Genomic DNA, 57,139 nt, shown 5'->3' with positions numbered 1-57,139 from the left:
CCACACCGTAAACCACTGCATACGAAATCTGTCAACATACGTGTACGGATGGCTCCGCGTTACACTGCGGCTACTGAGGGAAGGAGGCGGACGTGACCGACGAGCAGACGTTCGCCACGAAGCTGAGCGCCCTGATCGACGCGGCGCGCGCGAACGGGGAAGCCCCGCACAGCTACCGCGAGATGTCCTCGGCCATCGAGGCGGCGGGCGGCCCGGCGATGTCGTCGGCGTACATCCAGCAGCTGGCGACGGGCAAGCGCATCAACCCGAAGATCCACTATGTCGAGGCGCTGGCGAAGCTGTTCGGCGTGCCGGTCACGTACTTCTTCGACGGGGTGCAGGCCGAGCCGGAGCCCGCGCGCGGCGAGGCGAAGCTGATGGCGATGCGGGCGCAGGAGCTCTCCCCCGAGGGCAGGCGCCAGGTGATGGACCTGCTCGACCTCGTCGAACGGTACGAGCGCGCCGAACGGCACAAGACCGAAGAGCCATGAACGAACGGCAGCTTCGCAAGCGGTGCCGCAGGCTGCTCAAACAGCTCGACATCGAGCCGCCGCTCGATGTAGTCCAGCTCTGCGCACGCCTCGGCGAGCAGCGTGGCAAGCCGATCCGGCTGATGCCTTATCCGCTCGAGGTGCCGGGGCCGTTCGGCTGCTGGATCGCCACGCCGAGCGCCGACTACATCTTCTACCAGCAGGAAACCACCAAATCGCACCAGGATCACATCATCCTGCACGAGCTGGGGCACATCCTCGCCGATCATCATCCCGGCGGTGACGCCGAACCCGGCGACTTCCTGCCGGGACTGCCACCGGACATCGACAGCGACGCCATCGGCCGCGCATTGCGCCGGACCTCCTACGATGAGGCCCACGAATGGGAAGCCGAGACCGTCGCCACGATCATCCTCGAATGGGCCGCGGTCTTGAACTACACGATTCCGCAGCGTGCCCAGGACCATGATCTCCGCCGAATCCAGGGCACACTCGGCGACCATCAAGGGTGGCTGTGAGCCTTTTCAGTCCCATCAACGTCGTTGGCATGGTGCTGTTCGCCGTCGCTCTCGGGTGGCGGATCTACCAGATCAAACGGACCCCGCGCAGTCTGCCCGCGTGGGCCGTGATGATCACGATCGCCTGTTTCCTTGGCTCTTTCCTGACCCAGCAGAAGGTCGTCGACGACTGGATCGACGGCTTCGCGGGCAACGGCGTGAGCAGGCTCGTCAGCAATGTCGTGCTGACCACGGGCCTCTGCGCGCTCTTGATCTTCTTCCTCGGCTCGGCTTTGGGCCCGCAGCGTTACCGCCGGGTGGCCGTCGAGCTGATCCCGCTGGGCGCGGTGCTCGTGCTGCTGACGGTCTCGCTGGCCGCCATGCCCGCCGAGATCCGCGGCCAGTCGCTCAACAAGGACAACGTGCACATCGCCAGCTTCGCGGTGTTCTACCTCGGCGCCGGGCTGTACATGTTCTACGGGCTGGTCGCGTGTTTCCGCTGGATGCTGCGCTACCAGCGCACGGCCGACCGCAACCTCTCGGTCGGCCTGCGCATCGCGGGCGCCGGGATGGCCTCGCTCGCGCTGGGCGCCGGCGTACGCGCGCTGTACATCATCATCGCGTGGGTGTTCGGCCCGACCGTGCAGATCCTGTTGACGCTGGGCATCATCCTGGTGATCGTCGGCGCACTGCTTTTCCTGTCCGGCATCACCTATCCCGGCGTGCGCGCGCGGATCGACGCGCTGCGCCGCCGTCGCAGCCACCGCATCCAGTACGAACGCTTGAGTCCCTTGTGGACGGTGCTGGTCGAGGCCTACCCGAACATCGTGCTGAACTCCGGTCCACGCCCGCGCGGCGCGCACCGGCGCTTCTATCGGCGCGTGATCGAGATCCGCGACGGGCTCGTCCAGCTCAGCCCCTACCTCGAAGGCGATCTCACGACCTTGGCCACGGCCAACCCGGACGGCGCCGCGGCCGAACTCCGCTCGGCACTCGCCCGCCACGCCTCCGGCGAGGAAACCGACCACCGCGCGCACCTGGTGCTTCCCGGCGGCGGCGACATCGAGACCGACGTCCAGCCCCTGCTCGCCCTTTCCGCCGCTCTGAGGTCGTGAGTGGTACGGCCGGTTCTAACCGGCCAAAACACTCACGACAACCAAGGCCTCAGGTAACCCGCCAGCTCGGGGGACGCGCGGTCGAGCAGTGCGTCCAGGCGAGCCCGTTGGGCCGGGCGTGGCTGGAGATAGGCGAGGCGCTCGCCGTAGCCGTGGGCGAGGCTTTCGCGGGCGACGCGGGCCAGGTCGTCGTCGCGGGTGACCGCCACGCGCAGGTCGGTGATCGCCTGCTCCCACGAACCCCGCTCGCGCAACAGCCGCAGCGCGCCGATCCGGACGTACGGCGCCACGTCGGAGTCGATCAGCGACCACAACCAGTCCTCGTCGACCAAGGCGGCGTGGTCGGTCAGCGCGGCGACCACCTGGCGGCTGACCGCCGGAGAATCGGTCAGCAACGGCACCAGCGTCGGCACATCGACCTTGCGGAACCGCCGCAGCGCACGGACGACCTCCGCGCGTCCACGCGGAAGCGGATGCGCGAGCCACGGCAGCACCAGCGAACTGTCCTCGGGCGTGCCGACGTCGGCGAGCCCGGCCAGCGCGCCGACCGACGGCGGATCCCCGGCCGTGACCAGATCCCGATAGCGCGCCACGGGGTCGCCACCCGCACGTGTCAACAGGTACTGCGCGATCAGCCGCACGAGAGCGTTTCGGTCATCGAGAGCGGCCTCGAGCACGTCGACGCGATCAGCAAGCGCACGAAGCGCCACCGCGCGAACACCGGAAGCCCCGCGCCGCAACAGGATCGCCGCCGCGTCCGGCGACCGGCGCACCGCGTCCTTGGCGCACTGCAGCCGGATCAGCGTGTCCCGATCGGTCAGCGCGGTGTCCACCAGTTCCTCGACAGACCGTCGCTTCGAGACGATCGCCGAGACGGCTTGGCGGGCTTTCACGTCCGGGACGCGCATACACGCGGCCACCAGCTCCGGCGATCCGTTCCGTACGAAGTCTTCGAGATTGCCCAGCAGCCAGCGTCCGTGGTACCGCCCGCCGACGGCAACGGCGACCGGCAGCAACGCGGGAACCGTGGTCAGCAGATCCGCACGCAGGCTCTCCACCAGCGCCCGCATGGCGGCGATGCGTACCTGAGGCACCCAGTCCGCCGCGCGCAACGCCAACGCGGGCAGCAACTCGGCACGCCCGGCCGCCTCCATGCGCGCGACCGCCTTCTCGCGGATGTACCCGTCTCGGTACGACGCCTTGCAGACCATGTCGAGCAACTCGTACGGCACCAGCGCGCGGCCGAGACTGCCCAGCTCCGTGCCGTCGCGACGGGCTCGTTCGTCGAACTCGACCCAAGCGCGGCCTGATCTCTCCCCTTGACTGTTCACAATTCACCCCTGCGTCCCACGGTAACCGGTGCGCGCGTTCTACGATGCTGAATATGTTCAAGCGCCGAACCCTGCTCGGGGCGCTCGCGGTCACCGCGGCGCTGGTCACCGGCTGTTCCAGCGACAGCGGCACCGCCAAGGAGAAGCTGCCGGATGCGGGGCCGTTGATCGCGGACGCCGCGCAGGCGATCGGCGCGGTCAAGAGCGCGCACTTCACCTTGAAGGTCAACGGCGACATCGCCGGGCTGACCGTGCAGTCGCTCGACGGCGACCTCACCAAGGAGGGTGGCTCCAAGGGCGGTGCGAAGGGCACCGGGAAGCTTTCGATGTTCGGGCAGCTGACCGAGGTGGAGTTCACGCTCGCCGGTGAGACGCTCTACATCAAGGGCCCGACCGGCTCGTACCAGAAGGTGCCGATCGCGCTCGGCGCCTCGATCTACGACCCGTCGGCCGTGCTCGACCCGAACCGCGGCATCGCGAAGGTGCTCACCAGCATCCAGAATCCCAAGACCGAGGCCAAAGAGGACGTCAACGGCACGCCCGCGTACAAGGTCAGCGGCAAGGTGACCAAGGACGTGCTGGGTCAGCTGCTGCCCGGCGCGCCCGATGACGCGTTCGTCAGCTTCTGGCTCGCCGAGGCCGGGAAACACCTGCCGGTCAAGGCGACCGCGGTGCTGCCGAGCAACTCCAGCGTGGACGTGACACTGTCCGATGTGGACAAGCCGGTCACGGTCACCCCGCCGGCGTGAACCGTCGCCACGTCGCGATCGGAGCGGGTGGCCTCGCGGTCCTGCTCGGCGCGCTCGACACCTATGTGGTCATCGGGATACTGCGGCAGATCATCGACGACCTGAAAGTGCCGGTGAACCGGCTGGAGCAGGTCACCCCGATCGTCACCGGCTACCTGCTCGGCTACGTGGCCGCGATGCCGCTGCTGTCCCAGGCCTCCGACCGGTTCGGCCGGAAACTGCTGCTGCAGCTGTGCCTCGGCGGGTTCCTGGTCGGGTCCGCCGTCACCGCGCTCGCCGGTGACGTGCCGCTGCTGACCATCGGCAGGCTCGTCCAGGGCACCGCGAGCGGCGCGCTGCTGCCGGTGACCATGGCGCTCGCCGCCGACCTCTGGGCCGAGCACCGGCGCACCACCATCCTCGGCGCGGTCGGCGCCGCGCAGGAACTCGGCAGCGTGCTCGGGCCGCTTTACGGCATCGGGCTGGCCGCCGCGGCGGGCTGGCGTGGCGTGTTCTGGGTGAACGTCCCGCTGGCGCTGCTGGCGATGGCCGCGGTGCAGTTCGCGGTGCCGAACACGCACGGCAAGCGGTCCAAAATAGACGTCACCGGCGGCTCGCTGCTGGCCGTCGCGCTGGGCCTGGCCGTGGTCGGCCTCTACAACCCGAACCCGCGTGAGCACGTGCTGCCCGCCTGGGGCTGGCCGACGCTCGCGGGCGCGGCCGTCGCGCTCGCCGCGTTCGTGCTCTGGGAGCGCCGAGCCAAGACGCGCCTGCTCGACATCCAGGACAAGCGGTTCTTCGCGGTGCTCGGCGCGAGCGTCGCCGCCGGCGCCGCGCTGATGGTCACGCTCGTCGACGTCGACCTGTTCGCGCAGACCCTGCTGAGCAAGGACGACCAGGGCAGTGTGCTGCTGCTCCTGCGTTTCCTCATCGCGCTGCCGGTCGGCGCCGTCGCGGGCGGCATGCTCGCGGCCCGGTTCGGTGACCGCTGGGTCGCCGCGGCCGGCCTGCTCATCGCGGCGGGCGGGTACCTGCTGATCTCGGGCTGGTCGGTCGACGTGCTGAACGCGAGCTACCCGCTCGGGCTCCCCCGGCTCGACACCGACCTGGCGATCGTCGGCCTCGGGCTCGGCCTGGTGATCGCGCCGCTGTCCGCGGCCGCGCTCAAGGTCGTGCCGCCCGATCAGCACGGGGTCGCGTCCGCGGGCGTGGTCGTCGCGCGGATGACCGGGATGCTCGTCGGGGTGGCCGCGCTTTCGGCATGGGGCCTGCACCGGTTCCACAGTCTCACCGAGGGGCTGAACACGCCGATCCCGTTCCTTTTCCCGGACGAGCAGGCGTTCCAGCAGGCGCTCGGCGCGTACACCGCCGCCGTCAAGGAGGCCTTGCGCACCGAGTACAGCGAGATTTTCGTCATCACGAGTGTCATCTGCGCGGTGGGCGCTTGCGTATCGGTGCTGGTAGGAAGCCGATACGCTGCGAAGCGTGCCTGAGTTCCTGTCTAGCGAGCCCTACAAGGGCGCCCGTGACCTGCTCCCGGCCGAAGCCTCGGTCCGCGCGCGGGTGTTCGGGCTGCTGCACGACGTCGTCGAGCGCTACGGCTATGCCCGCTACGACGGCCCGTCACTCGAACCGGTGCAGCTCTACGAACGGGAGTCGGACCAGCAGCTGTTCACCCTGACCGACAAGGGCGGCAACAAGCTCGCGCTGCGCCCCGAGCTGACGCCGTCGATGGCGCGCGCGGTCGCGGCGAGCGCGAAGTCGCTGCAGTTCCCGGTTCGCTGGTACAGCCAGGGGACCTGCTTTCGCTACGAGCGCCCGCAGCGCGGCCGCATGCGCGAGCACTGGCAGCTCGACGTCGAGATCTTCGGCGCGGCGGGTGTCGCGCGCGAGATCGAGATCTTCGAGCTGATCCACGATCTGCTGGCCGCGCTCGGCGCCACGAAGGACCTGTTCACCATCCGCGTCAACGACCGGAACCTGCTGGCGTCCGCGCTCACGGACATCGTCGGCATCTCGCTGCCGCATCTGCCGCTCGTGCTCGCGCTGATCGACCGCTGGGAAGTGACGGAGCAGGAGAAACTCGCGCAGGCCGCCGAAGAGATCGGCCTCGCGGACAAGCAGTTCGAGAAGCTCAGCGAGACGCTGACCGCGGGGCCCGCGTTGTTCGACGAGCTGCCCGACGAGGTCAAGGCGGCGTCCACTGTGGGCAAGGTGCTCGACACCGGACTCGTCCGCTACGACCCGCTGATCGTGCGCGGCCTGCCGTACTACACCTCGACGGTGTTCGAGGTGTACGACACCTCGCCGGAGAATCGCCGCGCACTGCTCGGCGGCGGCGCGTTCGACACGCTGTCGCACCTGTTCACCGAGCAGCCGATTCCCGGCTTCGGGTTCGCGCTCGGCGACGTCACGCTCCTGGATTTCCTGCGCACGCACGACCTGCTGCCGCAGCCGCGCGCCGAGGTCGACGTGGTGGTCGTGCCGGTCAGCGAAGAGTTAGCCGACGCTGCGCGCACTGTCGCGCGGAAGCTGCGGCAAGCCGGGCTGCGCACGTCGACGCCGCTGGAGCCGCGCAAGCTCGGCAAGGAGCTGACAAGGGCTGAGAAGGCGGGCGCGCGTGTGGTCGTCATCGTCGGTCAGGAGGACTGGGCCGCCGGAACGGTTACCATCCGCTCGATGCTCACCCACGAGCAGCGCCAGGTCGCCGTCGACGCTGTGGCGGGTGCCGTCAAGCCCCTGGTGACCGAAGCCTGAGGGTGAAGGTGGCGCCGTCTCCGGGCACGCCCTGCGCCGAGATGGTGCCGCCGTGCCCGGCGACGACCTCGCGGACCAGCGCGAGGCCGAGCCCGAACCGCCTGCCGTCGCCGTGCTCGCCACGCGCGAACCGCTCGAACAACCGCTCCGCGTCGGACTGCTCGAAGCCGACACCGGTGTCGCGCACGCTGATCTCCACGTGCCTGCCGTCGGTGAAGCCGAGCCGGACCTCGATCAGCCCGCCCGGCGGGGTGTGGCCGATCGCGTTGTCCAGCAACGCGGTCAGCACGCGCCGCAGTGCCGTCTGCACGCCGCGGACCAGATACGGCCGCTCGTCGCGATGCAGCTCGATCCGCAGCCCGCGCTCGCGTGCGCGAGGCGCCTCGCCCGCGACGGCTTCTTCGGCCAGCAAGCCCATTTCGACCGGTTCGAGCGGCGGCTTCGACGCCTGCAGCTGCGCGGAAAGCAACAAATCCTCGACGACTTCGCCGAGTTCGCGGGTGCCTTTGACCAGCTGATCCAGCTCGGGATCGGGGTCGCGCCTGGCCAGCAGCTGGGCGCGGGTGTGCAGCCTGGTCAGCGGCGCGCGCAGCTCGTGGCTGGCGTCCGCGACGAACGTGCGCTGCCTGCGCAGCGCCTCCCCGAGCGGCCGGATCGCGCGGCCAGCGAAGAAATGCCCGACCAGCGCGGAGATCACCACCACCAGCACCTCGACCAGGAGGAACGCGGTGAGCAGATGCTCGCGATCGGCGATTTGGTAGTGCTCGTCGAAAAAGGCCTGCACCACCCGGCCGTCCCTGATCTCGGTGCGGACGGTGTAGACGGTGCCGTTCATGGAAACCCGTTCGTCGACGGGATTCCTGGTGGCGGCCACCGCGTTCCACGATCCGGTCAGCGGCATTCCGGCCGGCGCCGTGCCCGCCGGCGCGCGGCCCTCTTCGGTGAACAGCCAGACGCAGCCGGGCGGGGTCTCGCCGACGCCGCGCCCGATCGACCAGCCGATCGTGTGCTCGGCGGTCTCGTGCTGGCCGTCGAGCACCACGATCCACGCCAGCGCGCCGAGCACGGCGACCAGCAGCGAGCTGACCGCCCAGATCTGCACCGTCAGCACCCGTCGCGTCCGGCGGAGCATCCGCGACTCGGGATCACGGTTCACAGCGCGCCGATCTGGTAGCCGAGCCCGTGCACGGTCCGCACCACGCCGCGGCCGAGCTTGCGGCGCAGGTAGTAGACATAAGTGTCCACAACGGACTCTCCGGTGGTGTCCGCGAACACCTTGGTACGCAACGCGTCCCTGGCGTGGATCGTGGCCGGGCGCTGCGCGAGCGTGCGCAGCAGCTCGAATTCCCTGCCGGACAGCGGAACCCGCTTGCCCCGCGGCAGCACGACCTCACGGCGCCGCAGATCGAGTTCGGCGGTGCCCAGCGGCAGGCATTCGGCCCCGTCGAGATGCCTGCGGCACAGCGCCCGTATCCGCGCGAGCAGCTCGTCCATCTCGAACGGCTTCACGAGGTAGTCGTCGGCGCCCGCCTCGAGCCCGGCGATGCGGTCGCGGACCTCGCCGAGCGCGCTGAGCACGAGGATGCGGGTGGTGACCGCCTTGCGCCGCAGGCTCGACACCAGGCGGAGCCCGTCCGCGCCTGGCAGCCTCCTGTCGATGACCATGACGTTGTACCGGCCGGTCAGGCCGAGATGCAGGCCACGCTGCCCGTCGTGGGCGAGATCGATGCTGAACCCCTCGCCCGCGAACATGCCCGCGAGGATCGTGGCCAGCTCACGATCGTCTTCGACCAGCAGTAAGCGCGCGAGCCCGGACGGGTCTGCCACTTCATGCACGCCGTTCATCCTGACAGCGTCAGTGCGAAATTAACCCCCTCCTTTGGCGGAAAGGTTCAGACCAGTCAGGTTCTTGGGCGATTCGGCCTAACGCGGCGTCCCGCTCAGCGAAATGGGTCGTGAGTGTTTAGACCGGTTAGAACCGGCCGGAACACTCACGACCTCACTCAGCGGTTGACCGTCTTCATGGCCGCTTCGGGGTAACGTTCGCCCGCCACGGCGTCGGCGGGGAAGGCGGCCTCGATGGCGGCCACGTCGTCGGAGCTGAGCACGATGCCGGTCGCCGCGACGTTCTCCTCCAGGTATTTCCGCCGCTTGGTGCCCGGGATCGGCACCACGTCGGAACCCTGCGCCAGCACCCAGGCCAGCGCCAGCTGCCCGGCGGTGACCCCACGATCCGCCGCCAGCGCGCGCAAGGCCTCGACGATGGCGAGGTTCTTCTCGAAGTTCCCCTCGGCCAGCCGCGGCTGGGTCGTCAGCCGGAAATCCCCCTCGGCGAAATCGGCCTGCGACTGGAAACGCCCGGTCAGGAACCCGCGCCCCAACGGCGAATACGGCACGATCCCGATGCCCAGCTCACGACAGGCCGGCACGACCTCGGCCTCGATGTCGCGAGACCACAGCGACCATTCCGACTGGACGGCCGTGATCGGGTGCACCGCGTGCGCGCGCCTGATCGTCTCGGCCGAGGCCTCGGAAAGTCCGAGGTGGCGCACCTTTCCCTGCTCCACCAAGGAAGCCATCGCGCCGACGGTCTCCTCGATCGGCGTCGACGGGTCCACCCGGTGCTGGTAGTAGAGGTCGATGTGGTCGACGCCGAGCCGCTTCAGCGACGCCTCGGCCGCCTCACGCACGTAGGCCGCGTCTCCGCGCACGCCACGGACCGTGGGGTCCGCGGGATCGCGCCGGATGCCGAACTTGGTCGCCAGCACGACCTGGTCGCGCCGGTCCGCGATGGCGCGGCCGACGAGTTCCTCGTTGGCGCCGACGCCGTACATGTCGGCGGTGTCCAGCAGCCGGACCCCGAGCTCCAGCGCGCGGTGGATGGTGGCGATCGACTCGGTCTCGTCGGCCTCGCCGTAGAACTCACTCATGCCCATGCAGCCGAGGCCCAGGGCCCCGGCGTCCAATGACCCCAGCAAAACGGTTCCCTACTTCCCGGAGGCGCGGGCGATCGACTCGGGGTAGCGCTCCCCGGCGACCGCGGACAGCGGCGCCGCGTCTTCGATGGCCTTGATGTCCGCCTCCGACAGTTCGATGCCTGCGGCGGCGACGTTCTCTTCGAGATATTTGCGGCGCTTGGTGCCCGGAATCGGCACGACGTCGTCGCCGTGGCTGGAAACCCAGGCCAGCGCGAGCTGCCCGGCCGTGACCTCCCGCTCGGCGGCGAGCTCGCGCAGCGCCTCGACGATCGCCATGTTCCGCTCGAAGTTCCCCTCGGCGAAGCGCGGCAGGTTGCGGCGCATGTCGTCGGCGGGCAGGTCGGCGACCGAGGTGACGTTCCCGGTCAGGAACCCGCGCCCCAGCGGCGAGAACGGGACGATCCCGATGCCCAGCTCACGGCAGACACCCAGCACCTCGTCCTCGATGCCGCGGGTCCACAGCGACCACTCGCTCTGCAGCGCCGTCACCGGGAACACCGCGTGCGCACGCCGGATCGACTCCACCGAGGCCTCGGAGATCCCGGCGTACCGGATCTTGCCCTCGGCGGCGAGCTCGGCCAGCGCGCCCCAGGTCTCCTCGATGGTCTCGGGGTCGACGCGGTGCTGGTAGTAGAGGTCGATGTGGTCGACGCCGAGGCGCCGCAGCGAGTCCTCGCAGCACTGCTTCACGTAGGCGGCGCCCCCGCGTGCCTTCATGCCCTCGTCGGTCCAGGTGATCCCGAACTTCGTCGCCAGCACCACCTGGTCACGCCGGTCCGCGATGGCCCGGCCGACCAGTTCCTCGTTGACCCCGTCGGCGTACACGTTCGCCGTGTCCAGCAGCGTGACGCCCAGTTCCAGCGCGCGGTGGATGGTGGCGATCGACTCGTCGTCGTTGTCGCGCACCCCGTACGCCTGGCTCATCCCCATGCAGCCGAGCCCCTGTGCGCTGACCTCGAGCGCGCCCAGCTTCTTCTTGATCACGCTGACAATCCCTCCACCACAGGCTCGAGCCCCAGCACGTCGCGGTGCTTGCGCTCGATCTGGTCGTAGTTGTCGATCTTGTAGTTGAGAATCTCCATGCACGACTGGAGTTCGGCGATCCGCGAGGCGACCGCCTGCCGCTGTTCGACCAGCAGTGCCTTGCGACGGCCCGCGCTGGCCGTGCCACGGTGACGCAGTGAGGCGTACTCACGCATGCTCTTGATCGGCATGCCGGTGGTACGCAGCTTGGTCAGGAACTCGAGCCACGTGAGGTCGGCGTCGGAGTACGCACGCCTGCCCGCCGTGTCCCGCGCGGGCGGATCCAGCAGCTTGATGCGCTCGTAGTACCTCAGGGTGTCGATCGACAACCCGCTACGGCGAGCGGCTTCCGCAATCGAGTAGCTCATGCCCTGACGGTACGACCTGGAGTGCGCTCCAGGTCAAATAGGAAAGTCCTGTTCCGTAACAGCGTCCGCGATAGACTCCCGCCATGCCTCGCCCCAAGACCCACGACGAAGCCTTGCGAGTCAAGCTACTCGACCGCGCTGGCGTGCTTCTTTCCACCGAGGGCCCCAAGGCGCTGAGCCTGCGGAAACTCGCCGCCGACGTCGACACGTCGACCACCGCGGTGTACTCGCTCTTCGGCAGCAAACCGGATCTGGTCAGCGCGCTCTACATCGAGGGATTCCGGCGTTTCGGACGGCGCCTCGCCGCCGTCCCCCGCACGGGTGACCCGATCGAGGACCTCGTCCAGCTCGGTTTGGCGTACCGGGCCAGCGCGCTAGCCGACCCGCACCTGTACCCGATCATGTTCACGAAGTCGGTGCCCGGCTTCGAGCCGAACGAGGAAGCGGTCCGCCTGGCCGCCGACGCCGCCAACGCGCTCGCGGTGATCGTCCAGATCGGCGTCGACGCGGGTGTGTTCATCGACGTCCCGCCCACCTCGATCGCGGTCGGCTGCTGGGGCATCGTGCACGGCCTGGTCACCCTCGAGCTCAACGGCAACCTGCCGCCGGAGTTCGAGCCCGAACGCGGCTACGCGGACGCGCTGCGCGCCAACGCCCGCGGCTGGCTCAAGCCCGAGGTCTTCGGAGCGTGAACGTCTCGTGAGCGTTGCGGGCGGTTAGAACCGCCCGCAACGCTCACGACCCCCAGGCCGGAAACGCTTCAAAGTGCGGGACCCTCGTAGAGAACGCCGCCAGCTGCATCGGTGACCTTGAACGTCATCGAGCCGATCTGCGCGACAGCCTGCATCTCCTCGGAGAGCGCGGCGACGAAGGTGCCGTTGGCGACCTCCGCCGGGACGGCGGGAAAGCCTGGCATCGTGACCGTCACGCCGGCCGCTTCACGCGGCACGACCCCGCCGACGCACTCTGCCGGGTGGGTGCTCTCCGTGCTGCTCGACGGCCCGAGGAATCTCGCCGTGACCGGCCGGTCGGCGATCTCCATCGGCTTGTTCCACAGCGGCCCGTCGGGCTGCGTGGTGCAGGCGAGGAACCAGCTGTCGTTCCGGCCGACCATCAGGTTGAGAATGCTCGCCGACGGGTTGGCCGGCGTGGGTATCTTCAGCGTCATCTTCGCGCCCGGTTCGAACGTGTCCGCGTCCGGCATGTCCGCTCCGGCGTCTCTCAGGCAGTCGCCGAGGAACCTGCCGTCGGCGGAAGTCCTATCGGCCCGGGTGAGGTGGTCGGCCACGCTGGTCATCGGCGGGGGCAGCGAGACCTCGAGCTTGGGGCCCTCCGCAGGCTCGGTGCGCCACATGCGCAGCGACGCCGCATGGTTCTCCAGACGAGCGCCCGAAAAGATGACGAAAAGCCCGTCCCCGAGCTCTGCCTCGCCGATCGTTTCCACGCCGGGACGCTCCTTCGGCCCGAGGCCGAGCTTGACCTTTACCCACGCGGGATCCGCCACCCCCGCGGCCACTCTCCCCTTGGTGTAGAGCGCGATCGCGGGGGCCTTGAGCTCGGCATTCGGATCGGACAGGGTGACCGAGATCGACGAGGCTTCGCAGAACAGCGGCTTCCCGTTCGCCCGCGCCGCCACGACCGTGACCCCCATGTCCGTCTTCGTGAACACCGGAACCCACAACGAGCGTTTCGGATACGACCCCGTCTTCTTCTCCGCGCGCAGCGCGTTCCAGCAGCGGTCGAGTGTCCGCTCGGCCAAGGGCTTGTCGAGATGCAGTCCCGGCGGGATCGCCGGTGACACCGGCTCTGGCTCATCCCTCAGCGCGTGGACGCCGGCGGCGACCCCGCCGAACAGCAGCACGGCGGCGGCCACGGCGGCCAGTGGCTTGACGCGGGACCGGCGCTCGTCGAGCATTCCGCGCCGGAGGTCGGTCAGCATCTTCGCGCGGAGTTCCGGCGGCAGCTCGCGCCGTGGGGGCAGCTCGAGGTCGTTCATGCGCTTTCCTCCAACGCTTTCCGCAGCTGGGCACGGGCGCGCGACAAATGCGAGCGCACGGTGACCTCCGAAACCCCCAGCACTTCCGCGGCGTCCGCGGCGGGCAGCTCGCCGAGCAGGCACAGCTCGACGACCCGGCGTTGCGACTTCGGCAGCGCGCGGACCGCGCCCGCGATCAGCCGCATCCGCTCCTCGCCGTCGACCTGCTCGGCGACGGCTTCAGCGTGGTCCGGCACGTGCACCGGCTCAGGGATCCGCTTCAGCAGGCGTAACCGCCGCGCGGAGCCGCGATGCTCAGTGCGCGCGAGGTTGGCGGCCACCGTGTACAGCCAAGGCAGCGCGCTTTCGCGGACCAGCGTGACTTCCTTCTTCCGGCGCCAGGCGGTCAGAAAAGTGCCCGAAGTCAGGTCTTCCGCCTGCGCCCACGAGCCCGTCAAGCGGTAGCAGTGGTTCCACACCGACGAGACGTGCCGCTCGAAGAGCTGCGTGAAAGCGCCCTCGTCCCCCTGGGTCGAGCGCTGCCACAACTCGGAGTCGTCCACCGGCGTGCCCGATCTCGCTTCGGAAGTCACACCGGTCAGTGGCCGGCTCGCCCCAGGATGTTGCGTCGCTAGGGCGCGGGTGTGCCGTATCGCGCCGGTTCACCCGTGTAGCCGAAGACGATCTCGCCGTCCCTCGACTCGACGTGGTTGTCCGCGGGGAGCGTGGCAGGTTCCTCGGACACCAGGGCGCCATCGAGATTCACCGGCTGCGCACCGAAATCGGGCAGCTTGGGCATGCGAGACCGCTCGAAGTTGATCCGCGGATGGTCGACGTCGGCGAAGCGCAGTTCGCCGTCGAACACCGCGCCGATGAAGCCGAGGCCCCGCGATTTGCTCCCCGAGAAGTGCGCCAGCCAGGCGAAGTGCGTCCACGAGAACACGCCGCCCTCGGCGAAGTCCGAGCCGCTGAAGTCGGCGAGAGCGGTGAACTCGCAGCCGTAGAACCACGCGCTGATCTCGAAGGTGGTGCGCGCGATGTGGGTCGCGCCGACGAACCTCGCGTAGCTGAACTGCCCGGCGCGGAGCGTGCACTCCTGCAGTGTGAAGTTGACCAGGGTCGCCCGCTGGAGATCCAGGCGCATGTCAGCCCAGAACACCGGCGAATCCGCGTGCAGGTGGTTCTCGATGAGCTGCTGCGCGGTCATCCTGACCTGGAGTTCGTCCTCGACGACGACCTCGGCCCGTTCGGCGGGCGGCCTGAGTCCCCATGCCCTCGGCGAGGGCTCGCGGTCGCGCAACGCTCGACGGGCGGCGGTCTCCGTCTTGGCTTCGCCGGACATCGTGAACGGCATGCGCAGGTACGCGCAGAAGACGTTCATGATCGTCTGCCGGTGCGACGGGTTCGCCTGGCCGAGGCGTTCCAGCGCGTAGAGACCACCGAGCCGGACCGGCGCCTTGTCGCTGCCGAGCTGTTCGACCGCCTTGGTGTAGAGCTCGGTCACCCGGCGCTCTTCGAGATCGCGTTCGGTCACTTCGGCGACGCGTTCGGCGTGCGCCTTGGTCTCCGCGGCGATCCTGGCGGTCTCGCGGACCTGGAGCTCGGTCGTCCGCTGGCGCCGGGCGGCCAGCCAGAGCGCGAACACGCCGCCCGCGCCGATCCCGATGCTGAACGCCGTGCGCACCGCGTCCAGTTTCGCCTTGACCTTCTCGGGATCGGGCGAGTCGGTCCAGCCGAGCAGGAACCAGACGAGTCCCGCGGTCAGCAGCGCGACGAGACCGGCGGCCGCGGCGATCCATGGCCACCGCAGCAGCGGCGGCTGTCTCTCTGCCACCGGTTCAGACCGCGCCGTACTGCCTGTCCCCGGCGTCGCCCAGTCCCGGCACGATGAAGCCGGAGTCGTTGAGCCGCTCGTCGATGCTGGCCGTGACCACGCGGACGGGCAGGCCGGTCTTCTCCAGGTGCGCGATGCCCTCTGGCGCGGCGAGCGCGCAGATCGCGGTCACGTCGGTGGCGCCGCGATCGGTGAGCAGGCGGATCGTGTACTCCATCGAGCCGCCGGTGGCCAGCATCGGGTCGAGCACCAGCACCGGCCGGTCGGCGAGCGACTCGGGCAGCGACTCCAGGTACGGGACCGGCTGCAGCGTCTCCTCGTCGCGGGCGAGGCCGACGAAGCCCATCTGCGCGTCCGGGATCAGCTTGTGCGCCTGGTCGGCCATGCCGAGCCCGGCGCGGAGCACCGGGACCAGCAGCGGCGGGCTGGCCAGCTTGTACCCGTCGGTCCGCGCCACCGGCGTGTGGATGCGCTCGGTGCGCACCGGCGCGTCACGGGTGGCCTCGTACACGAGCATCATCGAAAGCTCGTGCAGCGCGGCGCGGAACGCGGCACTGTCCGTGCGGGCGTCACGCATGGTGGAGAGCCTGGCCTTCGCCAGCGGGTGGTCAACGACGAGCACGTCCATAAACGCTCACCCTAGTTCAGATGGGTGTGTCGTCCATCCATGCACGCGTGTCGTCCGTCTGTGCACGAATGCCGTCCATCCGCGTACAGGCGACCCCGGGCCGAAGCCGCCCCGCCCGTACGTAAACGGACGACACGCGTACACAGTTGGACGACACGCGTACCTCGATGGACGACACGACTTCGGCCGCCCCGGCCAATCCGCGGGAGTGCGCCGTGCGGGGCCGGAATTGCCTCTACACTCCCCGGCGTGACCGAGTCCCAGCAGTCCGACCAGATGCGCGCCTCCGATGCCGATCGCGAGCGGGTCGCGCAGGTGTTGCACGGCGCGCTGGCCGAGGGACGGATCACGATCAACGAGCTGGAAGAGCGCCTCAGCACCGTCTACGCGGCGAAGACGCTCGGTGAGCTGAAGCCGGTCACGGCCGATCTGCCGGTCGGCTCTGCGGCGATCGAACCGGCCACCACGCGCGCGCTCGGCTTCCCGGACAACCGCATCGGCGGCCACCCGGGGTCGGCCGTCTCGGTCGGCGTCATGTCCGGCGCGGTCCGCAAGGGCAGCTGGGTGCTCCCGCCGAACCACAACAGCTTCGCGTTCTGGGGCGGCGCCGAAATCGACCTGCGCAACGCCCGGTTCGCCGAGAAGCAGTCCACCATCTCGGCCGTCGCGATCATGGGCGGTATCCAGATCACCGTGCCGGACGACATCAACGTCGACGTGACCGGAATCGGCTTCATGGGCTCGTTCTACCTCGACGACAAGGCGGGCACCCCGCCGGCGCCGCCGACCGCGCCCACGGTGAAGATCACCGGCCTGGCGTTCTGGGGCGGCGTAGTGGTGACGCGCAAACGGCGCAAAACCGAGGTCAAAGAACTCGACGGCTAGCCGGTTTCGGTAACGTCGGTCTCCGGGGGTTTCATTTCGACCAAGGGGGATCCGACCATGCGCCGGACGATCATGTCCATCGCTTGTGCCGCAACACTTCTCTTCACCGCCGTACCGGCTTCGGCCGCGCCCGACGCGCGCCAGGCCGCCATGGACGCGGCCGTCGCCGCGGGCGCGCCCGGCATGGTCGCGGTCGCCGACGACTTCCGCGGGGTCAGCGGTGTCGCCGACGTCAACCGGCCAGGCAAGCCGAACGCGTCCGGCCGCTGGCGGGTCGCGAGCGTGTCGAAGGTCTTCACCGCGACGCTCGTGCTGCAGCTCGCCGACGCCAAGAAGATCGGGCTGGACCAGCCGATCCAGCAGTACCTGCCCGGCTTGCTGCCCTACCCGGAGCCGATCACCGTCCGCCAGCTGCTGAACCACACCAGCGGCGTCCCGCGCGACCTGACGCCGGAGCAGGGCTGGGGATCACTGCCCGAGATCGACACCGAGCGCTTCGAGCACTTCAGCCCCGAGCAGCAGATCAGGCTGAGCACGCAGCAGCCGCTGCTGTTCAAGCCGGGCACCAGCTGGTCCTACTCGAACACCGGCTTCAACATCCTCGGCCTGTTGGTCGAGAAGATCACCCACCAGCCGCTCGCCCAGGTGCTGGCCAAGCGCGTCACCGGCCCGCTGCACCTGCGAGACACCTCGCTGCCGCTCGACTTCCCGTTCCTGCTCGCCCCGGCCGCTCGCGGCTACGAGCAGCTCTACCCGGCGCCGCACGGCCTGACGGACGTCACGACGTACAACTACACGCGCTACTCCGGCGCGGGCGACGTCGTCTCCAGCGGCGCCGACCTGAACCGGTTCTTCGGCGCGCTGCTCGGCGCCAAGCTCTTCAGCGCGGACATGCTCAAGGAGATGAAGACCACGGTGCCCGTCAGCGGCGAGCTCTCCTACGGCCTCGGCCTGATGAAGTTCGACCTGCCCGCGAACCTGTGCGGCAAGGCGGTCAGCATCTGGGGCCACGGCGGCGACCTGCCCGGCTTCAACACGCTCAGCTTCCACGATGGCGCAGGCAAGCAGATCTCCACGCTGGCCACGATCGACGTCACCGCGTCGAGTGACGTGGCGCTCAAGCGGCAGCTGCCGATGATCAACGAGTTCTGCCCGAACCCGCAGATCCCGCCCGCCGCGAAGGTCGCGGCCCAGCCGCTGATTCCGGTCTTGTAGCAGGGGTCGTGAGTGTTCCGGCCGGTTAGAACCGGCCGGAACACTCACGACCCTGTGTGACAAAGGATGCCGGTTCTGTCACACCCTAGACTCGGGTGCATGACAGCTACGACGGCAACGTCCGCCGCGCCGGCCACCCCGGCACCACTGGCGGACGCGACTCGCGACGAGGCGAGCCTGCGCCGGTTCCTGCACGGGCTGCCCGGCGTCGACCAGGTCGGCGTCGAACAGCGCGCGGCGGGCCTCGGCACGCGCAGTATCAAAAAGGCCGCGAAGCTCTGGGCGATCGACACCGCCATCTCGATGGTCGACCTGACCACCCTCGAGGGCGCCGACACCCACGGCAAGGTCCGCGCGCTCACGGCGAAGGCGAAACGCCCCGACCCCGAGCGCCCCGGCACGCCGAAGGTCGCGGCCGTCTGCGTGTACCCCGACCTGGTGGCGACCGCCGTCGAGTCGCTCGCGGGCACCGGGATCAACGTCGCCAGCGTGGCGACCGGGTTCCCGGCCGGGCGCACCAGCCGCGAGATCAAGCTCGCCGACGTCAAGATCGCCGTCGACGCCGGCGCCGACGAGGTCGACATGGTGATCGACCGCGGCGCTTTCCTCGAAGGCCGCTACGGGCAGGTCTTCGAGGAGATCCAGGCCATCAAGGCCGCCTGCGGCGACGCGCACCTCAAGGTCATCCTCGAGACCGGTGAGCTCGCGACGTACGACAACGTGCGCCGCGCGTCGTGGCTGGCGCTGCTGGCCGGTGGCGACTTCATCAAGACCTCGACCGGCAAGGTCTCCCCCGCCGCGACGCTGCCGGTCACGCACGTGATGCTGCAGGCCGTGCGCGACTGGCGCGAGACCACCGGCGAACTGCGCGGCGTGAAGCCCGCGGGCGGCATCCGCACCACGAAGGACGCCATCAAGTACCTGGTCGCGGTGCACGAGGTCGCCGGCGAGGAGTGGCTGTCGCCGCACCTGTTCCGCTTCGGCGCCTCCAGCCTCCTCAACGACCTCCTGCTGCAGCGCCGCACCCAGGCTGACGGCCACTACAGCGGTCCCGACTATGTGACGGTGGACTGATGGGTATTTTCGAGTACGCGCCCGCGCCCGAATCGCGCGACATCGCGAACCTCAAGCCGAACTACCGGCCGTTCATCAACGGCGAGTTCGTCGACGGCAACGGTGAGCCGCTCAAGACGATCAACCCGGCGACCGAAGAGGTGCTGGCCGAGGTCGGCACCGCGTCGGTGTCCGATGTGGACACCGCGGTCAAGGCGGCACGCAAGGCGTACACCAACGTCTGGTCGAAGATGCCGGGCAGCGAGCGCGCGAAGTACCTCTTCCGCATCGCGCGGCTGATCCAGGAACGCTCGCGCGAGCTGGCGGTGCTGGAGAGCCTCGACAACGGCAAGCCCATCAAGGAATCGCGTGACTCGGACGTCCCGACGGCCGCCGCGCACTTCTTCTATCACGCGGGCTGGGCGGACAAGCTCGACTACGCGGGCCTCGGCCCCAACCCGCAACCACTCGGTGTCGCGGGCCAGATCATCCCCTGGAACTTCCCGCTCCTGATGCTGGCGTGGAAGATCGCGCCCGCGCTGGCCACCGGCAACACGGTCGTGCTCAAGCCCGCCGAGACCACGCCGCTGACCGCGCTCGTGTTCGCGGAGATCTGCCAGCAGGCCGAACTTCCGCCCGGCGTGGTCAACATCCTGCCCGGCGCGGGCGACATCGGACAGTCCATTGTGGAACATGGTGATGTCAACAAGATCGCCTTCACCGGTTCGACCGATGTCGGCAAGCTGATCCAGCGTCAGGTCGCGGGCACGTCGAAGAAGCTCACGCTGGAGCTGGGCGGCAAAGCGGCGAACGTGGTGTTCGACGACGCGCCGCTCGACCAGGCGGTCGAGGGCATCGTCAACGGCATCTTCTTCAACCAGGGCCACGTCTGCTGCGCCGGTTCGCGGTTGCTGGTCCAGGAATCCGTCGCCGAAGAGGTGATGGAAAAACTCAAGTACCGCGTCTCGACGCTGCGCCTCGGCGACCCGCTGGACAAGAACACCGACATCGGCGCGATCAACTCGGCCGAGCAGCTCAGCAAGATCAAGGGGCTGGTCGAGTCGGGCGACACCGAGGGCGCGCACCGCTGGACCAGCCCGTGCCCGGTGCCGGAACGCGGATTCTTCTTCGCTCCCACGGTTTTCTCGGACGTGCAGCAGTCGATGCGCATCGCGCGCGAGGAGATCTTCGGCCCGGTGCTCTCGGTGCTGACCTTCCGCACCCCGGACGAGGCGGTCACCAAGGCGAACAACACGCCGTACGGGCTGTCCGCGGGCATCTGGACCGAGAAGGGCTCGCGCATCCTGTGGATGGCGAACCAGCTGCGTGCCGGGGTCGTCTGGGCCAACACGTTCAACCGTTTCGACCCCGCCGCGCCGTTCGGCGGTTACCAGGAATCGGGATTCGGCCGCGAGGGCGGGCGCACCGGCTTGGAGGCCTACCTCAATGTCTGATCGCATCTCCGTCGCGAAGACGTACAAGCTCTACATCGGCGGCAAGTTCCCGCGTTCGGAGTCCGGCCGGGTGTATCCGGTCACCGACACCAAGGGCAAGTTCCTGGCCAACGCGGCGCACGCGTCCCGAAAGGACGTTCGCGACGCCGTTGTGGCCGCACGCAAGGCTTTCGGCGGCTGGTCGGCCGCGACCGCGTACAACCGCGGCCAGGTCCTGTACCGGGTGGCCGAGATGCTCGAAGGCCGTCGCGAGCAGTTCGTGTCCGAGGTGGCCGCGTCCGAGGGCGTCGCCGCGAAGAAGGCACAGTCCCTTGTGGACACCGCGATCGACCGCTGGGTCTGGTACGCGGGCTGGACGGACAAGATCGCGACCGTGCTCGGCGCGGCGAACCCCGTCGCGGGCCCGTACTTCTCTTTCACCGTCCCGGAACCGACCGGCGTGGTCGGCGTGCTCGCGCCGCAGCAGTCGTCGCTGCTCGGCCTGGTCAGCGTGCTCGCGCCGGTGCTCGCCACCGGTTCGACGGCCGTCGTCGTGTCCAGCGCCGACCGCCCGCTGCCCGCGATCACACTGTCCGAGGTGCTCGCGACGTCCGACCTGCCGGGCGGCGTGGCGAACATCCTCACCGGGCGCGCTTCGGAACTCGGCTCCTGGCTGGCCTCGCACGGCGACGTCAACGCGCTCGACCCGACCGGCGCCGAGCCCTCGGCGCGCGCCGACCTGGCCCGCGAGGCCGCGAACACGGTCAAGCGCGTCCTGACGGTCCCCGACGCCGAGCCCGACTGGACGGACACCCCGGACATCTCGCGCCTGCGCCGTTACCTCGAAGCCAAGACGGTCTGGCACCCCCTCGGCGTCTAAAACGCGATAAAGCGGGCTTTATCCCAGAGCGGCATAAAGCCCGCTTTATCCCGTCGGTCACACTAACGGGTGGTTATCGTCCGGTGACGCAACGTGCTACCCGGTAGATGCCGATAACCCGTTCATGGACCTTAAACGCACCCTTCCAGCACTCACGGTCATGATGTTGATCTTCAGCGCCGCGCCTGCGCTCGCGGATACCCCGGCAGGCATCGCGCACCTCGGCTCGGCCGACTTCACCAAGGGCGGCACGAACATCAAGGTGCCCGTCCAGGGCAAATGCGATGTCGACGGCCCCACGACCAAGGCCGCCGCGCCGGTCAGCAAGACGGGGATCACCTTCGGCGGCGGCACCTCGTCGTGCACCACCACGGTGACCGACCCGAACACCGACGCCACGACCACGTCCTCCAAGGCCGAGGGCAAGAACTTCGACCTGTCCGCACTGGTCAGCGAGAAGGGCCCGCGCGTCAAGATCGCGACCTACAAGGTCACCTGCGACGCCACCCAGACCCAGACGAACGCGGGCTGGAGCTACGGCGGCCTGTCCGGGATCCCCGCGCTTCCGAACCCCGTCCCGGAGAAGCACACCGTGCCACTCAAGAAGCCCGACGGCACCGTGCTGGCCAACGCGGTGTTCAACATCCACGACAAGCCCGGCGACGGCAGCATCGCGCTCACCATGCTGCGGATCAACTTCCTGCCCGCTTCGAAGATCACCGGCTCGGTCACGGTCGGGCACGCCGCCTGCTCCCCTACCCCGTAACTACGGCAACAGGTCCTCGCCGGTCAGCACCCGGCCCGGCAGTTCGCTGCCGGGCTGGGCGCGCAGGCCGTCGAGCATCAGCCCCATCACCCGCTCGGCCGCCGACTCGATGTTGTCCAGCTTGTTCGGCAGCTGCCGCAGCAGCAACGTGAAGACCAGCGCGACGTCGCCCGCGCCGACGTCCGGCCGCAGCGCCCCCTCGGCCTGCGCGTTCTTGACCACCGTCTCCAGCTCGCCCAGCAGCGCGCGCCGGAACTCGCCGGTGAGCGGGTCGCAGGCGATCGCGGCCTCCGCCTGCGGCGAGAGCATCGCGAGCTGCACGGACAGCCGCAGCTCCTGCGAGAAGCGCAAGAAGCGGACCAGCGCGTCCCACGCCGTCGGCTCCTCCGCGAGTGCCGCGCGCGCCTCGGTGAGCACGCGCGCGAAGTTGTCCCGCGCGACCTCCCTGATCAACGTCTCCCGGTCGGGGAACCGCCGGTAGAGCGTCCCGACGCCGACCGCCGCCGCGCGCGCGATGTCCTCCATCGGCGCGTCAGGGCCCTGTTCGACGAAGATCGTCTTGGCCGCGGCGATGATCTGGTCACGGTTACGGCGCGCGTCTGCCCGCAAGGGCGCCCCAGATTCGGCCTTCATGTCACTTGCCTTTCGCGTGAAACCGGTGGCCGATTCTCGCATGAGCAACGGTTTACCGAGTACAGGTTGGAAGTTGACGGCATCCGGTGAATTTAGGTGGACGGAAACCCTCCACTTCGGTACCTTGGGACACGTAAGCGGAAACAAACCTTCCACATAGGCGCTTTGTCCGGATGGGATGGGAATGACCGACGTGGCCGGCTCGCCGACACTCGCCTGGCCGATGGAGCGGGTTTGCCCGTTCGGTCCGCCCGCCGAGTACCAGCGGCTGCGCGCGGAGGAGCCCGTCACGAAGGTCCGGCTGGCGTCCGGGATGACCATCTGGGCGGTGTCCCGCCTCGAGGACATCCGGCAGCTGCTGACCGATCCGCGGTTCAGCTCCGACCGCCACGCGCCCGGTTTCCCCCGGATCATCAAGGACCAGAAGATCATCCCAGGTTTCCGGTCCTCACTCATCGACATGGACGCGCCCGAGCACGGCGAGAAGCGCCGCGAGGTGCTCAGCGAGTTCACCATCCGCCGGGTGAAGGCCATGGCGCCGCGAGTCCAGCAGATCGTCGACGAGCGGATCGACGCGATCCTCGACGGCCCGAAGCCGGCGGATCTGGTCAAGTCGCTCGCGCTTCCGGTGCCCTCACTGGTGATCTGCGAACTGCTCGGCGTGCCGTATCACGATCACGAGTTCTTCGAGTCGCGCACGTACGCGATGCTCAGCCGCGACAAGGTGCTGGCCGAGCGGCAGGCCGCGTTCGGCGAGCTGCTGACGTTCCTCGACGAGCTGGTCACCGCCAAGGAAGCCGAGCCGACCGACGACCTGCTGGGCAGGCTGATCCTCAAGCAGCGCGCGGGCGGTGGCGTCCGGCACCAGGACCTCAAAGAACTCGCGTTCCTGTTGCTGGTCGCCGGGCACGAGACGACGGCGAACATGACCTCACTCGGCGTCCTGACTTTGCTGGAACATCCCGATCAGCTGAAGAAAATCGTCGAAGACCCGAGTAAAACGCTGGGCGCCATCGAAGAATTGCTGCGATTCCTGACGATCGCCGAGGCCGCCGGACTGCGCGTCGCCATCGACGATGTCGAAATCGGCGGGCAATTGATCCGAGCGGGTGAAGGCGTCATCGCATTGACGATTTCCGGGAACCGGGACGCCGAAGCGTTCGTTGATCCGGATGAGTTCGACATCGAACGCAGCGCACGGCATCACGTCGCGTTCGGCTTCGGTATTCACCAATGCCTGGGCGCGAACCTGGCCAGGCTGGAGCTTCAGATCATCTTCGACACGCTCTTCCGGCGCATTCCGGGATTGCGGCTCGCAGTACCCGCCGCCGAACTTCCGTACAAGACGGAGACAACTATTTACGGCCTGCATGAACTGCCGGTCACGTGGTGAATTAGTGGGGAGAGAGCAATGACAGGGGTAATGGAGACCGAGGATTTGACGTTCCCGCTTGCCAGGGAATGCCCGTTCTCGCCGCCGAAGGAATACAAGGAGATCCGCGAGTCGGAACCGATTTCGAAGGTCAGCCTGCCGGACGGCACCTGGGCGTGGGCGATCACCCGCCACGAGGACGTCCGCGCCGCGCTGTCCGACCCGCGATTCAGCGCGGACCGCACCAACCCGAATTTCCCGATGCTGATCAAGGGCCAGCGCCAGAACCAGAATCCGGACTTCGAGAAGACCATGCTGTCGATGGACGCGCCGGAACACGGCCCGGCCAGGCGCGCGGTGCTCGGCGAGTTCACCGTGCGGCGCATGGAGGCGTTGCGCCCGCGCATTCAGGAGATCGTCGACGAGCGCATCGACGCGCTGCTCGCCGCGGACGGCGAGGTCGACCTGGTGGCGGAGCTTTCGCTGCCGGTGCCGTCCTTGGTGATCTGTGAGCTACTCGGCGTCCCTTATGAGGACCACGAGTTCTTCCAGGTGCGCACGGCCAGCATGCTCAGCCGCACCGCCACCCCGCTGGAGCGGCGCGCGGCGTTCGACGGCGTCGTCGACTACCTCGACGAGCTGGTCACGGCCAAGGAGGCCGCGCCGTCCGAGGGCGACCTGCTCGGCAGGCAGATCCTCAAGCTGCGCGAGGAAGGCACGTACCACCACGGCAAGCTGGTGAGCCTCTCGTTCCTGCTGCTGCTCGCGGGGCACGAGACCACGGCGAACATGATCTCGCTCAGCACGCTGGCGCTGCTGCGCAATCCCGAGCAGCTCGCGATCGTCAAGGCAGACCCCGGCAAGACGCTGGTCGCGATCGAGGAACTGTTGCGCTACTTCACGATCGTCGACGCGGCGACGGCACGCGTCGCCGTCGCGGACGTCGAAATCGGCGGCGTGACGATCAAGAAGGACGAGGGCATCCTCGCGCTCGGCTACTCGGCCAACCGCGACCCGGCGGCGTTCGAGAACCCCGACGAGCTCGACATCGACCGCGGCGCGCGGCACCACGTGGCGTTCGGTTTCGGGGCGCACCAGTGCCTCGGCCAGAACCTCGCGCGGATGGAGCTGCAGATCGTCATCGACACGCTCTTCAAGCGGATCCCGGATCTGAAGATCGCGGTCCCCGAAACGGAGCTGCCGTTCAAGGACGACGCGGCTATCTTCGGGCTGTACGCACTGCCCGTCACCTGCAAGTAGGAGAGTTCCATGAAGATCATCGCCGACACGGGGCGCTGCGTCGGAGCCGGTCAGTGCGTGCTGACCGACCCGGAGGTGTTCGACCAGACCGAGGACGACGGCACGGTCATCGTCCTCGTGTCAGAACCCGAAGGTGAGGCGGCGGACCACGCACGCGACGCCGTGCACATCTGCCCCAGCCAAGCCCTGTCCCTCGTCGAGTGACGATAAAGCGGGCTTTATCCCGGGTGCTTTTCCCGGGATAAAGCCCGCTTTATCCCGGGCCTCAGCCCAAATGCACGGGCAACGTGTCGACGCCGTAGACGATCGAAAGCTGCCGATACGCCAACGCATCCGGCTCGACGGCCAGCTTCATGCCCGGGAAGCGGCGCACCAGCGCGGGGTAGGCCGCCCGCAGCTCCATGCGGGCCAGCTCGGCGCCGATGCAGCGGTGCACGCCCCAGCCGAACGCCAAGTGCGGTGACGCGGGGCGGTCCGGGTCGAAGGTCTCCATCGAAGACCCCAGCGAGGCGTCCCGGTTGGCCCCGGACAGCGACACCAGCACGATGTCGCCCTTCTTGATCTGCACGCCCGCCACTTCGACGTCCTCACGGGCGAAGCGCGGGAACGCCATCTGCACCACGGTCAGGTAGCGCAGGAGCTCCTCGACGAACGGGGCGATCGCCTCGTCGTCATCGTGCACGCGCCGGAACTGCTCGGGATCACTCAGCAGGACGATCGCGCCGAGCGCGACCATGCTTGCTGTCGTCTCCAGGCCACCGGTCAGCACGCCGTCGGCGAGCCCGGCCAGCTCCTCGTCGGAAATCTCGTCGCCGTGTTCCTTCACCAGCATGCCGAGCAGGCCGTCACCCGGGTCGGCGCGCTGCTTCTTCACGATCTCGCGCAGATACGTCAGCGACTCCGAAATCGCGCCGAGCGACGCGCCGGCGCCACCGAACAGATCGAAGCGCGCTGTGCTCAGCCGCTGGAAATCCTCGCGGTCCTCATAAGGGACGCCGAGCAGTTCGCAGATCGTCAGCGACGGGATCGGGAACGCGAACGCCTGCATCAGGTCGACCGGGCCGTCCGCCTTCGCCATCGCGTCGAGCTGCTCTTCGACGATCGCGTGAATGCGCGGGGTGAGCCTGCCCAGCCTGCGCATGGTGAATTCCGGCGTCAGCAGTTTCCGCAGCCGGGTGTGCACCGGCGGGTCCGCGAAGCCGAGTCCACCGGGATTCTGGTCCTCGGTCACCCCCGCGTTGCCGACGAGGTTGGTGAAGTCATTGCTGAAGTCTGCGGTCGCGCTGAGCACGGCCTTCGATTCGGTGTACCCGCTGACAAGCCAGGCGTTGAAACCGAACGGCAGCGGCACCTTGCTGATCGGCTCGACCGCGCGGGTCGCCCCCAGTTCCGCGACCGGGTCGAGCCCGTTCCGGCGCAACGGCATGAGCGCGCGCTCGGGAAGAAACGAGATCTTCGACAGATCGAAACCCGACTTTTGCTTCCTGGCAAGGTATTTGCGTCCCACCCACGAGACAACCCGATCCCGCACATTCGACATAACCGCAGATTACCGGACTTTCCTTGAGACAATCCTCATCGGACACCCCGCAGATGTGTGATCAACAGCTCCGAGACCGCGGGTGCGGCCACCTCCGGCAGGAAATGCCCGCCCGAGGCCAGTTTTTCGAGCCGATAAGGCCCGGTCACCCAATTCTTCGTGTCCTCGATCCCCGACGGCGCCACCGCCGGATCCTCACTGGCGAGGAACAACGTCGGCACGGCCACCCGATCGGGGTACCCCGTGAAATCGTTTGCCCGATACCAATCGAGCGCGGCGGTCAACGCTCCGGGTTCACGCAATCGCGCGTTGTACTCGTTCAGATGAGCCTCCGGCACGCCCGGAATGACCAACGGCTTCGCCAGCAGCTTGTTCTCCGGTATCGGCGTCGGCTCCCTGAACCCCGCCATGTAGGCCGACCGTTTCTGCTGCTCAGGATCTTCCCGCAACGCCTTCTCGAACGCGCCGAGATGCGGCACGGACACCGCGGTCAGCGACCGCACCCGGCCCCCGTGGCGCGCGGCCGCCACCCAGGCGACCGCCGCGCCCCAGTCGTGCCCGACCAGATCGAACCGCCCCCAGCCGAGTGAGTCCGCGATCCCCCGCACGTCCCGCACCTGATGATCGAGCTGGTAATGCTCGATCCCGGCTGGCCGCACCCCGCGCGAGTACCCACGCTGATCGGGCGCCACAGCGCGATAGCCCGCCCCCGCGAGCGCTCGCAGCTGTGCCTCCCATTCGATGCCGAACTCCGGAAAGCCGTGCAGCAGCAAGACTTTCCGCCCCCGTTCCGGCCCGGCGGCGACGGCGTCGAACACCCCGGCCCTGGTCGGGATCTTGATCCGTTCCAGGCGTCCTGACGCCGCCGCTGTGCCGATGCCCGCCGTCCCCACGGCGACCATCGCACCCACCGCCCCCCTCAGTGCTCCCCGCCTCGTGATCCCCATGGCCATAACCTTGGCCTGACGAAGCGGACCGGACCATGGGGTAAACCCCCGGTCTTCTCCTCAGGGTTACCCCCGAGACCCGGGCTCGTGAGTGTTCCGGCCGGTTAGAACCGGCCGGAACACTCACGACCCCAGCGGCTAGCGGCCGAAGGTCTCTGCGTCGGGCGGAGCGGCGATGGTCACCGGCTTGCCCCAGTCGCTGAAGCGGATCTCGGTGGTGCTGACCTTGCCGGTGCTCATGACGGGGACGATCATCTTCAGCTGGGCCAGTTCGTCACCGCGGCAAACCAGCAGCTCGTACTCGACGGTCTTGCCACCTGAGCCCAGCGCGTACTGCATCTCCTCCTTGAGGTAGACGCTCTCCACCTTCTCAGCAGCCTGCTTGAGATCCACTGTGACGCTGTGCCGAACGCACTGCCCCTCCACCGCTGTCGCGTGGATGAAGCCACCAGCAGCGATGATCGGCAGGTGGTAGTTGGTCGGCGTGACGGCCTGAGCCAGGCTGTCGTGCACTTCCAGCAGATTGTTGTTGAGTTCCGAGTCGAGGTTCCGTGGCAATGGAAGCCACGGCTTGCCCTTTTGCTTTTCGAACTCAGCAGGCAGCTTCGCGTACGACTCCCCCTGCGCGGTGACCAGCCTCAACTCGTCAAGGGGTCGCCCCTGCTGCAGCGGAGTACGCACCGTGCTTGCCAATTCCAGACCGTCCACAACGGATTTGACCGGTTCTGCCAGCCGCAGGACCCGCGCGTCACCCTCCGAAGGCTTGAGCAGGCCGTCGCTGGGCACCACGACGAAGTGATACGTCGACTTGGCCAGCACCGCCTTCGTCACTGCCTCGACCAGCGAACCGGCGCCGCCGACCCGATGGGTGACGGGCGGCGGGGACGACGGCTGTGTCGGCGATAGCTGCACCACCCCACCCGCGGACTGTCCGGGCGCGTCACAACCGGCGATCGCGAGCAGCACTAAACCAGCCATCAATACCCGCATTAGGCACTCCCCAGTGTCTGACCAGCACAAACCGCTGGCCAGCAGAAGAGTACTCGTGAGCGTTGCGGGCGGTTAGAACCGCCCGCAACGCTCACGAGCCCTTTAGAGCTGGTTGACGTCGATGACGCGTACGACCGCCGCGCCCTCTTCGTCGGAGGCCGCGAGGTCGACCTCGGCGCTGATGCCCCAGTCATGGTCTCCCGCCGGGTCGTCGAAGATCTGGCGGACCTTCCAGAGCCCCGGCTCCTTCTCGATGATCAGCAGCGCCGGCCCACGCGCGTCCGGGCCGATGCCGAGCGTCTCGTGCTGGTCGTAGTAGTCCTCGATCGCGTCTTCCCACTCCTCGGCGTGCCAGCCGGAAGCGCCGTCGAGCTGGCCGAGTTCGTAGTAGTTGCGGCGGGCGGCGAGTTCGACGCGGCGGAAGAGCTGGTTGCGCACGAGCACCCGGAACGCGCGCTCGTTGCGGGTGACTGGCGGCGGACCGTCCGGCAGCGCAGGGGCGTGCGGGCCCTCGTCCTCGTCTGGGTTGCGCAGTGACTCCCACTCGTCGAGCAGGCTGGAGTCGATCTGACGGACCATCTCGCCGAGCCACTCGATGAGATCCTGCAGCGCCTCGGTCTTCGCGTCGTCGGGGACCGTGTGGCGCAGGGTGTCGAACGCGTCGGTCAAGTACCGCAGCACCAGGCCTTCCGAGCGGGCCAGCTGATAGAAATTGATGAACTCCACGAAGTTCAGCGCGCGCTCGTACATGTCGCGCACGACCGACTTCGGCGAAAGCTGGTAGTCGTCGACCCACGGGTGACCCTGCCGGTAACCGGCGTACGCGACCTGCAGCAGCTCCTCGAGCGGCTTCGGGTACGTGACGTTCTCGAGCAGCGTCATGCGCTCGTCGTACTCGATGCCCTCGGCCTTCATCGACTGGACGGCCTCGCCGCGCGCCTTGAACTGCTGCTGTGACAGCACCGGTCGCGGATCGTCCACAATGGATTCCACAATGGACACGACGTCGAGCGCGTAGCTCGGCGACTCGATGTCGAGCAGGTCGATCGCGGCCAGTGCCAGCGGCGAGAGCGGCTGGTTCAGCGCGAAGTCGAACTGCAGGTCGACGGTCAGCCGCACGATTCGGCCTTCCGCGTCGGGCTCGGGGAGCCGCTCGACCACGCCGGCGGCGAGCAGCGCGCGATAGATCGCGATCGCCCGCCGGATGAGCCTGCGCTGCGAAGCGCGGTCCTCGTGGTTGTCCTCCAGCAGGTGCCGCATCGACTCGAAAGCGTTGCCAGGCCGCGAGATCACGTTGAGCAGCATCGAGTGCGTCACGCGGAAGCTCGACGTCAACGGCTCCGGCTCGGCGGCGACGAGCCGCTCGAAGGTGCTCTCTGTCCAGTTGACAAAGCCTTCAGGTGCCTTCTTACGGGTGATCTTCCGCTTCTTCTTCGGGTCGTCACCCGCCTTCTCAAGCGCCTTCGCGTTCTCGATGACGTGGTCGGGCGCCTCTACGACGACGTACCCGTCGGTATCGAACCCCGCCCGTCCAGCGCGCCCCGCGATCTGGTGGAACTCTCGCGCCTTGAGATGCCGCTGACGGACTCCGTCGTACTTCGTAAGCGCTGAGAAGACCACCGTGCGGATAGGCACGTTGATGCCCACGCCGAGCGTGTCGGTCCCGCAGATCACCTTCAGGAGCCCGGCCTGCGCGAGCTGCTCGACCAGGCGCCGGTACTTCGGCAGCATGCCGGCGTGGTGCACGCCGATGCCGTGCCGCACGAGCCGCGAGAGCGTCTTGCCGAACCCGGCGGTGAACCGGAAGTCGCCGAGCATCTCGGCGATGGCCTCCTTCTCGGCCTTCGTCGTGACGTTGATGCTCATCAGCGTCTGCGCGCGCTCGATCGCGGCCGCCTGCGAGAAGTGGACGACGTACACCGGCGCCTGGCCGCCGTTGAGCAGCTCGCTCATCGTCTCGTGCAGCGGCGTGAGCGCGTAGCGGTAGGTCAGCGGCACCGGCCGCTGCGCCGAGGTGACCACGGACGTCGGGCGCCCGGTGCGCCGCGTCAGGTCCTTCTCGAAGTACGAGACGTCGCCCAGCGTGGCCGACATCAGCACGAACTGCGCGTTCTTGAGCTCGAGCAGCGGGACCTGCCAGGCCCAGCCGCGGTCGGGCTCGGAGTAGAAGTGGAACTCGTCGGCCACCACCTGCCCGACCGGGGCGTCCGCGCCGAACCGCAACGCGATGTTCGCCAGGATTTCAGCGGTGCAGCAGATGATCGGCGCGTCGGCGTTCACGCTGGAGTCGCCGGTCATCATGCCGACGTTCTCGGCGCCGAAGGTGTCGATCAGCTGGAAGAACTTCTCCGACACCAGCGCCTTGATGGGCGCGGTGTAAAAGCTGCGTTTGCCTTGCGCCATTGCGGTGAAGTGGGCGCCGACCGCGACGAGGCTCTTGCCCGAGCCGGTCGGGGTCGAGAGGATCACGTTGGCGCCTGAGACCACCTCGATCAGGGCCTCTTCCTGCGCGGGGTACAGCTCGAGCCCGCGCTCGGCCGTCCACGAAGAGAAGGCCTCGAACAGCGAGTCGGGGTCCGGATCTGCGGGAAGAGCGTCTGTGAGTGTCATCAGATGACCTATGGTGCCATCCGATGGTCGCCACTTGGCGAGGGGCGATCGCGGGCGAAACGCGAAACCCGTAGGCTTCTGCTACCGCGCACCGTTCGGGGGAACCTCCAAGCCTGCGCGCACACTGGCGGTAATTCCGGAGGACAGGAATGGCACAGGACATCATCCCGATCGAACTCGGGCTTCCGCAGGGCGACCTGGTCACCCTGTGGGCTCCGCGCTGGCGGGAGGACGGCGAGGAATGGGAAGCCTTCCTCGGCGATGAGGAAGACCTGTTCGCGTTCCCGGACGCCGCGCATCTAGCCGCGTTCGTGCGCACGGCCGAGCAGCACGACCTCACCGACCACCCCGCGTGGGACGTCGTGCCCGGCCTGAACGTCCCGGAGCTGATCCCGGACGACGACCACTCGTACGACCTGGTCGGCGTGCCCGAGCTGGCCGCGGGCGAGCCCGACTCGTGGACCATCGCCGAGCTGGCCGAGATCATCGGCATCGTGCGCTCGCTCGCGGACGTCTGCGAGCTCGACGACGTGCACGAGGTGCTCGACGGCAACGAGGCGTTCTCCCTGCTCGACCAGGGCACGCTGCCGTTCAGCGGCCGTGACGGCGAGAAGCTGTGGACCGCGCTGTCGGAGACCGTGTCCGAGAAGTGGGACATCGTGCTCGACGCCGTCGACAGCCTGGTCACCGTGCCGGACGTCGACGAGAAGGTGCTGGAGCAGACCGCCGAGGACCTCTCCGCGTTCCTCGCCGAGTCGGCCGAGGCCGAGGCGGCCGCCGCCGAAGGCGAGCTGGACTCCGACGCCGACGACGAAGAAGAGGCCGAGGACGAGGGTCCCGTCGGCTTCTGGGCCGAGGTCGGCATCGACCCGATCAAGATCATCACCGGCGGCAACGAGTACTACACCCTGCGCTGCTACCTCGACGACGAGCCGATCTTCCTGGGCTCCGACGGCGAGATCGACGTGTTCACCTCGGCGAAGGCGCTGGAGCGCAAGCTCGCCGACGGCGCGTCGCTCGCCGGCACCGACCTCGCCGAAGTGTCCACTTGGGACGAGGTGCTCGCCAAGGCCACCGGCGGTGAGCTCGAGGTCGAGGTCGACACCGAGAACACCTACGTGCTCACCGGCCTCGACGACGACATCGCCGCGGGCGTCGAAGCGATCGACCCGACCCAGCTGGAGCTGGCCGTCGAACTGCTCTCGGACGCCGCGGACTGGGCGGGCGACGAGAGCGTTTCCGAGGCGCTGGCCTCCTCGGAGGGCTTGAGCTTCCTGTTCAGCTTCATCCTCAAGCCCGAGCCGGGCAAGCTCAAGCCGAGTGCGCCGTTCGACGCGGAGCAGGCGGAGTGGCGCAAGCTCGTCGAGTCCTTCGAGGACCGTCTCAACGTCGGCTGAGCGCGAAATCGTAGGATCCCCGGATGACTTCCGGGGATCTTGCGCGCGCGACGGCCATGCTCGACTCGATGCTGCTCGCGGACGGTCACAACGACCTGCCGTGGGAGCTTCGGGACACTTCCGGGCCCAACCCGGTGGCGGCGGTCGCCGGCACGGATCTCACCGTCCGGCAGCCGCACCTCCACACCGACTTCGTGAAGCTGACCGAGGGCAAGCTCGGCATGCAGTTCTGGTCGGTCTACGTGCCGTGCGAGTTCGAGGGCCACAGCGCCGTCACCGCGGTGCTGGAGCAGATCGAGGTCGTGCACCAGCTCATCGAGCGCTACCCCGACCGGCTCGCGCTGGCCGAGACGGCCGAGGACGTGCTGGCCGCGCGCGCGAGCGGGCGGATCGCCTCGCTGCTGGGCGCCGAGGGCGGGCACGCGATCGCGGAATCCCTTGGCGTGCTGCGGAGTCTGCGCCGTCTCGGTGTCCGGTACATGACGCTGACGCACAACTTCAACACCACCTGGGCCGACTCGGCCACCGATGAGCCGGAGCACGGCGGGCTCTCGGAGTTCGGCCGCGAGGTGGTCGCCGAGATGAACAAGATCGGCATGCTGGTCGACCTGTCCCACGTCGCGCCGAGCACGATGCGCGACGCGCTCGACATCAGCACGAAGCCGGTCATCTTCAGCCACTCGTCGTGCGTCGCGGTCAACGCGCACCCGCGCAACGTGCCGGACGACGTGCTCGCGCGGCTGGCAGGCAACGGCGGCGTCTCGATGGTGACGTTCGTGCCCGCGTTCGTCTCACCAGCCGTCTATACGTGGGAGAACGACCTGCGCGCCGCCATGGAGGCGGCGGGCGAGGAGTACCGGAATGTGGGCGCCCGCAAGCGTTTCGCCGCCGCGTGGGACGGCCCGCCCAAGCCCGAGGCGACCGTCGCCGACGTAGTCGCGCACATCGAGCACGCGCGCGAGGTGGCCGGCGTCGACCACATCGGACTCGGCGGTGACTACGACGGTGTCGGCAAGCTGCCGGTCGGGCTGGAAGACACCTCCACCTACCCGGTGCTGTTCGCCGCGCTGCTGGAGCGCGGGTGGAGTGAGGCCGACTGCGAGAAGCTCGCCGGCCTCAACACCCTCCGCGTTCTTAAGGACGCTTAACCGACAGGCGCGACGCCCGGAGTGACCGCACCCGCGTCGATGGTGTGGTTCTCCGGCGCGGCGTCGACGCCACCGAACGTCCACGGCAGCGTGACGTGCGGGTCGCTGTAGTCACCGCGCGGGTTGTACTCCTGCGGCGCGGTGAACGTCAGCGCCAGCGGCGTCTGCTGCTGCTCGTCGATGGCGCTCCAGTGCAGCGGGATGTAGGCGGGCGAACCCTCCGACACCCGGACGTTCGGGGCGTCGTCGCGAGCCTGGTTGTCGATCAGCACATCGTGCGCGCCGACCAGGTCCAGCGGTAGCGAACCGGGCAGCGTGCACGTGACGCCGGGCTTCGCGGTGAACTGGACCGCCGCGTAACGCTGACCGGCGCCCGCGCCCCCGTAGACCAGGTTCGTGTCGAGATCGCCTGCCGTGCAGTGGAAATCGGTCGGCATCGCGGTGGCGGTCCCGGCGCTCAGCGCGGTGGCGGCCAGCGCCGTGGTGGCCAGGACGGTGATGGTGCGAGTAATCATCTGCTTCCTCCCTGTGTCCTTAGGGAAGATGCCCAGCACGCCGTCAGGTAAGCCCCATCGTGGGATCCTTCACGATCAAGCAACCCTCGTGTGGGTGAGACGTCCTTAATCCTAGGTAAAGCGTTCTGCCCGTACGGGAATCAGGCCGATCGCGAGCAACGGGAACACCGCCGCGACGGCGAACGCGAGCGCGTAGCGCGTGTCCCCGATGACCAGTCCCAGCAGCGGCGGAGTCAGCGCGGCTGCGATGTTCTGGGTGGTGTTCTGCGCGCCCATAGCGCGGCCCGCCCAGTCGATGCCGGCGAGTTCGGCGGACGCGGTGAAGCCCAACCCGTTGTCGCTCACGGTGATCACCGCGGCGAGCACGAGCGCGAGCACCACCAGCCACGGCCACGTCCGGTCGCCGAGCGCGACCAGCAGCATCACAGCGGCGCTCGCGACGGCCAGCTGGCGCATGGGGCGCAGCCTGCTGCCGACGCGATCGGACCAGCGGCCGGACACGAGCCTGCCCGCGGCGCCGAGCACCGCGACGGCCGCGAGGAACCAGCCTGCCGCGAGCGGGCTCCAGTGCCGCACGGCGACCAGGTACACCGGCGCGAACGCGGAGACCGCGAACTGCGGGACGACCAATAGGGAACTTGCACCATGCACGCGCCACAACGCGGGTTTCCGGTACGGCGACGGGGTTTTCGCGCGCTCGTGCCGTGGCGGGCGCGGCGGGTCGACGACGAAGAGCGCGACGAGCACCGCGACCACGATCGCCAGTCCGGCAGGCAGCAGCATGGCGGCCTGGAAGCCGTGGTGCGCGGCCAGCGGCGGCAGCCCGAGCGCCGCGACGCCGACCCCGAGCGGCTGCGCCATCTGCCGGATGCCCATGGCGAAGCCACGTTCTTCCGGTCCGAACCAGCCCATGACCGCGCGGCCGCTCGCCGCGTTGACGCTCGCGGTGCTGGCGCCCGCCAGCAGGAACAGGGTGAACAGCAGCGCCAGATCGTGTGCGAAGACAGTGCTCAGCAGGATGAGCCCCGAGACGCCGAGCCCGATGGCCATGATCAGGCGCTCGCCGTAGCGGTCGGCCAGCGCGCCCCAGGCGATGAGCGTGAACAGCAGGCCGGCGCTCGGAGCGGCGACGACGGTGCCCGCCTGCGCGAGCGTGAGGTGCTCGGTGTCCCGCAGAGCGGGAACCAGGAACGGGATGCCGTAAAGGAAAGCGCACGACGCGGTCTGCGCGGCCAGGCCGAGCGCGAGGATGACCCACCGTCGTTTGCTCGCCGTGGCCGTCACCAGCGTCATCGCGATCACCGTCCCAGAATATAGGATTTAGTTCCTACATCCTGAACTTTACTTCGCAACGCTAAGCATCACAAGGGGCGTCACTCCGACAGAAGGCCGAGGAGTTCGCGGCGCTCATCGGGATCGAGAAACGCGGATTCGGCCGCGTTCAGGGTGAATCGGCGCAGGTCGTCGAGGGTGTAGCCGAAGGCTTCGGAAAGCGCGGCGAATTCGCTCGTCAGCGTGCAGCCACTCATCAGGCGGTTGTCCGTGTTGACCGTCACCCGGAAGCCCTCGCGGGCCAGCAGGCCGAACGGGTGCGCCGCGATCGACGGCGCCGCGCCGGTCTGCACGTTGGACGAAGGGCAGAGCTCCAAAGGGATTCCGGCGGCCCTGACATGCTCGGCCAACCGTCCCAAGTGGACCCGGTCGCCGGTCACCGCGATGTCGTCGGCCAGGCGCACTCCGTGACCGATTCGCTTCGCGCCACATACATGAATCGCTTCCGCGATCGAGTCCACGCCCGCCGCTTCCCCGGCATGAATAGTGAAATGTGCATTATTCGCGCCAAGAAATTGAAAAGACTCCAGAAAACGCGACGGTGGGTAACCGGCTTCGGGTCCGGCGATGTCGAACCCGGCGACTCCGGCATCGCGGTAACGCACCACGAGAGCCGCGATTTCGCGTGCGCTTTCGTGCTGCCTCATCGCGCAAAGCACGGAGCGTACGCGAATTCGCCTGCCCTGACGTGCGGCTCGTCGCTCACCGTCAGCAAAACCGGCCGAAACAGCCTCTATCACCCCTTCGAGTGATAGTCCCCCTTCGCGAAAGAGTTCGGGCGCATACCGCACCTCAGCATGGACGATGCCGTCTTCCGCGAGATCCTCCACCGCCTCTGCGGCTACCCTGACCAGCGCGTCTTCGCTCTGTAACACGCCACACGTATGGGCGAATGTCTCGAGGTACGAGACGAGCGAGCCGGCGTCCGCGGCGTCGGTGAACCACCTTCGGAGCGCTGCGGAGTCCCCGGATGGGAGGGCCTTATACCCGATCGCGTCGGCGAGTTCGATCACGGTACCCGGACGGAGCCCGCCGTCGAGGTGATCATGCAGCAGCACCTTGGGCATGCGGCGAATGTTTTCGGTCGTCACAGGGGTTTTAGACCGCATAGAGCAACCTTACTCACGAAGACATTCCCCTACATGGACGCAAGCCTCGAGCTGAACTTAACCCTCAGCTTTGTCGATCATGGACTGAATCGGCCAACGGGGGTAGACAGGCTTCACGGGGGCCATACGTACGGCAATTCTCCAAAAGATAAGCTTCAGTCCAGTCCCTTCCCATTTCCCCGCCCGACGAAGGACACCGCAGTGACCACTGACAACAACATTGCCGCCCCGTCATTCGACCGGATGCGCAACATGCTGGTGCGCGCGGCCGAAGTTCGTGAGAGCGAGCAACAGCAGATCTTCGACGCGCTCGACGACATCTACGCCCGTCTCGCGCCGGTCGACTCGCTCGGGGCGGTGCGGAAGCGACTCTCCGAACTGCCCGACCGCACCGAGGTCAGCGTGCTGGCCGAGCGCCTCGACGAGGCCATGACGCGGCTCGAGGCCCAGGACAACGCGCTCTCGGACATCGCACGCGCGGTCGAGAGCATCGTCGACAAGCTGGCCAAGCCCTTCGCCCAGCTCGACGGCCGCCTCGACGGCATGGCCGCCCGCTTCGAAGGCGTCGCGGGCCGCATGGACGGCCTGGAGGACAAGCTCCAGAACATCCACCGCCGCATCGACGAGGTCGGCGCGCACCTCGACAAGCAGGACGCCAAGGTCGAGGCCCTCCCGGCGCTCGTCACCGGCCCGGTCCGCGAGCGCATCGAGCTCACCGAGTCCACGCTGCGCGAGCGCATCGACTCCACCGACGCCGAGCTCCGCTCGAAGGTCGACGAGCTCGACCGCAACACCAAGGAGCGCATCGGCGCCAACACCGAGGCACTCAAGACCGCCCTCACCGAGACCGGCGAGATGATCGACGCCTCCGAGCGCCTCGACGGCCTCGGTGACCGCCTCGAGAAGGTCACCCTCCGCCTCGACGAGCTGGCCAACCGCCTCGACAAGGTCGAAGACGGCTTCACCTCCCAGCTCGGCGACCTCGACGGTTCCATCAAGAGCGGCCTCTCCAAGGTCGAGGGCACCCTGTCGAAGCAGCCGGACACCGACTCGGTCACCTCGCTGGTCCGCAAGAGCAACGAGGAGTCGGAGCGCCGCATCGGCGGCCAGCTCGACGAGGCCATGGCCACCTTCGCGGAGCTCATGCTCGGCGGCGGCCCGGCCGCTCCCCAGCTCGCCCCGCCGCCCCCGGCCCCCCGCCAGCCCCGCCGCGCCGCCCGCAACGGCCGCGCGCCCAAGGCCACCGTGGACGCCAAGGCCAAGACCAACGGCGAAGTCACGGACGACTCGGGCGAGTAGTAGGCTCACGTTTCGTAAGGTGCCCTCCCCTACCAACCCGGGGGAGGGCACCTTCGTATTTGGGGGCTTGGGGCTTTGGGCTGGCGTGCGCGTTTGGGGACGCTGGGCGGCCCGAAACGCGCACGCCAGCCCCTGCCCGCCGCTCGGGGTCGCCCACCTTGGGAATCTCAGGTTTCGAGCCCACGGAGTGGCTTTTGGGCCGCCAGGTGTCCCAAAAGCAACTCCGTCAGCAGCGCTTGCGCGGGTTTCGGTCACTTAGCCCAGGTTTTGAGCCCACGATGTGGCGTTTGGGCCATCTCATGGCCCAAACGCCACATCGTCGAACCCCATCCCAGCTCGCGGAGCGTCGACCCTCTTTGTGCGGGGTTTTCGGCCACTCAGCGGCCGAAAACCCTGCACAACACCCCCGCCCCCGTCCTGAGCAGCCCCCGAATCCACGCTACCGCCCACCCCCGACAAAAAAGCCCACCCAAGATCAACAACGTCACCCTGTCCACACCCCGCCCCGACTGTGGACAACCCACCTCAAGTTGATCTTGGTCACCCTCCCGCCCCAGGGTCACCGATAAGCTGGACGTGGGGCCGGCCCCCTGGGAGTGGCGGGGGCTGGGATCTGGTGGTTAAGGGGCGTTCAGCCGCGCAGGGTTTCCAGGACCAGCGGCGTAGCCTCGGGGGCCTCGTCCGCGATGGTGAACGCGCCGTCGAGGGCAGCCAGGGCCGCTGGAACCGCCTCAGGCGTGTCCGTGTGGAGCTCCAGCACCGGGTCGCCCGCTGAGACGGGGGCGCCGGGCTTCGCGAGGCAGAGGATGCCCGCGGCAGCCTGGACCGGGTCTTCCTTGCGGGCCCGGCCCGCGCCCAGGCGCCAGGCGGCGACACCGACCGAGTAGGCGTCCAAGGAAGCCAAGACTCCGGAGCTGGGGGCCTTGACCACCTCGATGTGGCGAGGCCGAGGCAGCGGGGCGGAAGGGTCTCCGCCTTGGGCCGAGATCATCGCGCACCACACGTCGTAGGCCTTGCCGGAGGCGAGTACCGCCGCTGGGTCCACATCGGACAGACCGGCGAGCGCGAGCATCTCGCGGGCCAGTGCCACCGTCAGCTCGACGACGTCGGCGGGGCCGCGGCCGCGCAGGACCTCCACCGACTCGGCGACCTCGACCGCGTTGCCGACGGCCGAACCCAGCGGGGTGCTCATGTCCGTGATCAACGCCGAGGTGGCGACGCCGTGCGCGACGCCGATTTCGACCAGCTGGGAGGCCAAAGCGCGGGCCTGGTCGAGGTTCTTCATGAACGCGCCGGAGCCGACCTTGACGTCGAGCACCAGGCCGGAGGCGCCTTCGGCGATCTTCTTGCTCATGATCGAGGAGGCGATCAGCGGGATCGATTCCACTGTGGACGTCACGTCGCGCAGCGCGTAGAGCTTGCGGTCGGCGGGCGCGAGGCCTTCGGTGGCCGCGCAGACGACCGCGCCGACCGAGTCGAGCTGGCGCACGATTTCCGATGTGGACAGTGCGGCGCGCCAGCCGGGGATGGACTCGAGTTTGTCCAGGGTGCCGCCGGTGTGGCCGAGGCCGCGACCCGAGAGCTGAGGCACGGCGGCGCCGCAGGCCGCGACCAGCGGGGCCAGCGGCAGCGTGATCTTGTCGCCGACGCCGCCGGTCGAGTGCTTGTCGACCGTGGGACGGCTGACGTGCAACGCCAGCCGCTCCCCCGAGTCGATCATCGCGCCGGTCCAGCGGGCGATCTCCCCGGAATCCATGCCACGCAGGAAGATCGCCATCGCCAGCGCCGACATCTGCTCCTCGGCGACCACCCCGCGGGTGTAGGCGTCGATGACCCAGGCGATCTGCTCGTCGCTGAGCCTGCCGCCGTCCCGCTTCGTACGGATTACGTCGACAGCGGTGAAGGTTTCGCTCATAGGAACACTCTAAGCGGGCAGGTGCTCCGGTCCAAAGGCGTCCGGAAGCACCGATGACATCGGCAAAATCCCGCTCGGAGTGTCCACAAGGCACTCCGGGCCACCGAGTTCGTACAGCACCTGGCGGCACCGTCCACACGGCATCAGCAGATCACCGGCGCCGCTGCGGCAGGCCACCGCGACCAGCCTGCCGCCACCGGACAGCCGCAGCTGCCCGGCCATCGTGCACTCGGCGCACAACCCGAGCCCGTACGACGCGTTCTCGACGTTGCAGCCCAGCACGAGCCGTCCGTCGTCCACGATCCCGGCGACACCGACGTGCAGGCCCGAGTAGGGCGCATACGCGCTCGCCGCCGCCTCGACGGCGCGAGTGCGCAGCGCGTCCCAATCGATGTTCATCAGCCCTCACCGCGGCGGAAGATCTGGCCGACGTACTTCGGAACCCGAAGTCGTTGCGCCGCAAGGGAAAGCACCAGCAGCGTCACCACGTACGGGGCGGCCGTGACCAGCTCCGGCGGCGCCTTGTCCGTCGTCGCGAACCACAGGATGAACGCGGCGCCGAGCACCACGGCCACCGAAGCGACCGCGAACCGCTTGGCGCGCAACTGGATGAACGCCAGCACGAGCAGCGCGAGGCCGAGCAGCAACAGCAGCGCGTGCACGGATTCCTCGCCACGCAACTGCATCGCGTCCGTGTAACCGAAGAGCCCGGCACCCGCGGCCAGGCCACCCGGCCGCCAGTTGCCGAAGATCATCGACGCGAGGCCGATGTAACCACGGCCACCGGTCTGGCCGTCGCGGAACTGCCCAGAGCTGACCGCGAGGATCGCGCCGCCGAGACCCGCGAACGCGCCGGACGCGATGATCGCCGAGTACTTGTACTTGATCACGTTGACGCCCAGCGACTCCGCCGCGTGCGGCGCCTCGCCGCAGGACCGCAGCCGCAGGCCGAACGGCGTCTTCCACAGCACGTACGCGGTGCCCACGAGCAGCAGCACGGCGAGGAGCGTCAGCAGCGAAAGCCCGGTGGTCAGCCCGCGCAGCAGACCGGCCACATCGGACACCAGGAACCAGTGCTTCTGCTCCAGGTCACCGAGCAGCGAGGACAACCCCGGGATGGACACCTTCTGGACATCGGCCACCGGCGGCGACTGCTTCTGCCCGCCACCCGGCGCCTTCGCGAAGTAGAGCTTCGCGAGAAACAACGTCAGGCCGGGAGCCACCAGCGTGATCGCCACACCGGAGATGATGTGGTCGACGCCGAAGGTCACGGTCGCGACCGCATGGATCAGCCCGCCGACCGCGCCGAGCGCGACGCCTGCCAGCACGCCGACCCACGGACCCCACTGGTAGCCGGCGAAACCGGCGCCCCAGGTGCCGAGCACCATCATGCCTTCGAGACCGATGTTGACCACACCGGCGCGCTCGGACCACAGCCCGCCGAGACCGGCGAGCGCGATCGGCACGGCGGCGGTCAGCGCCGCCGCGACCGTGCCGCTCGAGGTGAGGTCGTTCGCCCCGGTGAGCACCCGGACCAGCGACACCACCGCGAGCGCGGCGACCGCGAGGTACAGATAGATCATCGGCGACAGCCGCCGCTTCGCACCCGCGGGTGCGACCTCGACGCCCGCGCTCAGTCCACCGGCGCTCATGCCGACACCTCCGCCGCGGTCTTGGTCGTGCCGAGCGCGCGTCCGACGTCACGCTGTTCGAGCTTGAGCCGGTAGCGGCGCACGAGCTCGTAGGCGATGACCACCGAAAGCACGATGATCCCCTGCATGATCACCACGATCTCCTTGGGCACACCGGAAATGTCGAGCACGTTCGAGCTCTGGTCGAGCACGCCCCACAGGAACGCGGCGAACGCCATGCCCACCGGGTGGTTCCGGCCGAGCAGCGCGATCGCGATACCGGTGAAGCCCAGCCCCGCCGGGAAGTCCAGCGCGTACGAGTACGACGAGCCGAGCAGCTGCGGCATGCCGACCAGCCCGGCGATCGCGCCGGAGATCAGCATGCTCGCCAGCACCATCTTCTTGACGTTCACGCCGCTGGCGACCGCGGCGGACTCGGACAGGCCGGTCGCCTTCAGGTCGAAGCCGAACCGGGTCCGGTTGAGCATGAACCAGTAGAGGAACCCGACCAGCGCGGCCAGGATGATCAGGCCGAAGATCTTCGACGACGACCCGGTGTAGGCGAAGCCGGGCACGCGCCCGCCCTCGGTGATCGTCGCGGTGCCGATGTTGTTGCTCCCGGCCACCTTCACGGCCAGCCGGTCCGCGTTGAGCAGGTACGCCACGATCGCGGTGGAGATCGCGTTCAGCATGATGGTCGAGATGACCTCGCTGACGCCCCGCGTCACCTTGAGGAACCCGGCGATGCCCGCCCAGATCGCGCCGACCGCCATGGCGGCGATCAGGGTCAGCAGGATCCGCACGAACGACGGCATCCCGGACAGGAACGACGAGCCGGCGAACGCCGCCGCCAGCATGGCCGCGAGCCGGTACTGGCCGTCGACGCCGATGTTGAACAGCCGCATGCGGAAGCCGATGGCGACCGCGACCGCGGACAGGTAGTAGGTGGTCGCGCTGTTGATCGAGTTGACCAGCGTGCGCGGCCGCTGCACCGACTTGACCATCTGGTCGAGCACGTCGATCGGCGGGTGCCCGGTCCCGGCGAGGATCAGCGAGCACACCAGCAGCGCGAAGACCAGCGCCGCGACCGGCGCCGCCAGTCCCAGCGAGATCGAGCGGACTGAAAATCGTCCCATCAGGACACTCCCTCGCCCGCGCCGGTCATCGCGGAGCCGAGCTCCTCTGGCGTGACCGACTTCGGGTCGTATTCGGCGACGAGCTTGCCGCGCAGGATGACCGCGAGCCGGTCGGACATGCCGATCAGCTCGTCGAGGTCGGCGGAGATCATGAGCACCGCGAGGTGCTCGGCGCGGGCGCGGCGGATGTGCTCCCAGATGGCGGCCTGCGCGCCGACGTCCACCCCGCGTGTGGGGTGGGAGGCGAGCAGCAGCACCGGGTTCCCGCTCATCTCGCGGCCGATGATCAGTTTCTGCTGGTTGCCGCCGGACAGCGACGCGATGGCGACCTCGATGCCCGGCGTGCGCACGTCGTAGTCCTTGACGATGCGCTCGGTGTCCTCGCGCGCGCCCTTGCGGTCGAGCAGCAGCCCGCCCGCCTTGACGCTCGGCGCCTTCGTCTGGTGCCCGAGGATGCGGTTCTCCCAGAGCGTGCCCTCCAGCAGCAGGCCCTGGCGGTGCCGGTCCTCCGGCACGTACGCCATCCCGGCGTCGCGGCGGTCCCGAGTGGACTCCTTGGCGAGATCCTTGCCCTGCAAGGAAACCCGGCCGCCGGCGAGCGGGCGGATGCCCATCAGCGCCTCGACCAGCTCGGCCTGCCCGTTGCCCTCGACACCCGCGATGCCGAGCACCTCGCCCGCGTGGATGGTGAACGACATGTCCGACAGCACGGTCCGGCCGTCGGAGCCGGTCACGCTCAGTCCCGAAACCTCGAGCACCGGGGTGGTGGTCACGGTCGACTCGCGCAGCTCCGGCACCGGCAGCGCGCTGCCGACCATGAGCTCGGCGAGCTGACGCGCGGTGACCTCGCCCGGCTCGACACTCGCGACGGTAGTGCCGCGCCGGATGACCGTGATGTCGTCGGCGACCGAAAGCACCTCGTCGAGCTTGTGCGAGATGAACAGGATCGTCAGGCCTTCGGCCTTGAGATCGCGCAGATTGCCGAAGAGTTCGTCGACTTCCTGCGGCACGAGCACGGCGGTCGGCTCGTCCAGGATCAGGATGCGGGCGCCGCGGTAGAGCACTTTGAGGATCTCGACCCGCTGCCGCTCACCCACCCCGAGGTTGTCGACGAGACTGTCCGGGTCGACGCCGAGGCCGTAGCGCGCGGAGATCTCCTTGATCTTCGCGCGGGCGGCCTTGAAGTCCAGCGACATGCCGGTTTTGGGCTCGGTGCCGAGCACCACGTTTTCCAGTACGGTGAAATTGTCGGCCAGCATGAAGTGCTGGTGGACCATGCCGATCCCGGCGGCGATCGCGTCGGCCGGGTTGTGGAAGGTCACTTCGGCGCCGTCGATGGTGATGGTGCCCTCGTCGGGACGGTGCATCCCGTACAGGGTCTTCATCAGTGTCGACTTGCCCGCGCCGTTCTCACCGACGAGAGCATGCACTGTGCCGCCCCGCACGCCGACGTTGATGTCGGAGTTGGCGACGACGCCGGGGAACCGTTTGGTGATGCCCTTGAGTTCAACGGCGTAACTGGGGTGCCGTGGTGCGGCTGAATCCTCGCTGATCGTGCACGCTCCTCACGAACGGTGACGGGCCCGAAGCGGGTTAGCCGCTTCGGGCCCATCTGTACTACCAGATCTTAAAAGGCGGAGAAGTTACTTGGTCGCGGGGACCTTGATCTCGCCCGACGTGATCTTCGTCTTGTAGTCCTCGAGCTGGGTCTTGATGTCGTCGATCTTGCCGCCGCTCGTGGCGTACTCGACACCGCCCGCCTTCAGGTCGTAGACCTTGTTGCCCGCCTGGAACTTGCCGTCCTTGACCGACTTGATGAAGTCGTAGACGGCCAGGTCGACCTTCTTGATCATCGAGGTGATGATCACGTCCTTGACGTCGGCCAGCGCCGGCAGGTTGTACTGGTCGGAGTCGACGCCGATACCCAGCTTGTTCTTGGCCTTGGCGGCCTTGAAGACACCGCTGCCCGAGCCACCGGCCGCGGCGTAGACCACGTCGGCGCCCTGGTCGAACTGGCCGTTCGCGGCGGTCTCACCCTTGGCGGGGTCGTTGAAGCCGGTGAAGTCCGGCGGCTGGGTCAGGTACTTCGACTGCACGGTGATGCCCGGCTTGGCGGCCTTGGCACCGGCGGCGAAGCCGACCTCGAACTTCTGGATCAGCGGGGTGTTCACACCGCCGATGAAGCCCACGTTGCCGGTCTTGCTCTTCAGCGCCGCGGCGACGCCGACCAGGAACGAGCCCTCGTTCTCGGCGAAGGTCAGGTTCGCGATGTTCGCGCCGTCGTCCGTGCCGGGCGTGAAGTCGTCGACGATCGCGAACTTGACGTTCGGGTTGTCCTTGGCGACCTTGCCGACAGCGCCCTGGTAGGCGAAGCCGATCGCGATGATCGGGTTGTAGCCCTGCTCGGCCAGTGTGCGCAGCCGGTCTTCCTTCTGCGCGTCGGTCTCACCCGCCGCCGCTTCCAGCTCCTTGACCTCGATACCGGACTCGGCCTTGGCCTTGTCCAGGCCGCGCGCCGCCGAGTCGTTGAACGACTGGTCGCCGCGGCCACCGATGTCATAGGCCAGCCCGACCTTGACCGACGCCGGGGCGCCGCTGCCGTTGCCGGGCGCCGGCGTCGAGCCGCTGCCTGTGTCCGAACCGCTGCAAGCCGAGAGCGTCAGCAGACCGGCCATGGCCACCGCCGCCAGCGCGGTTCCACGCATGCGAAGCAAGGTGTGTCTCCCTCCCCGCCGTTTCAGCGGATGTTCGAGAACGAATCCGCGCAGGGATGCGCGGTTCGACTGGCGAACCGTACCCGCATGGTGGGAAGACGCCATAGGAAAGGCACGCTACGTAACCCAAATGTTTACTCACGCACCGCCCGAGCGACGAGCTGATCACATACCGTGACAATACTTACGGCTCCCGACCGATCGGTCAGGAGCCGTAAGAGGTAAACCGATCAGGGCAATTACCAGACGGCGATGATGGTCATATTACCGGCCAGATAACCGGAGCTGCGAATGACCGCCTGCTGACCGACGTTGACGACATTCGACGCCTGATCACTGCAGCTGCCCGGGCCGCAGGCCTTCATCACGATGTAGTACTTCGGCCGGTTGTTCACGTAGTTGCACGTGGTCCACGCGGAGTGCCCGTCACCCGCGATGCCGGTGTTGTAGCACACGGCATCGGCATGTGCGGCGCCCGCACCGAAAACCATTATCCCCAGAAATGCGGCCATCGAAGCGAAAACAGATACAATTTTCTTCCCCATGCGGCGACGGTATCCGGTTTCCCCTTTACGCAGTACCCGGCAATCGGGTGGCTTCGCCCGCGCCGTCGCAGCCACCGACCGGACCGACGACTGTGTAGCACCGGTCACACACCGTGCGATCAGCGATGCTCCCTCCTCGCCGAGACCCCCGGCGACCGGCTGCCCCCACTAGCCCGAAAGTGACTTTCGTCAGGTCTCATCTGACGAAAGCCACTTTCGGGGTAAAGCGACGTAGGGCCTGGTCAGGGACTACTGGCAGGTGAACCGCGCGCCCGCCCAGTCGCCCCGGTCGTAGGAGTTGCCGTCGCCACCGTCGGTGACCACGAGCTTCACGTACTGGGCGCCGGTGATGTCCGCTGTCAAGTGTGACGCCGGGTCCAGATAGGTCAGCAGCCCGGAACCGGCCGTCTTCTTGCCGTCGGAATAGACCTCGAAGGTCGCCGAGCCGCGCAGGTTCGCCGGTTCCTTCTCGTCGTCGATGCCGACGTCGGTGCTGAACGCCGTGCAGCGGCCGCCGGTGTAGAAGACCAGCTCACTCGGCGCGTGCGCGCCCAGGCCCTTGGCGTAGCGGACGCCGTTGATGGTCAGCGGCTTGCCGTCCTTGTCGGGGATGCCGCCGTTGGACATGTCACGCTCGATGTTGCCGTAGCCGTTCTTCTCGGCGTACCAGCGCAAATCACTCGCGTAGGCCGCCCCGGCCGGCGGTGCCGCGGGCACGGTCACCGGGGAGTCACCGGACTGCTCGATCCGGCCGAAGCCCAGCGTGTCGTACCGCGTCTCGCTGTGCAGCGCCGTCACCGTGCCCTCGGAACCGGCTGGTGGCGTGATCCGCCAACGTCCGGTCGCCGACTCGTCGGCGCCGAGTATCCACTTGCGAGGACGCGAGAGCTGCTCGATCTTCCAGCCCGCGGGCGCGGTCAGCGAGACCTTGGGCGCGAAGATCGGGAGACGGGCGTGGTTGGTGACCGAAACCGTGGCTTCGAACGGCTTCCCTGCCGGGACGAGGTCGCCGGGCACGCCACTGACCGTGGCGGCGAACTCGAGACCCGCGCCGACCAGCGGCTCGTGGCGCGGCCAGTCCCCGCCCGCCTTGATGCGGAACATCGCGGTGCCGTGCGGCGGCACGAGCGCGGAGATCTGCCCGGCGCTCTGATACGTCTTGTGCTTCCACAGGTCACGCACGCTGTAGCCGGGCGACCGCGGCAGGCCGAGCGCGGCGACGTTGGTCCCGATGGTCGCGCTGGTGGTGTTCTCGTTGAACAACGCCACCGCCACGTCACCGTTGGCCAGCGGCTTCGCGAAGACCCAGTGACCGTCCTTTTGGGACAGCACGGCGCCCTGGACGCCCTTCGCGTCCTGGTCGATCGCGATCACCTCTTGGTTCAGCAGTACCTCGAAGTTCTCCTTGCTCACCTTGCGCAGATCGGAGCCGATCAGCAGCGGCGCCGCCATGATCGACCACAGCGACATGTGCGACTCGTACTCCACAGTGGACATGCCGCCGTTGCCGATCTCCAGCATGTCGGGGTCGTTCCAGTGCCCCGGCCCGCCGTACGGCGCGAGCGGCGCGTTCTTCTTGACGATGTTGAGCATCGAGGACCAGTTGTCCTTGATGTCACCGGTCGTGCGCCACAGGTGGCCGACGTCCTTGCCCCATTCCCACGGCTTGTTGTCGCCCCACTCGCACAGCGAGTAGACGATCTGGCGCCCGGTCTTCTTGAGCGCGTCACGCATCTTCGTGTAGCGCTCCAGCGCCGGACGGCCCTGGTTGTTGCAGTTGTCGTACTTGAGGTAGTCGACACCCCAGTCCGCAAACGTTTGCGCGTCGACGTCCTCGTGGTCGAGCCCACCCGGCATGGTCTTCGCGCAGGTGACCGTGCCCGCGCTGGTGTAGATGCCGAACTTGAGGCCCTTCGAGTGGATGTAGTCGCCCAGCGCCTTCATGCCGCTGGGGAAGGTGAGCTTGTTGCCCTCCAGCTTGCCCTCGGCGTTGCGCTGCGGCTCGGCCCAGCAGTCGTCCACGTTGACGTACTGGTAGCCCGCGGCCTTCAGTCCTTTGTCGACGAAGATGTCCGCCATGTCGCGGATCATCTTCTCGTCGATCTTGCAGCCGGTGGTGTTCCAGTTGTTGAACCCCATCGGCGGGGTCAGCGCGAGCCCGTCCGGCAGTGCCTCCGCCACCGGCGCCGCGAGCACGGGAACGGTGAACACCATCGCCGCCGCGGACACGGCGGCACCGAATCTCTTCGCCAGTCTCTTCAAGTTCGCCACCCTTAAACGAGTTGGTAACTCTGGTAGTTGCGGATGAGCTGGTAGCAGTTCTTCAGTCCGGAGCTCTTGATGCTGCGATAGACGCCCCACTTGGGCTTGAGATAGTTCTTGTCACGCCACAGGTCCGCATTCTTCCTGCTGTCGTGGACCACGGTCGAGCCGTTCTTGATCTGCACCCGCAGGTAACCGGAATGCGACGCCTTCAGCTCGAACAGCACGTCGATCCACTTGTTCTGCAACGGCGCGTAGTCCGCGAGATCGCGGCCGCCGCCCGAGTCGCCGTCGATGGTCAGCACGCCGCCCTTGGGCCCCTTCGCACGCGGGGTCAGCGTGAACAGCGGCGGGCCGACGTCGGAGACCTTCATCTGCGCGATGTGCGTGAACGAAGTCGTCGCCGTCAGCTCCGACGGCCAGAACGCCTGGTACTGGATGCGCCAGGTGGTGTCCTTCAGGATCGGGTACGTCTTGCCGTCACCCCGCATGCCCTTGCACTCGTTGCGCTGGCGGTCGGAGCCATCGCGGTCCTGGGTGTGCATGTCGAAACGCCAGTGATCGCCTTCGGTGTAGATGTGCTTGACGCCCGGGTGCGAGTGCGAGCGGTCATCCTCCAGGCCCTCGAAGGCGTTCAGCCCGTCCTTCGCCGGCGTGGGACTCCAGCGCAACTGCCAGCTCGCCGCCTGTGCCGGCGAGACACCCAATGCCAGCGCGCCGAGTGCGCCCGCCCCCAATGTAAGCGCTTTCCTACGGTCGAAACCTGTCATGACTTCCCCTTCTCCAGGGTGACCGCGAACAGATGCGGCCGTGGTGTGGTGGCGGCGGGGAGTGCGATCGACGCGATCTCGCGCGCCGGGTCGAGCGGGATCTTCTGGTGGAAGATCGCGAGCTTGACGTTCTGGATGCCCGTCTTGGCGTGCATCAGATTGGTGGTGACGGCTTCGCTCTCGCCGAACGCGGCGGCACTGCGCCAAGCGGTGAGCCGCAGCGGGATTTCGACCACACCGTCTACATAGGTCACCGTGATCTTGCCGTTGCTATTGGCGGTGTCGGCGGCGCCGAGCACGTGCAACGTCGTGTATTTCCCTTGCGGCACCGGGATCGTGGCAGCGCCGACGACGTTGTTGGGCGTGCCCTCGCTGCCGTTGACGAACAGGAACGGCACACCGTCGTCGGTGACCTGTCCGGTCTGCGGCAGCTGGGCCGCCGGGTAGGTGTTGCCGGAGCCGTCGAAGTCACCGTCACCGAGGTAGAACTCACTGGTAACGCCGTCCGAGTTGACCACAGTGGACAGATCGACCGGCACCAGCTGACCGCCGGGCGCCAGCGCGGGCAGGCCCCACGGCTGCGACGGCTCACTGATCGGCACCGGCGCGATGGTCGTGTCAGGCCGGTGTCCACGCGCGTGCACGAGCGCCTCGCCACCACGCGGGAGTTCGATTTCGACCATACCGTCGGGAAGTTGCTTCCACCGGCGCGCACCGCGGACCTCCAGCGCGCCAACGATGCCGGTCCGCAGCTTGAGAGGCTGCCCGGCGAGACTGCGCACCCGCACGAACGTCGTCACGCCCGCCTTGCGCACGGCGCTCACGAGGAAAGCGCCCTGCGTGCGGAAATCGTGCAGGGTGAGGTCCCGCCAGGCAGCCGGCACCGCGGGAAAGATCCGGATGGTGTCGCCCCAGCTCTGGCACAGCATGTCGTGCACGGACTGCGCGGCCGAGAGCGGCGTCTCGATGACGGGCCCTGCCTCGTAGTACATCGTGTTGGGCTGGGCGAACCGCGCGACGAACTCGCGCAGATGCTTCAGCGCGTCGTCTCCCCTGCCCAGCGCCGCCGACAGTGAGGACGCGCCCGTGAAGCTGAAGCCGCGCAGCGCGCCCTCGAAGCTGATCCAGTGCGCCAGCGACTTCGCGATCAGGCCGGCCTCGGCCGGACTGTCCACATTGATCAGATACAGCGGATACGCGGCCAATATGTGCGAGTAGTGCCGGTGCGACTTGGCGAACGGGACGCCGGTGCCGACCATCAGGCCGTGCTCGTCGACCGGGTAGTCGACGAGCTTGTCGAGCACCTCGCGCCACTTCGGGGCGAGCAGGTCGGTGATGCCCAGCGTCTTGGCCGAGTCGAGCAGCGTCTGGCAGCTCCAGCGGATCAGCGCGAGGTCGTAGTTGCAGTCCGGCGCGCGGCCGTACTCCGGCGAGAACGTCGGCGGCAGGTGCAGGCGGCCGTCCGCGCCGGGCGCGAGGAAGTGCAGGTAGTAGTTCATCGCCTTGCGCAGCACGGGGAACACGACGTCGCGCAGGATCGAGACGTCCATCGTGTGCCGATAAGACAGCCAGGCGTTGTGCAGCAGCCAGGGCAGGTCGCCGATCTCGGCGTCGGAGTTCGGGTTCGGCACGCCGACGTACCCGGCGTCGGCGAACCGCGCGTCGGCGCTGCGGCGCAGGCCCATCGAATCGGCGCGGTACTCGGGCCGCAGGCCGTCGATCAGCGTCTGCTGGTTCTCGCGGATCGAGCGCGGGATCGGGTCGAGTTCGAGGTGGTTGGACCCGTGCACCGGCCAGTATTCGAGCTGAGCGTTGAGGTTGTACCAAACGGACGGCCACGGCGTCGGCTCCAGCCATGGCCCGGTGGTGGCCATGATCGGCGCCTCGGCGCGCGCGGCGGACGCCAGCTTGTACAGCTGGATCCAGTAGAAGCTCTGCAGCTTCGCGTCCGGAAGCGAAAGGAAGCTCTTGCGGTAGAACGCGTGCCACCAGTTCCGGTGGCCGGGACGCAGTGCGTCCACACCGGACGACCAGCGCACCGCGTCGCGCACCCGCGCTTCCGCCTCGGTGCCCGGAAAGCTGTGCGCGGTGGAAAGCAGCAGCTCACGGCCGCGCGCGGAGCGTCTGATCCGGTACGCGGTCGCCGTCTGGCCGCCCGCGAACAGCGGCTGCGTGACGAAGTTCAGCTCGCCCTCGGCATGCGTGATCCACGCGGGGTTCGGCTCGAACCCCGCGGGCGGGTTCTCCCTGATGATGCGCGGGCTGACCGCTGGAAGCGGCACGAAGGTCAGTTCGAACGCGCGCTCCCCCGCGCTCGGCCTGACCTCGATGGCGAGCACGTCCTTCTGGCCGTGCACGAACGCGCGGACGTCGAGCGTCCCCTTGTCGGTGGTCACCCGACCGGTCAATTCCGCGTTCCAGAGATCGAGCCGGAGGTCGGCGCCCGTGATCGTGCCCACCGGCTTGAGCAGCACTTTCCCGATCGGGAGCCGGGCGACACCCCACTCGTTGCCGTTCGCGGGCCGGTGGTCCTGCGATTCGCTGTGGTCGACGGTGAACTTCACCGCGTTCAGCTCGCGGTAGACCTGCGCGCCGACGAAGCCGTTGCCCAGGAAGGGGCCCTCGTACCAAGTGCGCGGCATGCGCTGCCAAACCGGGTCCTGACCGGCGAGAAAACGTTCCCACTCCCGGTCGGTGCTCATGTGGCTGTCCACAAAGCACTCCGCGGCGGCTTCGACCTCGGCGTTCGCCGTGGCGGGCAGCGCGGTCAGCGCGATCCCGGCGAGCGCACCGCCGAGCAGCTCGCGTCGAGGGAACCCATCGTGCTGCTCGGGCATCGGTCACTCCATCGTGAACTCAAGCCGATAGATCGGATGACTAACAAGACCAAAACGTATGATATCTCGCACAATCAGTCAATAACCAACAACATCCAACAGCCCATTTGGCCGAATGTCCGTTTTTCGGGGCATCTTCGCAGCACTGAGCGCTACACGCACACAGGTGCACGACACGGTAAAGGTCTGATGTTCGATGGCTCAAGGCCCGTTCGTCGGCGTTCTCGGCCACCCGGACCTGACGCGGGCGCTGTCTCGTCCATCACAGAGAGGAACCCGAGGTTGAGCCGGTCGGACACTGCGGGTCTAGCATCCGTTTATCCATAAAAGCTCGATGTCATCGCTTCGGGCTCAAGCCATGACGTTGGAGGCCGTTCACCGATGTCCACCACGGCTAGCACCGCCACGGAGGCGGGCGCGAGCGATCGGGCGGGTGCCTCACGCCGTAAAGGAACCTTCTACCGGGGCGACCCCGGTATGTGGTCCTGGGTGCTGCACCGCATCACCGGCGTGCTCACGTTCTTCTTCCTGTTCGTGCACGTGCTCGACACCGCGCTGGTGCGCGTGTCGCCGAACACCTACGACCAGGTCATCGAGACCTACAAGACCCCGATCGTCAACCTCCTCGAGGTGGGCCTCGTCGGCGCGGTGCTCTACCACGCGCTGAACGGCATCAGGGTCATGCTGGTCGACTTCTGGGAAAAGGGCCCGAAGTACCAGAAGCCCATGCTGTGGACCATCGCCGTGATCTGGGTCGCGGTCATGCTGCCCGGCGCGTTCTTCATGTTGAAGCGCACCGTCGAGACGCTCTTCGGGGGTAACTGATCATGGCCGACCTCGCACTCGCGAAGCCGCGCGCCCCGAAGCGCCCGAACGCGCGCCGCAGCAACTTCGAGCTCTACAGCTGGCTGTTCATGCGCATCTCCGGTCTCGCGCTGATCATCCTGGTGCTCGGCCACCTGCTGATCATGAACATCCTCGACGGCGGCGTGCACCGGATCAACTGGGGCTTCGTCGCCGGGCGCTGGGCGTCCCCGTTCTGGCAGTTCTGGGACCTGTCGATGCTCTGGCTCGCCGAGATCCACGGTGGCAACGGCCTCCGCACGATCATCGACGACTACGCCCGCAAGGACAGCACCCGGTTCTGGCTGAAGATCGTGCTCTACGTCTCGATGGCGCTCATCCTGGCCGTCGGCACCATGGTGATCTTCACGTTCGACCCGAACATCCCGGCCAGCTGACCCACCACCACGGAGCAATTGACATGCAGTTCCACAAGTACGACGTGGTGATCGTCGGCGCCGGTGGCGCCGGGATGCGCGCGGCCATCGAGTCCGGCCAGCGCGCCCGCACCGCGGTTCTCACCAAGCTCTACCCGACGCGGTCGCACACCGGTGCGGCGCAGGGCGGCATGTGCGCCGCGCTCGCGAACGTCGAAGAGGACAACTGGGAGTGGCACACCTTCGACACGATCAAGGGTGGCGACTACCTGGTCGACCAGGACGCCGCCGAGATCATGGCGAAAGAGGCCATCGACGCGGTGCTCGACCTCGAGAAGATGGGCCTGCCGTTCAACCGCACGCCCGAGGGCAAGATCGACCAGCGCCGCTTCGGCGGCCACACCCGTGACCACGGCAAGGCCGCGGTCCGTCGCGCCTGCTACGCCGCGGACCGCACCGGGCACATGATCCTCCAGACGCTGTACCAGAACTGCGTCAAGCACGGCACCGAGTTCTTCAACGAGTTCTACGTGCTCGACCTGGTGCTGACCCCGGACGAGAACGGCGACCCGATCGCGTCGGGCGTCGTCGCCTACGAGCTGGCGACCGGCGAACTGCACATCTTCCAGGCCAAGTCGATCGTGTTCGCGACCGGCGGCGCGGGCAAGATCTTCAAGACGACGTCGAACGCGCACACCCTCACCGGTGACGGCCTCGGCATCATCTTCCGCAAGGGCCTCCCGCTGGAGGACATGGAGTTCTTCCAGTTCCACCCGACCGGCCTCGCGGGCCTGGGCATCCTGATCTCCGAAGCCGTCCGCGGCGAGGGCGGGATCCTGCGCAACGCCTCCGGCGAGCGGTTCATGGAGCGCTACGCGCCGACCATCAAGGACCTCGCGCCGCGTGACATCGTGGCGCGGTCGATGGTGCAGGAAGTGCTGCAGGGCCGCGGTTGCGGCCCGAACAAGGACTACGTGGTGCTGGATGTCACGCACATCCCCGAGGAGACGCTGAACGCGAAGCTCCCGGACATCATGGAGTTCTCCCGGACCTACCTGGGCGTCGACCCGGTCAAGGAGCCCGTGCCGGTGTTCCCGACCTGTCACTACGTGATGGGCGGCATCCCGACCAACGTCCACGGCGAAGCCTTGCGCGACAACGAACACGTCATCCCCGGCCTGTTCGCCGCGGGCGAGGTCGCCTGTGTTTCGGTGCACGGCTCCAACCGCCTCGGCACCAACTCGCTGCTCGACATCAACGTGTTCGGCCGCCGCGCCGGCATCGCGGCCGCCGAGTACGCGCTGGCGCACGACTTCGTCGAGCTGCCGGAGAACCCGGCCGTCGTCGTCGAAGAGCAGCTGGCCCTGCTGCTGAGCGAGCACGGCGAGGAGCGGGTGGCCGACATCCGCACCGAGCTCCAGCGCACGATGGACTCGCACGCTTCGGTGTACCGCACCGAGGAGACGCTCAAGCAGGCACTCACCGACGTGCAGGCCCTGAAGCAGCGCTACTCGCGCATCACGGTGGCGGACAAGGGAAAGCGGTACAACACCGACCTTCTCGAGGCCGCCGAGCTCGGCTTCCTCCTGGAGCTGGCCGAGGTACTGGTCGTCGGCGCGCTGGCGCGCAAGGAGTCCCGCGGCGGCCACGCCCGCGAGGACTACCCGAACCGCGACGACACGAACTTCATGCGCCACACCATGGCCTACAAGCAGGGCGAGGGCCTCTCCGCCGACATCCGGCTCGACTACAAGCCGGTCACCTTCACCCGGTACGAACCGATGGAGCGTAAGTACTGATGACCACGGCAACCGAAGCTCCCGCGTCGTCCGAGACCGACCACACCCCGATCACGGTCACGCTGAAGATCCTCAGGTTCAACCCGGAGATCGACGAAGAGCCCCACTGGGAGTCCTACGACGTCCCCGCGCAGCGCACCGACCGGCTGCTCAACCTGCTCTTCTACGTCAAGGACTACATCGACGGCACGTTCTCGTTCCGCCGGTCCTGCGCCCACGGCGTGTGCGGCTCCGACGCGATGCAGATCAACGGCATCAACCGCCTGGCGTGCAAGGTCCTCATGAAGGACCTGCTCTCCAAGGACGGCAAGCAGACGGTCATCACCATCGCCCCGATCAAGGGCCTGACGACGTTGAAGGACCTCTACGTCGACATGGACCCGTTCTTCGAGGCGTATCGGTCGGTCAAGCCGTACCTCATCGCCTACGGCAACGAGCCCACCCGCGAGCGCATCCAGTCCCAGGCCGACCGCGACCGCTTCGACGACACCACCAAGTGCATCCTCTGCGCCTGCTGCACCTCGTCCTGCCCGGTCTACTGGAACGACGGCTCGTACTTCGGCCCGGCGGCGATCGTCAACGCCCACCGCTTCATCTTCGACTCCCGCGACGAGGGCGCCGAAGAGCGGCTGGACATCCTGAACGACTCCGAGGGTGTGTGGCGCTGCCGCACCACCTTCAACTGCACGGACGCCTGCCCCCGTGGAATCCAGGTCACCAAGGCAATTCAGGAAGTGAAGCGCGCCCTGCTTTTCAAGCGCGTCTGACGTTTTTCGCGAAGGGCCCCTTCGGCAAGCCTAGCTTGTCGAAGGGGCCTTTTCGTGTTTTCGGGCGGGGTTATCCACAGGGTCATTGGAAAAGGCGAGTTATCCACAGGTTGCCCTGAAGGGGGTGGTGGATCGGCGTTCGTCATGGTCACGATGGTGGGCATGACCAATAGGGGGAGATGGGAAGGCCATCCTGAACTACTTCGAGAACGCAGCAGACTCGGCGTGGTCAGGGCCGCCGACCTCGAAGAAGCCGGAATCCACAGCTCGACGATTTACGACAGGTGCCTGCCCGGCGGGCCATGGCAAATACTGCTGCCAGGAATCATTCTCCGGCACAACGGCAAACCAACCCAAGACCAGCGCGCGACCGGTGCCCTGCTCTACACGGGACCGGATGCCATGCTCACCGGAGTGGAGGCCTGCCGCCGTCACGGTCTCAGCCCGGACGAGTTACCCGACGACATGGGTATTCACGTGCTCAATCCGCACGAAATCAAGGTCAGAAGCGTCGACTATCTCACCGTCGAACGAACTCGCCGAGCACCGACCCCGATCGTTCGCAACAAACTGCTGCTTTCACCGCTGGTCCGCGCGACCACGGACGCGGTTCGCGGCCTCCGTTCGGTCGACCCAATCCAAAAGCTCCTGATCGAAGCCATTCAGCGAGGCCGTTGCGCACCCGAGGCGCTTTTGGCCGAACTCGACATCGGAACCACGCGCGGTACGGCGATTCCTCGCCGCCTGCTCAAGGAATGGGCGAACATCCGGTCTATCGCCGAAGCCCGAGCCAAGGCACTGAGCCACCGGCTTCCCGTCCCGCCGAGCCATTGGAACGTCCCATTGCACAGCCAAGCGGGCCACTACGTCGGCTGCCCGGACGCTTGGTGGGACGACATCGGACTGGCCTGGGAAATCGATTCGTTCGAGTTCCATTTCTACCGTGAGGGTTACGCACGAACCCTCACCCGGAACAACCGCTATGCCGCGGCTGGGATCACCGTCGTGCAGACAGTGCCGAGCAGACTCGGGACGGACCCGGCCGGAGTGCTCGCCGAACTGAAAGCCGCCTACGCCGTCGCCGCTTCCCGGGTACGGCCGGACGTTCGCCTCGGGGCGGCCTGAGCTCTGGGTGAGGGCCTCCCCCACCCAGTCGCTCCGGGTGAGGGAGGCCCTCACCCAGATAGTCGGGTCAGGGCTCCCCTCACCCAACTCACTCGAGTCAGGGAGGCCCTCACCCAGATAGTCGGGTCAGGGCTCCCCTCACCCGACCCACCCGAGTCAGGGAGGCCCTCACCCACATAGCCGAGTCAGGGCCTCCCTCACCCGACCCACCCGAGTCAGGGAGGCCCTCACCCACATAGCCGAGTCAGGGCCTCCTTCACCCGACCCACCCGAGTCAGGGAGGCCCTCACCCACATAGCCGAGTCAGGG

The 57,139-nt window shown here is 67.9% G+C and carries 52 protein-coding genes; 24 read left to right on the top strand and 28 right to left on the bottom strand.

Annotation, left to right across the window (positions count from 1 at the left end):
- Positions 1-92 precede the first annotated feature (92 nt).
- From BLV57_RS28815 to BLV57_RS28805, 3 genes are read left to right on the top strand one after another with little or no spacing between them, the layout of a single operon-like run.
- Positions 93-491 carry a helix-turn-helix domain-containing protein gene (locus tag BLV57_RS28815; RefSeq protein WP_091293984.1) on the top strand — a complete coding sequence of 133 codons (399 nt, stop codon included), beginning with the start codon at positions 93-95 and terminating at the stop codon, positions 489-491.
- Entirely contained in the window at positions 488-1,009 is a 522-nt protein-coding gene (locus BLV57_RS28810; protein ID WP_091293982.1) for a M48 family metalloprotease, read from the top strand. Before BLV57_RS28815 ends, BLV57_RS28810 begins: the two co-directional genes overlap by 4 nt.
- A 29-nt stretch (positions 1,010-1,038) precedes the next feature.
- A complete protein-coding gene (locus BLV57_RS28805) occupies positions 1,039-2,103 on the top strand; it encodes an MAB_1171c family putative transporter (protein ID WP_091294265.1) in 1,065 nt (354 codons plus the stop codon).
- A 32-nt stretch (positions 2,104-2,135) separates the two neighbouring features.
- Here BLV57_RS28805 and BLV57_RS28800 read toward each other — a convergent pair whose 3' ends face one another.
- Positions 2,136-3,434, bottom strand: coding sequence for a hypothetical protein (locus tag BLV57_RS28800; protein WP_143047168.1), 1,299 nt, complete (start codon positions 3,432-3,434; stop codon positions 2,136-2,138).
- Between the two features lie 53 nt (positions 3,435-3,487).
- Between BLV57_RS28800 and BLV57_RS28795 the strand changes: the two genes are divergently transcribed.
- From BLV57_RS28795 to hisS, 3 genes are read left to right on the top strand one after another with little or no spacing between them, the layout of a single operon-like run.
- Positions 3,488-4,183: an LppX_LprAFG lipoprotein gene (locus BLV57_RS28795; RefSeq protein WP_091293979.1), complete on the top strand. Its 696-nt coding sequence runs from the start codon at positions 3,488-3,490 to the stop codon at positions 4,181-4,183.
- On the top strand, positions 4,180-5,655 hold the full coding sequence (locus BLV57_RS28790) for an MFS transporter (protein ID WP_091293977.1): 1,476 nt from the start codon (positions 4,180-4,182) through the stop codon (positions 5,653-5,655). The genes BLV57_RS28795 and BLV57_RS28790 overlap by 4 nt, the downstream gene beginning before the upstream one ends.
- Complete coding sequence (gene hisS / locus BLV57_RS28785) at positions 5,648-6,919, top strand: histidine--tRNA ligase (RefSeq protein WP_091293975.1); 1,272 nt, start codon at positions 5,648-5,650, stop codon at positions 6,917-6,919. The genes BLV57_RS28790 and hisS overlap by 8 nt, the downstream gene beginning before the upstream one ends.
- Here hisS and BLV57_RS28780 read toward each other — a convergent pair.
- The 5 genes from BLV57_RS28780 to BLV57_RS28760 form a co-directional block, all read right to left on the bottom strand.
- The gene (locus tag BLV57_RS28780; RefSeq protein ID WP_091293974.1) at positions 6,894-8,075 is read right to left on the bottom strand and encodes a sensor histidine kinase; all 1,182 of its coding nucleotides are present in this window, start codon (positions 8,073-8,075) and stop codon (positions 6,894-6,896) included. The two genes, hisS and BLV57_RS28780, sit on opposite strands and share 26 nt — an antisense overlap.
- The gene (locus BLV57_RS28775; RefSeq protein ID WP_425426048.1) at positions 8,072-8,755 is read right to left on the bottom strand and encodes a response regulator transcription factor; all 684 of its coding nucleotides are present in this window, start codon (positions 8,753-8,755) and stop codon (positions 8,072-8,074) included. The genes BLV57_RS28780 and BLV57_RS28775 overlap by 4 nt, the downstream gene beginning before the upstream one ends.
- Before the next feature lie 167 nt (positions 8,756-8,922).
- On the bottom strand, positions 8,923-9,894 hold the full coding sequence (locus BLV57_RS28770; RefSeq protein WP_281244440.1) for an aldo/keto reductase: 972 nt from the start codon (positions 9,892-9,894) through the stop codon (positions 8,923-8,925).
- A gap of 12 nt (positions 9,895-9,906) precedes the next feature.
- The gene (locus BLV57_RS28765; RefSeq protein ID WP_176968869.1) at positions 9,907-10,827 is read right to left on the bottom strand and encodes an aldo/keto reductase; all 921 of its coding nucleotides are present in this window, start codon (positions 10,825-10,827) and stop codon (positions 9,907-9,909) included.
- 50 nt (positions 10,828-10,877) lie between these two features.
- Positions 10,878-11,288 carry a MerR family transcriptional regulator gene (locus BLV57_RS28760; protein WP_091293969.1) on the bottom strand — a complete coding sequence of 137 codons (411 nt, stop codon included), beginning with the start codon at positions 11,286-11,288 and terminating at the stop codon, positions 10,878-10,880.
- 83 nt (positions 11,289-11,371) lie between these two features.
- Between BLV57_RS28760 and BLV57_RS28755 the strand changes: the two genes are divergently transcribed.
- The gene (locus BLV57_RS28755) at positions 11,372-11,980 is read left to right on the top strand and encodes a TetR/AcrR family transcriptional regulator (protein ID WP_091293968.1); all 609 of its coding nucleotides are present in this window, start codon (positions 11,372-11,374) and stop codon (positions 11,978-11,980) included.
- A gap of 68 nt (positions 11,981-12,048) precedes the next feature.
- On the opposite strand, the gene BLV57_RS28750 is transcribed toward BLV57_RS28755, so the two are convergent.
- Genes BLV57_RS28750 through upp form a run of 4 tightly spaced genes read right to left on the bottom strand, consistent with a single transcriptional unit; the run spans position 12,049 to position 15,725 of the window.
- On the bottom strand, positions 12,049-13,284 hold the full coding sequence (locus BLV57_RS28750; RefSeq protein ID WP_091293966.1) for a hypothetical protein: 1,236 nt from the start codon (positions 13,282-13,284) through the stop codon (positions 12,049-12,051).
- The gene (locus BLV57_RS28745) at positions 13,281-13,856 is read right to left on the bottom strand and encodes an RNA polymerase sigma factor (RefSeq protein WP_091293965.1); all 576 of its coding nucleotides are present in this window, start codon (positions 13,854-13,856) and stop codon (positions 13,281-13,283) included. The genes BLV57_RS28750 and BLV57_RS28745 overlap by 4 nt, the downstream gene beginning before the upstream one ends.
- Before the next feature lie 38 nt (positions 13,857-13,894).
- The gene (locus BLV57_RS28740) at positions 13,895-15,097 is read right to left on the bottom strand and encodes a pentapeptide repeat-containing protein (RefSeq protein WP_091293963.1); all 1,203 of its coding nucleotides are present in this window, start codon (positions 15,095-15,097) and stop codon (positions 13,895-13,897) included.
- 4 nt (positions 15,098-15,101) lie between these two features.
- A complete protein-coding gene (upp, locus tag BLV57_RS28735) occupies positions 15,102-15,725 on the bottom strand; it encodes a uracil phosphoribosyltransferase (protein WP_091293962.1) in 624 nt (207 codons plus the stop codon).
- Between the two features lie 276 nt (positions 15,726-16,001).
- Between upp and BLV57_RS28730 the strand changes: the two genes are divergently transcribed.
- The 6 genes from BLV57_RS28730 (at position 16,002) to BLV57_RS43440 (ending at position 21,957) form a co-directional block, all read left to right on the top strand.
- Complete coding sequence (locus tag BLV57_RS28730; protein ID WP_091294262.1) at positions 16,002-16,610, top strand: DUF1707 SHOCT-like domain-containing protein; 609 nt, start codon at positions 16,002-16,004, stop codon at positions 16,608-16,610.
- 57 nt (positions 16,611-16,667) lie between these two features.
- Entirely contained in the window at positions 16,668-17,825 is a 1,158-nt protein-coding gene (locus BLV57_RS28725; RefSeq protein ID WP_091293960.1) for a serine hydrolase domain-containing protein, read from the top strand.
- A gap of 99 nt (positions 17,826-17,924) precedes the next feature.
- A complete protein-coding gene (gene deoC, locus BLV57_RS28720; RefSeq protein ID WP_091293959.1) occupies positions 17,925-18,899 on the top strand; it encodes a deoxyribose-phosphate aldolase in 975 nt (324 codons plus the stop codon).
- Positions 18,899-20,332 carry an aldehyde dehydrogenase family protein gene (locus BLV57_RS28715; protein WP_091293957.1) on the top strand — a complete coding sequence of 478 codons (1,434 nt, stop codon included), beginning with the start codon at positions 18,899-18,901 and terminating at the stop codon, positions 20,330-20,332. The genes deoC and BLV57_RS28715 overlap by 1 nt, the downstream gene beginning before the upstream one ends.
- Positions 20,325-21,191 carry an aldehyde dehydrogenase family protein gene (locus tag BLV57_RS28710; RefSeq protein ID WP_091293955.1) on the top strand — a complete coding sequence of 289 codons (867 nt, stop codon included), beginning with the start codon at positions 20,325-20,327 and terminating at the stop codon, positions 21,189-21,191. Before BLV57_RS28715 ends, BLV57_RS28710 begins: the two co-directional genes overlap by 8 nt.
- Before the next feature lie 160 nt (positions 21,192-21,351).
- Positions 21,352-21,957, top strand: coding sequence for a hypothetical protein (locus BLV57_RS43440; RefSeq protein ID WP_245757554.1), 606 nt, complete (start codon positions 21,352-21,354; stop codon positions 21,955-21,957).
- On the opposite strand, the gene BLV57_RS28700 is transcribed toward BLV57_RS43440, so the two are convergent.
- Positions 21,958-22,590: a TetR/AcrR family transcriptional regulator gene (locus BLV57_RS28700; protein WP_091293954.1), complete on the bottom strand. Its 633-nt coding sequence runs from the start codon at positions 22,588-22,590 to the stop codon at positions 21,958-21,960.
- 184 nt (positions 22,591-22,774) lie between these two features.
- Between BLV57_RS28700 and BLV57_RS28695 the strand changes: the two genes are divergently transcribed.
- The 3 genes from BLV57_RS28695 to BLV57_RS28685 are packed head-to-tail and all read left to right on the top strand — an operon-like array spanning position 22,775 to position 25,426.
- Positions 22,775-23,983, top strand: coding sequence for a cytochrome P450 (locus tag BLV57_RS28695; RefSeq protein WP_091293952.1), 1,209 nt, complete (start codon positions 22,775-22,777; stop codon positions 23,981-23,983).
- An 18-nt stretch (positions 23,984-24,001) separates the two neighbouring features.
- Complete coding sequence (locus tag BLV57_RS28690; protein WP_091293951.1) at positions 24,002-25,222, top strand: cytochrome P450; 1,221 nt, start codon at positions 24,002-24,004, stop codon at positions 25,220-25,222.
- A 9-nt stretch (positions 25,223-25,231) separates the two neighbouring features.
- Positions 25,232-25,426, top strand: a complete 195-nt coding sequence (locus BLV57_RS28685; RefSeq protein WP_091293949.1) for a ferredoxin — start codon at positions 25,232-25,234, stop codon at positions 25,424-25,426.
- 61 nt (positions 25,427-25,487) lie between these two features.
- On the opposite strand, the gene BLV57_RS28680 is transcribed toward BLV57_RS28685, so the two are convergent.
- The 4 genes from BLV57_RS28680 to BLV57_RS28665 all read right to left on the bottom strand — a co-directional run bounded on the left by BLV57_RS28680 (position 25,488) and on the right by BLV57_RS28665 (position 31,309).
- Positions 25,488-26,762 (bottom strand): cytochrome P450, encoded by a 1,275-nt coding sequence (locus BLV57_RS28680; RefSeq protein WP_091293948.1) that lies wholly within the window; start codon positions 26,760-26,762, stop codon positions 25,488-25,490.
- A 35-nt stretch (positions 26,763-26,797) separates the two neighbouring features.
- The gene (locus tag BLV57_RS28675) at positions 26,798-27,664 is read right to left on the bottom strand and encodes an alpha/beta fold hydrolase (RefSeq protein ID WP_091293946.1); all 867 of its coding nucleotides are present in this window, start codon (positions 27,662-27,664) and stop codon (positions 26,798-26,800) included.
- A 183-nt stretch (positions 27,665-27,847) separates the two neighbouring features.
- Positions 27,848-28,699 carry a hypothetical protein gene (locus tag BLV57_RS28670; protein WP_143047167.1) on the bottom strand — a complete coding sequence of 284 codons (852 nt, stop codon included), beginning with the start codon at positions 28,697-28,699 and terminating at the stop codon, positions 27,848-27,850.
- 102 nt (positions 28,700-28,801) lie between these two features.
- On the bottom strand, positions 28,802-31,309 hold the full coding sequence (locus tag BLV57_RS28665; protein ID WP_091293943.1) for a DEAD/DEAH box helicase: 2,508 nt from the start codon (positions 31,307-31,309) through the stop codon (positions 28,802-28,804).
- 149 nt (positions 31,310-31,458) lie between these two features.
- Between BLV57_RS28665 and BLV57_RS28660 the strand changes: the two genes are divergently transcribed.
- Together BLV57_RS28660 and BLV57_RS28655 are read left to right on the top strand one after the other, a co-directional pair.
- A complete protein-coding gene (locus BLV57_RS28660; RefSeq protein WP_091293941.1) occupies positions 31,459-32,706 on the top strand; it encodes a primosomal protein in 1,248 nt (415 codons plus the stop codon).
- A 23-nt stretch (positions 32,707-32,729) separates the two neighbouring features.
- The gene (locus BLV57_RS28655; protein WP_091293940.1) at positions 32,730-33,854 is read left to right on the top strand and encodes a dipeptidase; all 1,125 of its coding nucleotides are present in this window, start codon (positions 32,730-32,732) and stop codon (positions 33,852-33,854) included.
- On the opposite strand, the gene BLV57_RS28650 is transcribed toward BLV57_RS28655, so the two are convergent.
- The 3 genes from BLV57_RS28650 to BLV57_RS28640 all read right to left on the bottom strand — a co-directional run bounded on the left by BLV57_RS28650 (position 33,851) and on the right by BLV57_RS28640 (position 36,810).
- A complete protein-coding gene (locus BLV57_RS28650) occupies positions 33,851-34,369 on the bottom strand; it encodes a DUF4232 domain-containing protein (protein WP_091293938.1) in 519 nt (172 codons plus the stop codon). The two genes, BLV57_RS28655 and BLV57_RS28650, sit on opposite strands and share 4 nt — an antisense overlap.
- Positions 34,370-34,480: 111 nt before the next feature.
- A complete protein-coding gene (locus tag BLV57_RS28645) occupies positions 34,481-35,662 on the bottom strand; it encodes an MFS transporter (RefSeq protein ID WP_091294259.1) in 1,182 nt (393 codons plus the stop codon).
- Positions 35,663-35,742: 80 nt separating this feature from the next.
- Positions 35,743-36,810 carry an adenosine deaminase gene (locus BLV57_RS28640; RefSeq protein ID WP_091293937.1) on the bottom strand — a complete coding sequence of 356 codons (1,068 nt, stop codon included), beginning with the start codon at positions 36,808-36,810 and terminating at the stop codon, positions 35,743-35,745.
- Between the two features lie 201 nt (positions 36,811-37,011).
- Between BLV57_RS28640 and BLV57_RS28635 the strand changes: the two genes are divergently transcribed.
- Positions 37,012-38,109, top strand: coding sequence for a coiled-coil domain-containing protein (locus tag BLV57_RS28635; RefSeq protein WP_091293935.1), 1,098 nt, complete (start codon positions 37,012-37,014; stop codon positions 38,107-38,109).
- Positions 38,110-38,740: 631 nt separating this feature from the next.
- Here BLV57_RS28635 and BLV57_RS28630 read toward each other — a convergent pair.
- From BLV57_RS28630 to BLV57_RS28585, 10 genes are all read right to left on the bottom strand, one after another.
- Positions 38,741-40,024, bottom strand: a complete 1,284-nt coding sequence (locus BLV57_RS28630; RefSeq protein ID WP_091293933.1) for a thymidine phosphorylase — start codon at positions 40,022-40,024, stop codon at positions 38,741-38,743.
- A 9-nt stretch (positions 40,025-40,033) separates the two neighbouring features.
- On the bottom strand, positions 40,034-40,423 hold the full coding sequence (locus BLV57_RS28625; RefSeq protein ID WP_378351619.1) for a cytidine deaminase: 390 nt from the start codon (positions 40,421-40,423) through the stop codon (positions 40,034-40,036).
- A complete protein-coding gene (locus BLV57_RS28620) occupies positions 40,423-41,676 on the bottom strand; it encodes an ABC transporter permease (protein ID WP_091293929.1) in 1,254 nt (417 codons plus the stop codon). The genes BLV57_RS28625 and BLV57_RS28620 overlap by 1 nt, the downstream gene beginning before the upstream one ends.
- Complete coding sequence (locus tag BLV57_RS28615; protein ID WP_091293928.1) at positions 41,673-42,791, bottom strand: ABC transporter permease; 1,119 nt, start codon at positions 42,789-42,791, stop codon at positions 41,673-41,675. Before BLV57_RS28615 ends, BLV57_RS28620 begins: the two co-directional genes overlap by 4 nt.
- Complete coding sequence (locus BLV57_RS28610; RefSeq protein WP_091293926.1) at positions 42,791-44,344, bottom strand: ABC transporter ATP-binding protein; 1,554 nt, start codon at positions 44,342-44,344, stop codon at positions 42,791-42,793. The genes BLV57_RS28615 and BLV57_RS28610 overlap by 1 nt, the downstream gene beginning before the upstream one ends.
- A 90-nt stretch (positions 44,345-44,434) precedes the next feature.
- Positions 44,435-45,496, bottom strand: coding sequence for a BMP family ABC transporter substrate-binding protein (locus BLV57_RS28605; protein ID WP_091293924.1), 1,062 nt, complete (start codon positions 45,494-45,496; stop codon positions 44,435-44,437).
- Positions 45,497-45,744: 248 nt separating this feature from the next.
- On the bottom strand, positions 45,745-46,050 hold the full coding sequence (locus tag BLV57_RS28600; RefSeq protein WP_143047166.1) for a hypothetical protein: 306 nt from the start codon (positions 46,048-46,050) through the stop codon (positions 45,745-45,747).
- Between the two features lie 249 nt (positions 46,051-46,299).
- Positions 46,300-48,312, bottom strand: a complete 2,013-nt coding sequence (locus BLV57_RS28595; protein WP_425426046.1) for an NPCBM/NEW2 domain-containing protein — start codon at positions 48,310-48,312, stop codon at positions 46,300-46,302.
- Between the two features lie 11 nt (positions 48,313-48,323).
- Complete coding sequence (locus BLV57_RS28590) at positions 48,324-49,082, bottom strand: hypothetical protein (protein WP_091293921.1); 759 nt, start codon at positions 49,080-49,082, stop codon at positions 48,324-48,326.
- On the bottom strand, positions 49,079-51,919 hold the full coding sequence (locus BLV57_RS28585; RefSeq protein WP_091293920.1) for a glycosyl hydrolase family 95 catalytic domain-containing protein: 2,841 nt from the start codon (positions 51,917-51,919) through the stop codon (positions 49,079-49,081). The genes BLV57_RS28590 and BLV57_RS28585 overlap by 4 nt, the downstream gene beginning before the upstream one ends.
- A 381-nt stretch (positions 51,920-52,300) precedes the next feature.
- On the opposite strand from BLV57_RS28585, the gene sdhC reads away from it, so the two are divergent.
- From sdhC to BLV57_RS28560, 5 genes are all read left to right on the top strand, one after another.
- The gene (gene sdhC / locus BLV57_RS28580) at positions 52,301-52,744 is read left to right on the top strand and encodes a succinate dehydrogenase, cytochrome b556 subunit (RefSeq protein ID WP_091293918.1); all 444 of its coding nucleotides are present in this window, start codon (positions 52,301-52,303) and stop codon (positions 52,742-52,744) included.
- A 2-nt stretch (positions 52,745-52,746) separates the two neighbouring features.
- Positions 52,747-53,160, top strand: coding sequence for a succinate dehydrogenase hydrophobic membrane anchor subunit (locus BLV57_RS28575; RefSeq protein ID WP_091293917.1), 414 nt, complete (start codon positions 52,747-52,749; stop codon positions 53,158-53,160).
- Positions 53,161-53,183: 23 nt separating this feature from the next.
- The gene (gene sdhA, locus BLV57_RS28570) at positions 53,184-54,938 is read left to right on the top strand and encodes a succinate dehydrogenase flavoprotein subunit (protein ID WP_091293915.1); all 1,755 of its coding nucleotides are present in this window, start codon (positions 53,184-53,186) and stop codon (positions 54,936-54,938) included.
- Positions 54,938-55,705 carry a succinate dehydrogenase iron-sulfur subunit gene (locus BLV57_RS28565; protein WP_091293913.1) on the top strand — a complete coding sequence of 256 codons (768 nt, stop codon included), beginning with the start codon at positions 54,938-54,940 and terminating at the stop codon, positions 55,703-55,705. The genes sdhA and BLV57_RS28565 overlap by 1 nt, the downstream gene beginning before the upstream one ends.
- A gap of 144 nt (positions 55,706-55,849) precedes the next feature.
- The gene (locus BLV57_RS28560) at positions 55,850-56,830 is read left to right on the top strand and encodes a hypothetical protein (protein ID WP_245757553.1); all 981 of its coding nucleotides are present in this window, start codon (positions 55,850-55,852) and stop codon (positions 56,828-56,830) included.
- Positions 56,831-57,139 lie beyond the last annotated feature (309 nt).

It is taken from the genome of Amycolatopsis xylanica (assembly GCF_900107045.1).
Taxonomy (GTDB): domain Bacteria; phylum Actinomycetota; class Actinomycetes; order Mycobacteriales; family Pseudonocardiaceae; genus Amycolatopsis; species Amycolatopsis xylanica.
The sequence above is the reverse complement of the archived record's forward strand: the minus strand, read 5'-3'. Positions and strand labels throughout refer to the sequence as shown.

Coding starts and splice junctions, on each gene's coding strand:
- BLV57_RS28710 (WP_091293955.1), top strand. CDS start 20,325: ATGTCTGATCGCATCTCCGTCGCGAAGACGTACAAGCTCTACATCGGC.
- BLV57_RS28645 (WP_091294259.1), bottom strand. CDS start 35,662: ATGACGCTGGTGACGGCCACGGCGAGCAAACGACGGTGGGTCATCCTC.
- BLV57_RS28690 (WP_091293951.1), top strand. CDS start 24,002: ATGACAGGGGTAATGGAGACCGAGGATTTGACGTTCCCGCTTGCCAGG.
- BLV57_RS28750 (WP_091293966.1), bottom strand. CDS start 13,284: ATGAACGACCTCGAGCTGCCCCCACGGCGCGAGCTGCCGCCGGAACTC.
- BLV57_RS28675 (WP_091293946.1), bottom strand. CDS start 27,664: ATGGTCGCCGTGGGGACGGCGGGCATCGGCACAGCGGCGGCGTCAGGA.
- BLV57_RS28650 (WP_091293938.1), bottom strand. CDS start 34,369: ATGATTACTCGCACCATCACCGTCCTGGCCACCACGGCGCTGGCCGCC.
- BLV57_RS28640 (WP_091293937.1), bottom strand. CDS start 36,810: ATGCGGTCTAAAACCCCTGTGACGACCGAAAACATTCGCCGCATGCCC.
- BLV57_RS28805 (WP_091294265.1), top strand. CDS start 1,039: ATGGTGCTGTTCGCCGTCGCTCTCGGGTGGCGGATCTACCAGATCAAA.
- BLV57_RS28795 (WP_091293979.1), top strand. CDS start 3,488: ATGTTCAAGCGCCGAACCCTGCTCGGGGCGCTCGCGGTCACCGCGGCG.
- BLV57_RS28620 (WP_091293929.1), bottom strand. CDS start 41,676: ATGAGCGCCGGTGGACTGAGCGCGGGCGTCGAGGTCGCACCCGCGGGT.
- BLV57_RS28615 (WP_091293928.1), bottom strand. CDS start 42,791: ATGGGACGATTTTCAGTCCGCTCGATCTCGCTGGGACTGGCGGCGCCG.
- BLV57_RS28560 (WP_245757553.1), top strand. CDS start 55,850: ATGGTCACGATGGTGGGCATGACCAATAGGGGGAGATGGGAAGGCCAT.
- BLV57_RS28655 (WP_091293940.1), top strand. CDS start 32,730: ATGACTTCCGGGGATCTTGCGCGCGCGACGGCCATGCTCGACTCGATG.
- BLV57_RS28715 (WP_091293957.1), top strand. CDS start 18,899: ATGGGTATTTTCGAGTACGCGCCCGCGCCCGAATCGCGCGACATCGCG.
- BLV57_RS28590 (WP_091293921.1), bottom strand. CDS start 49,082: ATGACAGGTTTCGACCGTAGGAAAGCGCTTACATTGGGGGCGGGCGCA.
- BLV57_RS28600 (WP_143047166.1), bottom strand. CDS start 46,050: ATGGGGAAGAAAATTGTATCTGTTTTCGCTTCGATGGCCGCATTTCTG.
- BLV57_RS28695 (WP_091293952.1), top strand. CDS start 22,775: ATGACCGACGTGGCCGGCTCGCCGACACTCGCCTGGCCGATGGAGCGG.
- sdhC (WP_091293918.1), top strand. CDS start 52,301: ATGTCCACCACGGCTAGCACCGCCACGGAGGCGGGCGCGAGCGATCGG.
- BLV57_RS28605 (WP_091293924.1), bottom strand. CDS start 45,496: ATGCGTGGAACCGCGCTGGCGGCGGTGGCCATGGCCGGTCTGCTGACG.
- BLV57_RS28755 (WP_091293968.1), top strand. CDS start 11,372: ATGCCTCGCCCCAAGACCCACGACGAAGCCTTGCGAGTCAAGCTACTC.
- BLV57_RS28765 (WP_176968869.1), bottom strand. CDS start 10,827: ATGGGGATGAGCCAGGCGTACGGGGTGCGCGACAACGACGACGAGTCG.
- BLV57_RS28585 (WP_091293920.1), bottom strand. CDS start 51,919: ATGCCCGAGCAGCACGATGGGTTCCCTCGACGCGAGCTGCTCGGCGGT.
- BLV57_RS28725 (WP_091293960.1), top strand. CDS start 16,668: ATGCGCCGGACGATCATGTCCATCGCTTGTGCCGCAACACTTCTCTTC.
- BLV57_RS28810 (WP_091293982.1), top strand. CDS start 488: ATGAACGAACGGCAGCTTCGCAAGCGGTGCCGCAGGCTGCTCAAACAG.
- BLV57_RS28625 (WP_378351619.1), bottom strand. CDS start 40,423: ATGAACATCGATTGGGACGCGCTGCGCACTCGCGCCGTCGAGGCGGCG.
- BLV57_RS28665 (WP_091293943.1), bottom strand. CDS start 31,309: ATGACACTCACAGACGCTCTTCCCGCAGATCCGGACCCCGACTCGCTG.
- BLV57_RS43440 (WP_245757554.1), top strand. CDS start 21,352: ATGATGTTGATCTTCAGCGCCGCGCCTGCGCTCGCGGATACCCCGGCA.
- BLV57_RS28730 (WP_091294262.1), top strand. CDS start 16,002: ATGCGCGCCTCCGATGCCGATCGCGAGCGGGTCGCGCAGGTGTTGCAC.
- upp (WP_091293962.1), bottom strand. CDS start 15,725: ATGGACGTGCTCGTCGTTGACCACCCGCTGGCGAAGGCCAGGCTCTCC.
- BLV57_RS28630 (WP_091293933.1), bottom strand. CDS start 40,024: ATGAGCGAAACCTTCACCGCTGTCGACGTAATCCGTACGAAGCGGGAC.
- BLV57_RS28660 (WP_091293941.1), top strand. CDS start 31,459: ATGGCACAGGACATCATCCCGATCGAACTCGGGCTTCCGCAGGGCGAC.
- BLV57_RS28565 (WP_091293913.1), top strand. CDS start 54,938: ATGACCACGGCAACCGAAGCTCCCGCGTCGTCCGAGACCGACCACACC.
- BLV57_RS28760 (WP_091293969.1), bottom strand. CDS start 11,288: ATGAGCTACTCGATTGCGGAAGCCGCTCGCCGTAGCGGGTTGTCGATC.
- BLV57_RS28575 (WP_091293917.1), top strand. CDS start 52,747: ATGGCCGACCTCGCACTCGCGAAGCCGCGCGCCCCGAAGCGCCCGAAC.
- BLV57_RS28670 (WP_143047167.1), bottom strand. CDS start 28,699: ATGCGGGTATTGATGGCTGGTTTAGTGCTGCTCGCGATCGCCGGTTGT.
- BLV57_RS28680 (WP_091293948.1), bottom strand. CDS start 26,762: ATGTCGAATGTGCGGGATCGGGTTGTCTCGTGGGTGGGACGCAAATAC.
- deoC (WP_091293959.1), top strand. CDS start 17,925: ATGACAGCTACGACGGCAACGTCCGCCGCGCCGGCCACCCCGGCACCA.
- BLV57_RS28685 (WP_091293949.1), top strand. CDS start 25,232: ATGAAGATCATCGCCGACACGGGGCGCTGCGTCGGAGCCGGTCAGTGC.
- BLV57_RS28700 (WP_091293954.1), bottom strand. CDS start 22,590: ATGAAGGCCGAATCTGGGGCGCCCTTGCGGGCAGACGCGCGCCGTAAC.
- sdhA (WP_091293915.1), top strand. CDS start 53,184: ATGCAGTTCCACAAGTACGACGTGGTGATCGTCGGCGCCGGTGGCGCC.